Consider the following 55,681-nt stretch of genomic DNA (forward strand, 5'->3'; position numbering starts at 1 on the left):
TTTGGGAAGATGTCTGCTGTTTTTATGGCTGCTTTTATTTGCAGACGCTTTGCTTCTGGGAAATCTGGAGGAAAAAACCTCTCTTGGTGTGCTTCGGGAGGCGGGAATCCCTCAGGAGAGCTTTCAGGAGGCAGGAATCAGCAGTGAAGATGCCCTGCTCTATGTAGAATTCTGGGAAGATCTGGAATACTTTCCCCTGGCTTTTCCCTGCAGCCGTAAAGAAGAGTTTTTCTTTGAGAATGGCTGGCACGATAAGAGAAATTATGGCGGGGAAAGGCTCCATGAAGGCTGCGATATTTTCGGCAGTCAAAGTATCAGCGGTTATTATCCAGTGGTGAGCATTACTGACGGAGTAGTAGAGCAAGTTGGGTGGCTGCCTCTAGGCGGCTGGCGGATCGGCATCCGCAGTTCGGGAGGCGGATATTTTTACTATGCCCATCTTTCTTCCTATGGCCGGAAGTTTACAGAGGGAGAAAAGATAAATGCCGGAGAACTGTTGGGATTCCTGGGAGACAGCGGATATGGAACAGAAGGAACGACAGGAAAATTCCCCCCTCATCTCCATCTGGGAATCTATGTGCGGACGGAAAAGGAAGAAGAGTATGCCCTGAATCCCTATCCGGTACTGAAGTTCTTACAGGAAAAGCAGAAAATTTTTTTCTATTAAAAAGAAAAAAAATATGCTATACTTTTAAGATATAGTTAAGGAGTAATGTGTTATGGAAATACGTTTGTGGCGTGAATTGCTGATCCCTTATGAACTTGCAGTGAAAGAGCTGGTTATGAAGTTTAACCATCTGAAAAAAGAGCATCAGGAGAAGGACTTGTACTCTCCCATTGAAGAGGTGACAGGGAGAGTGAAATCCATCAACAGTATTCTGGAAAAAATGCAGAGAAAGAACATATCCTGGGAAGAATTGGAAGAAAAAGTAGAAGATATTGCCGGAGTGCGGATCATCTGTCAGTTCTATGAGGATATCGAAAAAGTGGCGGACCTGATCCAAAAGCGCAGTGATATGAAGGTCTTGGAAATCAAGGATTATGTGACCCATATGAAGGACAGCGGATACCGGAGTTATCATATGATCATTTCCTATGCCACAGAGACCCTAGATGGGAAAAAAGAAATCCGGGCAGAAATTCAGATCCGCACCCTGGCTATGAATTTCTGGGCAACTATCGAGCATTCCCTTCAGTATAAGTACAAGGGGAATATGCCTGCCCATTTGGCAGAGCGGCTGACTAATGCGGCGAATTCTATTATCCAGCTGGATACGGAGATGTCTTCTGTTCGAAATGAGGTTATGGATGCACAGAATTCCATGCTTCATCAGTCCAACCTGGTGGCAGATATTCTGAATAATATTGAAAACCTGTATCATTATTCCAATAAGAGAGAAGTGGCAAAGATACAGGATGAGTTTTACAGAATCTACAAAAGAAAGGACCTGCAGCAGCTTGAGCGGTTTCACAGAGAACTGGACATTATAGCGGAAGGATATCAGGCTCAGGCGCTGAACTTTAAAGGAGTTGAGGGGAACTGGCAGAGATGATAGAATTACCGAAAAAATTTAAAGAAGAGATGAAAGAGCTTCTGGGAGAGGAGTATCCCGTTTATCTGGCTACCTATGACCAACCAGTGCGCCAGGGACTGCGATTTAATTCCCGAAAGCTGACAAAGGAAAAGTGGGAGGCAATGGACCCTTTTGGGAGTCAGCCGGTTCCCTGGACGAAAAATGGATATTTTGTGGAAAAGGAAAAGGGGGAGGAGAAGGGCGCTGGCCCTTCCGGACACCCCTATTATTATGCAGGGCTTTATTACATACAGGAACCCAGTGCTATGACTCCGGCCAGCCGTCTCCCGGTGGAGCCGGGGGATCGGGTTTTGGATCTGTGCGCTGCACCGGGAGGAAAGGCCACAGAGCTGGGCTGCCGGCTGTCGGGGAAGGGCTTTCTGGTGGCAAACGATATCAGCAACAGCAGAGCAAAGGCTCTTTTGAAAAATCTGGAGATGACAGGTCTGGCCAATTACTATGTAACCAGCGAGGACCCAGAGAAACTCTGTGAAAAGTTTCCGGAATATTTTCATAAAATTCTTATCGACGCCCCCTGTTCCGGGGAGGGGATGTTCCATAAAGAGCCCCAGATGGCCCGGTATTGGGAAGAGAAGCCTCCGGCTTATTATGCCCAGATTCAGAAACGTCTGATCCTTCAGGGAGCAGATATGCTCCGCCCCGGCGGCATGCTCCTTTACTCTACCTGTACCTTTTCCAAAAAAGAAAATGAGGAAGTTATCGCTTATCTTTTAAAGGAACGGCCAGATATGGAGACAGTGGAGCCGGAACCCTATGAAGGATTTTCCAAAGGTTTTCCTTTAGAAGGAGAGGCAGAAGAGATGAATGGACGGCTTCAGAAATGCATCCGCCTCTTTCCCCATAAGATTTCCGGAGAAGGACATTTTGCAGCTCTGATAAGGAAAAAAGGAGAGGCTGCAGAAGAAAGGCCGGCAAAAGAAAAAAGTATTTCCCTGCCTCTGCCGGTCCAGGATTTCCTGAAGATGACGTCCATGGATTTTTCCCGGGGATTTTTTAAGATGGAGGGTGAGAGGGTATACTTTCTTCCTGAGGGAGGAGCGATGCCCAGACTCCGGTATCTCCGCACAGGACTGTATCTTGGGGAGGCAAAGAAAAACCGTTTTGAGCCCAGCCAGGCTCTGGCTATGGCTCTTTCACCGGAGACTTTTGACTCCTGTATCAACCTTTCCTCAGAAGACATCAGAACTGTAAAATATCTGAAAGGGGAGACCATTGAAACAGGCGATATCCCTACAGCCCGAGAAACAGGCTGGCAGCTGGTATGTGTGGAGGGATTCGCTCTGGGCTGGGGCAAGTTAAACAACGGAATCCTGAAGAATAAGTATTATGCAGGATGGAGGCTTAGATAGTTGAAATGATGAGACTGGACAAATTTCTGGCGGATATGGGTCTGGGAACAAGAAGTGAAGTGAAAAAGGATATTAGAAAAGGTCTGATCCTGGTAAACGGAACCCCCATAAGAACCCCGGAGTATAAGATCGATATCCAGAAAGATCAGGTGACGGCAAAAGGCCAGCCGGTATCTTATGCAAAGCAGGAGTATTATATGCTGAATAAGCCTGGAGGAGTGGTATCTGCCACAGAGGACAAGCGAGAAAAGACAGTGCTGGATCTGATACAGGAGAAAAAGCGAAAAGACCTTTTTCCTGTGGGGCGGCTGGACAAGGATACGGAAGGGCTGCTGCTTATTACCAACGACGGCCCTTTAGCCCATGAACTGCTGTCTCCAAAGAAACATGTGGACAAGACTTATTTTGTGAAAGCCGGGAAACCGTTGTCTGATGAAGATGTCAGAATGCTGGAGACAGGAGTAGATATCGGGGAAGAAAAGCAGACTCTGCCTGGAAAGGTATCCCGATTATCTCCGGAGAGGACAAGTTTTTGTCTTACTATCAGAGAGGGGAAATTTCATCAGATAAAGAGAATGCTCCAGGCGGTAGACAATGAAGTGCTGTATTTAAAAAGGCTGTCTATGGGCAGCCTGGTTCTGGACGAGGGACTGGATCCAGGAGAGTACAGACCTTTGACCCAGGAGGAAATTGAGAGGTTAAAAGAACATGCTGGAAAACAAAAAAGCAGTGATATTTGATTTAGACGGAACCCTGGTAGACTCTATGTGGATGTGGAAGGAGATTGACCTGGAGTTCCTTTCAAAAAAAGGGGTGGTGATTCCGGAGGATATCCAGAAATTTCAGGACGAGCTGGAAGGCATGGGATTTACGGAGACAGCCTGTTTCTTTAAAGAGAGGTTTCACCTTGCCGATTCTATTGAGGAGATCAAGAACACCTGGATTCTCATGGCAGAGGATAAATACTGCAATCAGGTACCTTTAAAGCCGGGGGCCGGTGAATTTTTAGAAGCATTGAAAAAAAGAGACTTTCAGATTGGGATCAGCTCAAGTAATAGCCAGGAACTGATTCGGACAGTCTTAAAGGCTCATAAGATAGAAGATTGTTTCAACTGTATTACTACCTGCTGTCAGGTGCCGGCGGGCAAGCCTGCGCCGGATGTATATCTGGAGACTGCCAGAGGTCTTGGGATTTCTCCGGCTGACTGTCTGGTATTTGAAGACGTTCCTATGGGAATCCTGGCAGGAAAACGGGCTGGCATGAAGGTCTGCGCCGTAGAAGACGATTTCAGCAAGGGACAGGAAAAACAAAAACGAGAGCTGGCAGACTGGTATATCCAGGACTATTATGAGGTTCTCAGGGAGTGCCTATGAGCGGAAAATTTATGCCGGTGACAAGGGAAGAGATGGAGGAGAGAGGAATCCTCCAGCCGGATTTTGTCTATATTTTAGGAGACGCCTATGTGGATCATCCTTCCTTTGGTGCGGCGATTATTACAAGATTATTAGAGAGCCGGGGATACTCGGTAGGTATTATTTCTCAGCCTGACTGGAAAAAGAAGGAGAGTATTGCCCTCTTCGGGGAGCCCAGACTGGCCTTTCTGGTTTCAGCGGGAAATATGGATTCTATGGTAAATCATTATACGGTTTCCAGAAAACACAGAAAGACCGACGCTTATTCTCCCGGAGGGGAAATGGGGCTTCGGCCAGACCGGGCGGTGACAGTATACAGCAATCTGATTCGCCAGACCTATAAGAATACTCCTATAATCCTGGGAGGGATCGAAGCCTCTCTCAGAAGAATGGCCCATTACGATTACTGGGCAGATGCTATGAAACATTCGGTCCTGCTGGATTCCGGAGCAGATATGATCTCCTATGGAATGGGCGAGAGGAGTATCCTGAAGATTGCCGAAGCTCTGGATATGGGAATTCCCGTAGAACATATTACAAATATTCCAGGAACAGTGTACAGGACCAAGGAGCCGCCTAAGAAGGGAATCCTTCTTCCCTCTTATGAGGAAGTTTCCGGAGATAAAAGGGCTTATGCCAAAAGCTTTAAGATACAGTATGAGAATACAGACCCTTTTACGGGTAATGTGCTGATGGAATCTTATGGCGGCAAAGGCTATATTGTGCAGAATCCGCCTTCCAAGCCACTGAGTCAGAAGGAGATGGACGAAGTATACGGCCTGCCCTATGCGGGGACCTATCACCCTATGTACGAGAAAAAGGGAAAAATTCCGGCTATCGAAGAGATCCGGTTCAGCATTACCAGCAACCGGGGCTGCTTCGGGGGCTGTAATTTCTGCGCCCTGGCCTTTCATCAGGGAAGGATTGTCCAGACCAGAAGTCAGGAATCTATTTTGGAAGAGGCAGAGAAATTTACCAGAGAGCCGGATTTTAAGGGTTATATCCATGATGTGGGAGGGCCTACGGCAGATTTCCGTCACCCTTCCTGCAAGAAGCAGATGACAAAGGGAATCTGTACAAATCGACAGTGCCTTTTTCCAAAACCATGTAAAAATCTGGAGGCAGATCATAAGGACTATCTGGAACTCCTTAGGAAGCTTCGTAAGCTGCCAGGAGTAAAGAAGGTCTTTATCCGCTCAGGAATCCGCTTTGACTATGTGAACCAGGATCCTTCGCCGGAATTTCTGGACGAACTGGTACGCTACCATGTAAGCGGACAGCTTCGGGTGGCTCCCGAGCATGTTTCAGACCAGGTTCTGTATTACATGGGCAAACCAGAGCATCAGGTATATGAGGAGTTTATCAGGAGATTTTATAAGGCTAATGAGAAATATGGAATGAAGCAGTACGCAGTGCCCTATCTTATGTCCTCTCATCCCGGCTGTACCATGAAAGAGGCGGTAAAGCTGGCAGAGTATGTAAGGGATATGGGCTTTATGCCGGAGCAGGTCCAGGATTTTTATCCTACCCCGTCGACCATGTCCACCTGTATGTATTACACAGGTATAGATCCCCGGACAGGAGAAAAGGTCTATGTGCCCAGAGATTCCAGGGAGAAAGCCATGCAGAGAGCCCTTCTTCAATATCGGAAACCAGAGAATTATGAGCTGGTCCGGGAGGCCCTGGAAAGAGCAGGAAGAACCGATCTTATTGGATTTGGTGGAAAATCCCTGATACGGCCCAGAAAGGGTGAAAAGGCTGGACAGACCGGAGGAAAAAGGACAGAAAAGACTGGACAGCATCTTCAGGGTAGAGAAAAGGCCGGAAAATCGGGAAAGAAAAAGACTATTCGGAATGTACACAGAAAAAAGACAAAAGGGTAAGGTTGTGGTATGATGAAAATAGCGGTTGTCACAGGCGCTTCTTCCGGTATGGGAAGAGAGTTTGTGGGGCAGATCGCAGAAAAATATCCCTGGCTGGATGAAATCTGGGCCATTGCCAGAAGGGCCGGGGAGCTGGAAAAATTAAAAGAGGAAATACAGGAAGTCTCAGTGCGTCCTCTGCCTCTGGATATTTCCAGGGAAGAAGACCGGGAGAAGCTGAAAAAGCTTTTGAAGAAAGAGAACCCCAAAATCCTGCTTCTGGTAAATGCCGCAGGAATGGGAATACAGAAAGAATTCGCTGGGATTTCGCCTCAGGAGGCTGTTTCTATGACAGAGCTGAATTGTTCTGCCCTTACCGGGATTACCGGTATCTGTCTGCCTTACTGCAAAGATGGGAGCAGGATTTTTATGCTTGCCAGCGCTGCGGCTTTTGTCCCTCAGCCGGGATTTGCCGTATATGCGGCCTCAAAGGCTTATGTGGTCAGCTTTTCCAGGGCTCTGAACCGGGAGCTGAAACCGCGGAGGATTCAGGTCACCGCAGTGTGCCCCGGCCCTGTGGATACCCCATTTCTGGAAAAAATGGGAGGGAAAGACCAGATGCCCGGCTATAAGAAACCCTTTATTGCCAGGCCCGGAGCCGTTGTGAAGAAGGCTTTAAGAGATGGAGCCAGGGGGAGGGAACTGTCGGTTCCAGGAGTTTTTATAAAGGCTCTGGAAGCTGGCTGTAAAATTCTTCCCCACAGCCTGATACTGAGATTTATGGAGGGAAAGTCAGATTCATGAGTAAGACGACAAAGAAAAAAAACCGGAAAGGAGATTTCGGATATATCAAGACACAGCAGAAAAAAAGAATCCTATATACAGTCCTGGCTTTTATTGCCCCTCTTCTGGTGTTTTTTACGGGACTGTACATTAACAGGACCAGGAATACAGTTTTTACAGTGGTAGCTGTGGTTGCCTGTCTTCCGGCCTGCAAATTTGTAGTGGATATGATCATGATGTTTCTTCAGAAACCTATGGCTGAAAAAGACTATCAGGAGATTGAAAAGCACAGGCACGGACTTACCTGCGCTTATGAGCTGGTAATCTCAGCCTATGAGAAACAGTCTTTTGTAGATTCTTTAGCGGTCTGCGGCAATAATGTGGTAGGATATACAAGCAGAGAGAAAACAGATACGGCTTTTGTAGAGAAACATATCCAGGATATGCTCCGGCAGAACGGTTTTTACGTGACAGTAAAGATTTTCCGGCGGCTTCCCGATTATACGGCCCGTCTGGAATCTATGTGGGAGCACAGAGAGGCGCTGGAAAAAGATATTAAGTATCGTCCAGATCCGGCAACTCCTGATATGACCAGGAGTGAGAAGATCATGGCTGTGCTTTATGCGATTTCTCTCTAGGAGGAGTTATGGAACAGATTACAGTAAAAGAGGGAGACAGCGGACAGCGGCTGGATAAATATCTGGGGAAATATTTAAAAGAAGCGCCCAAAAGTTTTCTCTACAAAATGATGAGGAAAAAGAACATCACCCTGAATGGAAAAAAGGCTCAGGGAAATGAAATCCTGAAAGAAAAGGATGAAATCCGGCTGTTTCTGGCTGCTGAAACCATAGAAAAATTCCGGGGCGCCGGGAAAGAGGAAGGGGTTCATGGCCTTTTGGATATTCCTTATGAGGATGCCCAGGTACTCTTTGTCAATAAACCGGCAGGAATGCTTTCTCAGAAGGCTGCCAGAGAAGATGTTTCTCTGGTAGAATATCTTACAGGTTATCTTCAGGAAAAAGAAAAGGCAGGGGAGGAAAGAGGAGATACTTTCCGTCCTGGCATCTGCAACCGGCTGGACCGGAATACCAGCGGCCTGGTGGCGGCAGGAAAGACGGTGAAGGGGCTTCAGGCTCTGTCAGAGGCCTTCCGGGAAAGGACTATGCATAAATATTACCTGGCTCTGGTAAGGGGGAGAATTGCAAAGCCTGCCTATATTAAAGGATATCTGAAAAAGGATGAGAAGAAAAATCAGGTAAGGATAACAGAAAAGGAAATAAAGGGAAGCCTTCCCATAGAAACCAGGTATAAGCCCCTGGAGATTTCTCAGGGAGGAGATACCCTTCTGATGGTAGAACTTTTAACCGGACGTTCTCATCAGATACGGAGTCACCTGGCATCTATAGGACATCCGGTTATCGGAGACCGAAAATATGGGGAGAAAAAGAGTAATGACAGGTATGAGAGAAAATACGGTGTGAAAAGCCAGCTCCTCCATGCATGGAAGCTTCAGTTTTCCTGGGAAGAGGGAACACTGAAAGGTCTGTCAGAACGAACAGTTACGGCCCAGCCGCCGGACTTATTTCAGAAAGTCCTGGAAGGGGAAGGATTTGATGAAAAGATATACAGAGAAAATAAGGGAGAAGAATCATGAAGAAAACATCTATCGCAAAAGAACTGTGGGAATATGTAAAGATGATCATCTTTGTGGTGGTTTTTGTGCTGGTAGTAAATAATTTTCTGATCATTAATGCAAAGATTCCTTCTGAATCTATGGAAAATACTATTATGACCGGGGATCGTATATTCGGCAACCGGCTGGCTTATCTTCTGGGAGATCCGGAGAGATATGATATTGTTATTTTCCGGTATCCTGATGATGAAAGTCAGCTTTTCATTAAGAGAGTTATCGGTCTTCCCGGAGAGACTGTGGAGATCATAGATGGGAAGGTGTACATAGACGGCTCAGAGACGCCTTTGGATGACAGCTTTACCCCGGAGACCCCTACGGGAAATTACGGACCATATACAGTTCCGGAAGGCTGCTACTTTATGCTGGGAGACAACAGGAATAATTCCAGGGATTCCCGTTTCTGGCAGAACCCTTATGTAGAAGAAGATAAGATTCTGGGAAAAGCCGTGCTGAGATATTTCCCAGGTATTAAATTCCTGGAGTAAGGAGGCGAACAGATGGCAACCTGGAACTCCAGAGGCCTGAGGGGCTCAACACTGGAAGAATTTATCAACCATACCTGTGAACTATACAGAGAGAAAAATCTGGCTCTCATACAGAAAGTGCCTACACCTATTACGCCAGTACAGATTGACCAGAAAAGCAGGCACATTACCCTGGCCTATTTTGAAAAAAAAAGTACAGTAGACTATATTGGGGCTGTTCAGGGGATTCCGGTATGCTTTGATGCAAAGGAATGCTCTACTGACACATTTCCCCTTCAGAATATCCATGAGCATCAGGTGGCATTTATGAGAGACTTTGAAAGGCAGCAGGGAGTAGCTTTTCTAATCTTATATTTTTCTCACAGAGATGAGGTTTATTATTTGACTTTCCGCCAGATGTACCGCTTCTGGCAGCGGGGAATCCAGGGGGGGCCAAAACATTTTAAATACCAGGAGCTGGAACCTCAGTGGTTTCTGGAGAGGAAAGGAAATGTTCTGGTACCTTTCCTGGATGGGATACAGAGAGACCTGGAATACAGAGTATAGCAACCTTTGGGTAAATACTGCGAAACGAAAAGGAACTTCTTCAGAGGCTCCTTTTTTTGTATACTAAAATTAATACTGGGATAAAAGACTATGCTTTCCGGTAATTTTCAGATATTCTGAGCAGGCATTAGACGGGTTTTTATTCCGCTGTTATACTATGTGTAAAAATAAGAAACAGGAGACAAAAGCTCTGAGACAGGGAGGGAAAAGATTGGAAAACCATTTAAATATTGTACACCAGGTACTTGAACAGGTGAACCAGGTGATTTTAGGAAAAAGGGAGGAAATCCGGGAGGTTATGCTGGCTTTCCTGGCAAAGGGCCATGTACTTCTGGAAGATATTCCCGGGGTGGGAAAGACAACCCTGGCAGTAGCTTTTTCCCGGACAATGCTCCTGGATTACAAAAGAGTCCAGTACACAGGATGGAACCTTTCTGTACCAAGTCTGCAGACACAGAGCAGAGAGGAGACCAGAGATACCCAGAACAGACAGAGCCCTGGAATATTTTTTGAAGTGGACAAAAGGACAGTATGGAAAGGAATCCTTACCGGAGCAGGAGGAATAGGAATTCTGTGTCTGATTTTCTACAGGCGCTGGAAAAGGCGGGATCAGTGGATACAGAAAGGAGGCATGGGACGTCTTTTTGACCAGCTTCTTTTTGATCTGCATTTTTCCGGAAGAATGAAAGAATATCAGGGATGGGAAAAAGACTTTGCCTATAGACTTGCAGAAGAAATACCGGCGGTTACTTTGGAAGAAACAGAGCAGCTTCTCCGGGGAGCAAGAGAGGAAGCCTTTGGAGAGCCTGGAAAACAAAAAAAGAAAGCTTTCAGGCAGCCTGGAGAAGCTGCCTGAAGGTAAGAGTTCATTTATTATCCAGGATGAAAAGACCAGTAAAACTGCTTTATTATATACGGGTTTCTTTCCGATGGTTTTCACCTTGATACTGTTTCCGGTAATCTGTGGGAAGAATCCCTGTTACACTTTTAAAGGCATTTGTAAACTTACTAGGACTTTCATATCCCACAGAAAGGGCAATGGAGGAGATGCTTTCCTGGGAACAGCGGAGCATGGCGGCTGCCTGCTGGATACGATATTCTTTCATGTATGAGGCAATGGGAAGTCCGTAGACAGACTTAAAAATGCTCTTCAGGGCAGAGCTGTTGATCAGATACTTTTTTGAAAGCTCCTCTATGGTGAACCTTTTCGTGAGATTTTGAGTGAGAAGACTGTGGACAGAACGGATAATCTCTACCTGATCTGAGTAATATGGGTCTGCAGCTTTTCCCTGAGAAGGATCTTCCATATAAAGAAACAGGAGAAGTTCCTGGCACTTTAATTTCAAATAAGGAAATTTCATCTCCTGAGGCAGATGGTAGAGTTCGGAAAAAATATGTTCTACTCTTTTGTTAGCCGGAAAAGAAAAAATTTCCTGGGAGGTACAGAACTTATGAAACAGCAGGCCCTCTGGAAGTTCTGTCTCATTAAGAGGAGAGGGAAGAGTTGTTTTCAGAACATCTAAATCTATTGAGACTGTAATGCCTTCATAGTACCCTAAAGGAAATGTAATCTCTGTCCTGGATTCTTTACAGGCATCTCTGCAGTGAACAGCCAGATCTCCCTTTCCTACATAGAGGCTTTGGCCGTTTTCCATATTCCAGCCAATCCGCCCCAGATTGCAGTGATCAATCTTCAAAACAGAAGGCTTATGGCTGTGATGAAAGGCAAACTTATGGCCAAGACACCAGGCAAAGGTAATGCCCATTCCCGGATACAGATCATAATGCTCGAGAAGCAGTTTGGTATCCTTAAAATCCCCAAGAGGGAAGAGTTTTTCCTGTACGGTTTTTGCAGGATAGGAATAAATTCTGAGCAGGCACTGGCCGGCATCCAGATCTTTTAGTCTTTCTTTCAGCTGACAAGATAATTCTTTTTCCATAAGACAAGCCTCCTTCAGATTTTTTCTGTCCTTTCAGGACAGGTGATCTTGCCAAGGGTTTCTATGGTGTGATGGAGAACCTGGGCCAGTTCAGTGTCTGCTGTACGGTAATACATTTCTTTTCCTTCCCGGCGGCTTACGATCAGGCCGCTGCTTTTTAACAGCTTCAGATGATGAGAGACTGCGGGGCTGCTCATGTTGACAAGAGCAGCAATGTTCAGCACACATTCTTCGCAGTGGCACAGGAGCCAAAATATCCTCAGACGGCTTGGATCTCCCAGTTGTTTCATAGCTTCAGAGACTCCTGCAATTTCCTCTTCCGTAGGCATGTGTTCTGCAACTTTCTTTTCATTATACCCATGATCATGGGGTAAAATCTGATTTTTCATAGACGATTCCTCACAAGTATAGTTGTAAATTGTTCCATTTGGAAATAGTTTTAGCCCGAATAGAAAAAGGGCTCTTTTTTCTCTTGACTTATTATACAATCAGAAGTAAAGTATAGTCAATAATTAAAAGATTGTTTAATTAAATAAATGATTAAACAAATAGAAAGGAGAAAAGAAAAATGAAAAAAACTTACAAAATCGATGTTGACTGTGCCAACTGTGCAAATAAGATGGAAGATGCTGCAAAGAAAACTGCCGGTGTGAAAAACGCCGTTGTAAATTTTATGACTTTAAAGATGCAGGTGGAATTTGAAGAAGGCCATGAGCCAAAAGCAGTTATGCAGGAAGTTCTGAAAAATTGCAAAAAAGTAGAAGACGACTGTGAAATCTTTTTATAAAGAGAGAAAGAGAGTGGCCCTATGAATAAGAAACAGAAAAAAATGCTGATCCGGATTCTGGCGGCGGCTGCTTTGATGGTAGGCCTGAGCTTTCTTCCTGTGGAGGGAGGGCTCAGGTTCCTTCTTTACCTGATTCCTTATTTTATCATTGGATATGATATCCTTCGGAAAGCTTTCAAAGGAATCAAAAACAGGCAGCCTTTTGATGAATCTTTACTCATGTCTATCGCCACCATTGGCGCTATTGCCATAGCTGTCTGCGATGACGGAGACTATACAGAGGCTATTGCGGTAATGCTGTTTTATCAGATTGGAGAATGGTTCCAGAGCTATGCGGTGGGAAAGAGCAGAAGAAATATCAGCGAGTTGATGGATATCCGTCCGGATTATGCGAATATAGAGATAAACGGAAAGCTGGAACAGGTAGACCCGGATGAGGTAGAAGTTGGCTCAGTAATCCTGGTACAGCCGGGAGAAAAGGTTCCTATCGACGGAATTATCCTGGAAGGCAGTTCCACATTGAATACCAGTGCTCTTACAGGGGAAAGCCTTCCAAGAGAGGCCGGACCGGGAGATGAGATCATCAGCGGCTGTATTAATATGACAGGAGTGCTGAAAATACGAACTACCAGAGAATTCGGGGAGTCAACAGTTTCTAAGATCCTGGATCTGGTGGAAAATGCCAGTTCCAGAAAATCCAAATCCGAAGACTTTATTACAAAATTTGCAAGAGTTTATACCCCGGCGGTTGTTTACTGCGCTATTGCCCTTGGAGTCCTTCCGCCTCTGGTGCGGATGATCGGTATGGGACTGAGCCCTGACTGGGGAACCTGGATATACCGGGCGTTGACCTTTCTGGTGATCAGCTGTCCCTGTGCGCTGGTAATCAGTATACCTTTAAGCTTTTTTGCAGGTATCGGAGGGGCCAGCAAAGAGGGGGTTCTTGTAAAAGGTTCCAACTATCTGGAAAGCCTTTCCCAGACAAAATACCTTGTGTTTGATAAAACAGGAACCCTTACCCAGGGAGTTTTTGAGGTAAACGGTGTCCACCATGCCGCTTTGGAAGAGGAGAAACTTTTGGAGTATGCAGCGCTGGCAGAAAGCGCTTCCTCTCATCCTATCAGCAAAAGCCTTCAGAAAGCATATGGAAAGGGAATAGACCGATCCAGAGTATGGGATATCCGGGAAATCAGCGGAGAAGGCGTTACGGCTGTAGTAGACGGGGTGCCTGTAGCGGCAGGAAATGAAAAACTGATGAAGAGGCTGGGAGTTGAGTCTGTTCCTTGTCACCATACAGGAACTATTATTCATATGGCAGTAGATGAAAAATACGCAGGCCATATCGTCATCTCCGATATTGTAAAGCCGCATTCAAAAGAAGCAGTTGCAGCCCTAAAAAGGGCAGGCGTAGAAGAAATTGTTATGCTTACAGGAGATGACCATCGGGTGGCAGAAAGTGTAGGGGCTTCTCTGGACATCGACAGAATATATGCAGAGCTTCTTCCGGGAGATAAAGTGGAAAAAGTCGAAGAACTTCTGGGGGAAAAGAAAGGAAAAGGCAAAGTTGCTTTTGTAGGAGATGGGATCAATGATGCCCCGGTGCTTTCCAGAGCTGATATCGGAATTGCCATGGGAGCTATGGGTTCAGACGCTGCCATTGAGGCGGCAGATGTGGTTCTCATGGACGATGATCCTTTAAAGATAGCTAAGGCCATTAAAATTTCCAGAAAATGTTTGAAGATTGTCTATGAAAATATTTGGTTTGCCATTGGAATTAAAATTATCTGTCTATTCCTGGGGGCTGTGGGAATCGCTAATATGTGGCTGGCCATATTTGCAGACGTAGGAGTCATGATTTTAGCTGTGCTCAACGCCATACGGGCATTATTTGTTAAAAAATTGTAAATCTGGTGAACAACTTCTTTTATAAAAAAGGACCGATTTTCCATACAATAGATTTTGTATGGAAAATCGGTCCTTTTTTCAGGTGAAATGGGAAATTTTACTTGTATTTTTTTCTGTACAAAGAAATTGACATCTCTATATGTTTATGATAGACTTATTTAAAAAGTGAATTTTTTAACAAATTGTAAAAACAGTGAAATACTCTAGAGGTATAATTCTTTATGAAAAATCATAAACGGATACTGTTATCCTTAGTATTTATGCTCTTATTTGTTCAAAGCACTCTGTATTTCAGCGGTTCACAACTGTTACTAGGGGCCCCGGAAGGAAAGAGAACTGTCTGTTCTTCTCAGGAAAGAAAGAAGGTCCCTTCTGTGACGGTTCCAATGTCTGCAAAAGATACACGAGCGCTGTGGACCAGAGAAAAACAAGTAAGCATACACCTTACGGATTTCTCTCAGTGTACTTCTTATACAGAAGAATGCCCGGAAGAAAAAAGTTACAGATGGAGAGATGAATCTTATCTGGAAAGGCAGGAGAAACAGAAACTGCCAGATGGTCTGCGGGCGCCGCCTGAGACAAATCATGTAACACTAAAGGCAATATAAACAATATTACAAGCAAATAAGGAGTGCAGTGATGAACAATTCAGGAAAAACGAAAATTGTAGTTGTAGGAGCCGGAAATGTAGGAGAAGCTATCGCCTATACTCTCATGGTAAGAGAGCAGGCTACAGAAGTAGTAATGGTTGATTTAAATGAAGCCAGGGCAAAAGGCGCAGCTCTGGATGTTTTTCATGGTGCAGGATTCCACTGTCCAGTAAGAGTAAAACAGGGCGGATATGAGGAATGCGCCGATGCAGATATTATTATTGTGACTGCGGGTATTGCAAGAAAGCCTGGACAGACTCGGCTGGAACTGGCGAAGACCAATGTCTCTATTATTAAGAGTGTTACGGAAAGCATTATGAAATATGCAGAGAACCCGCTGATCATCGTAGTATCTAATCCTGCAGATATCCTGACCATGGAAGTACAGAAGGTTTCGGGACTTCCTTCTCATAGGGTTATTGGAAGCGGAACATCTCTGGATACAGCCAGATTCAGATGCAACATCAGTGAGCCCCTGAATGCCGATGTGGAAGACATTCAGGCATACATCTTAGGTGAGCATGGAGACAGCCAGGTGCCTGTATGGAGTTCTGCTACAATTGCAGGTCTTCCTTTAGATGAATATTTAAAACAGACTGGAAAGGAACTTGACAGAGCTGAGATTTCAGAACATACTAAGACTGGCGGTGCAGAGGTTATCGAATTAAAAGGCGCTACCTTCTACGGCGTTGCAATGGCGGTTTCCGCTATTGTGGAAAGTATCCTGAAAGACAGCGGAGCCATCCTTCCGGTTGCCCATGTACTGGATGACAGTTTTGATAATTGGTCTGGAATTGCATTTTCTCTGCCATGCCGCATAGGAGGACAGGGAATACAGGGCGTTTTAAGAGTTCCTATGAATGAGGAAGAGAAGGCCGCAATGGATAACTCAGCCAAAATCTTAAAAGATTTCTGGGCGCAGGTAAATGAATAAAATATAAAGGAGAGAAAAAAATGGACAAGAGAGAATTTGCATTAAAGCAGCATGAAGAATGGGCTGGAAAAATTGAAGTAATCAGCAGAGCGAAGATTGAAACACCGGAAGATCTTTCTGTTGCTTACACACCAGGAGTTGCAGAGCCTTGTGTGGAGATTTCAAAAGATGTAGACCTGTCATATAAATATACACGCCGGGGAAACATGGTAGCGGTTGTTACAGACGGAACAGCTGTATTAGGTCTTGGGGATATCGGACCAGAAGCAGGAATGCCTGTTATGGAAGGAAAATGCGCATTATTTAAAACTTTTGCAGATGTGGATGCTTTTCCTCTGTGCGTACGTTCTAAAGATGTAGACGACATCGTAAAGACTGTAAGTCTTCTGGCAGGAAGCTTTGGCGGTGTAAACCTGGAAGATATTTCCGCTCCCAGATGCTTTGAAATTGAGAGAAAATTAAAAGAGTGCTGTGATATTCCGATTTTCCATGATGACCAGCATGGAACAGCAGTTGTTACAGCCGCTGCTCTGATCAATGCCTTAAAACTGGTAGGAAAGAACCTGGATGATATTAAAGTAGTTACTTCAGGAGCAGGAGCTGCAGGTATTGCCATCATCAAACTGTTAGTAAGCCTGGGTCTGAAGAACGTGGTTATGTGTGACCGTCACGGAGCAATTTATAAAGGCCGTGAAAACCTGAATAAAGAAAAAGAAGAAATGGCAGAAATCTGCAATCAGAATATGGAGAAGGGAACTCTGGCAGAAGTACTGAAAGGCGCCGATGTATTTATTGGCGTTTCCGCGCCTGGTACAGTTACTGAGGAAATGGTACAGAATATGGCAGAAAAACCAATCCTTTTCCCAATGGCAAACCCAGTTCCGGAAATCATGCCAGACCTGGCTAAAAAAGCAGGCGCTGCTGTTGTAGGAACAGGAAGAAGCGATTTCCCGAACCAGATCAACAACGTACTGGCATTCCCAGGTATCTTCAGAGGTGCTCTGGATGTGCGTGCGAAAGATATCAATGATGAGATGAAGGTAGCAGCAGCATATGCTATTGCTGGATTGGTAGAAGAAGACAAGCTGTCTCCAGACTACATCATTCCAAATGCATTTGACAAACGTGTGGCTAAAGCCGTAGCGGAGGCAGTAGCCGAAGCAGCTCGCAAGACAGGCGTAGCAAGAATTTAATTTTATAATTTGTTAGTTGTGAACCAGGTTAATGTTTGAAACCTAAACAAGTAAAAATAAAAAAGACATTTCGTATCGAAGAGGATACGGAATGTCTTTTTTGCTAAGAAATTTTCTTTTTTATATTTTTCCTAAAAAAAGAATGATAAATGTTCGGGTATGTGTTAGAATACAAATGATGAATGTGTTTTTTTAACATGCTTTTGTAATGCGGAGGGGGGGGGGAACAGAGAAATGGATCATGAACATGGAATCGGTCAGACAGCAGCTACTGTTCTACGGCTTCTGAATGTGACTCCCGGCCCCAAGATGGCGAAACCTCATGATAAAGTTCTGGATATGGCGGAACAGATATTGACCGGAGAGGGCAGGAGGCGGGCATTTTTTTATAACCCTGACGCAATCGGAATGTGGATTTACAGAAAATACCAGAAAAAGTTTGCAGGATTGGAGAATCGGGTGCAGCTTCGTATGAAAATCCATACAGCATATCCTCCGGTTACGCCGGTATGCTTTGGAAGTATGTATACGGGACTTCCGCCAAAAGAACATGGGATTACAAAATATAGAAAGCCGGTCCTTCTGGTAGACACGGTATTTGACTATCTTGTGAGAGCAGGAAAAAAAGCAGCTATCATCTCTACAGAAGGAGACAGTATTTCTCGGATATTTCTGGGGAGAGATATTGATTATTTTATTTATCCTACCGTAGAGGAATGTAATGAGAAAGCGCTGGATCTGATAGAACGTGACAAATATGATTTTATGGTCCTGTATAACGGCAATTATGACTATATGATGCACCGGTTCGGACCGGAAGGGAGCCGGGCCCTGGAAGCTCTGGATCAAAATATAGAGACATTTCTGAATATTTATGACAGGATAAAAGAATATTGGAAAGATCATCCTACGGTTCTGGCTTTTGCACCGGATCACGGGTGTCATAAAAAGCTGATGTTTATGGGGAGTCATGGAATCCAGATACCTCAAGATATGGAGACTATACATTTTTACAGTTTTATAAATTCAACAGACCAGTGCACCATACCGCAGCAAAAATAGGCAGGGTATGCTGGGAAAGGGAACTAAATGGCAAAGAAGTTTTATGCAGTAAAGAAAGGCAGAAATACGGGAATTTTTACTACATGGGAGGAATGTAAAGCCAGTGTGAGCAGATATTCCGGCGCCCAGTATAAAAGCTTTCCCACATTGGAAGAAGCCAGAGAGTATCTGGAGGGAAGCCAGGGGCCTTCGCCGGGAGGTTCAGACCAGGAGGAGGATAGTTGTACAGCCTATGTGGACGGCAGTTTTGATCAGGAAAAAAATGCGTATTCATACGGCTGTATCATTTTATACCGGGGAGAACGGACAGAAATGAGTCAGGCTTTCCAGGGGGGAGAGGACATTTCCATGAGGAATGTAGCGGGGGAACTGGAAGGAGCCATGGCCGCTATGAAGTTTTGTGAAGAGAGGAAGATAAAGGTTCTTCATCTCTACTATGACTATCAGGGAATCGAATCCTGGGCTGTGGGAGACTGGAAAAGGAACCGGCCCGGAACCATCCGATACAAAAGTTTTTATGATGGCTTGAAAAATGTGAAGGTAGTATTTCATAAAGTAAAAGGGCACAGCGGCGTGGAACTAAACGAGGCGGTAGACCGTCTTGCCAAGGCTGCTTTGGGAATTTAAAAAGGGAGAGAATAAGATTATGGTCAGTAAAAAAGTAAAAATCATAAATCCGTCCGGTCTTCATTTGAGAACGGCAACGGTATTGTCAAACAGCGTTCTGAAATATGACGCAAAGCTGCAGTTTGCATATGAAAAGAACAATTTTAAAGGAGTTGTAAATCTGAAGAGTATCCTGAATATTGTGGCAGCAGGGGTGATCCAGGGACAGGAAATAGTGATTACCAGTGAAGGCCCTGAGGAAAGGGAGGCATTGGCAGCGGCTGTGGCGGCTATTGAAAATGGCCTGGGAGAGATGGATAAAAACAAAAATTTATGAAGATATGGAGCTGAAGTTCTTCTTATGTCAAAGAAAAACTACAGCTCCATTTTTTTCTTTGAACGGCTGACATTATAGTATACTGTCTAAGAATCGGCAGTAAAGGTTGAAAACCAGATGAAATAAAATGAATGATTGTGAGCGGATATATGGAATTAAATGATTGTTTGTGAAAGATTGCTAAAAACAGATTTGAAATATTGTGAATTAATATGATTGAAAATGAATGAATATGATGTATAATATAAGCATAAAGGAGGAAAAGAAATGGTTTATACAGTTACATTCAATCCTTCTCTGGATTATATCGTTTCCGTGGAAGGCTTTCAGCTTGGAAAGACCAACCGGACTGCAAAAGAGCAGATGCTGCCAGGAGGCAAGGGGATCAATGTGTCCACGGTGTTGAAGAACCTGGGGATTCCCAATATAGCTCTTGGTTTTTCAGCAGGATTTACCGGAGAGGAGATTAAAAGAAGAGTAGAAGAAATGGGACTGGCCAGTGATTTTATCAATCTGCAAAATGGCTATTCCAGGATCAACGTGAAAATGAAGGATTTTGACGGGACAGAGATCAACGGTCAGGGACCGGATATCAGCCCGGCAGAAACAGAAAAGCTTCTGGAAAAGCTGGATGGACTGAAAGAAGGAGATGTTCTGGTACTGGCAGGAAGTATTCCCAGAACCATGCCGGATTCCATTTACAGCGATATTCTGAGAAGGCTGGATGGGAAAGGGATTCTGACAGTGGTAGACGCTACCGGAGAGCTCTTGCTCCATGTTCTGGAGTACAGCCCTTTCCTGATCAAGCCTAATAACCATGAACTTGGGGAGATTTTCCAGGTGAAGCTGGAGACCAGAGAGGATGTGGTCCCATATGCCAGAAAGCTGCAGGAAAAGGGAGCCAGGAACGTGCTGGTTTCCATGGCAGGCCAGGGAGCGGTGCTCCTGGATGAAATGGGACAGGTCCATATGCTCCCTGCGCCAAAGGGAAAACTGGTCAACGCCGTGGGGGCAGGAGATTCAATGGTGGCTGGTTTTCTGGCAGGATGGCTTACGAAAAAGGATTATGAATATGCTTTCCGCATGGGGATCTCTGCAGGAAGTGCAAGTGCTTTTTCTGAAAACCTGGCCACAAAAAAAGAAATAGAAGAAGTTTACAGGCAGGTCAGCCAGTCTGCCTGACAGATAGAAGGGAGAAAAAGATATGAGAATCACAGAATTGCTGGATCCCAGGAGCATTTCTCTGACCGGCGCTCCGGCATCCAAAAAAGAAGCCCTGGATCAGATGGTAGAACTGATGGCGAAAAGCGGAAAAATACGGGACAAAGAAGCTTACCGCCAGCAGGTGTATGCAAGAGAAGAAGAAAGTACCACAGGAGTAGGAGAGGGGATTGCTATCCCTCATGGAAAAGGAGATTCTGTTATACGTCCTGGCCTTGCTGCAATGGTAGTAAAGGATGGCGTAGACTTTGATTCCCTGGACGAAGAGCCGGTTCACCTGATTTTCCTTATTGCTGCTCCAAACACCAAGGATAATGTACATCTGGATGTGCTGAGCAAGCTTTCCACACTGCTGATGGACGAAGACTTTGTAAAGAACCTTCAGAATGCCTCCACTGTAGAAGAATTTCTGGACATTGTGGATAAGGCAGATGAGGAAAAGCCGGATCTGGACGAACAGCTGGCTTCCCAGACCTTAGAGGATCCTTCTGAAAAAGTCTGCCGGATCGTTGCCGTGACTTCCTGCCCTACAGGAATCGCTCATACTTATATGGCTGCGGAAGGACTGGAGAAGGCGGCAAAAAAGAAAAACTGCCGGATAAAAGTAGAGACCAGGGGATCAGGAGGTGCAAAAAATGTATTGACAGAAAAAGAAATCCAAGAGGCTGATTGCGTGATCATTGCTGCAGATGCAAATGTGCCCATGGAGAGATTTGACGGAAAGCACCTGATCGAATGTCCTGTATCCGACGGCATCAGTAAGGGGGATCAGCTGATCGACAGAGCCATGAAGCAGGATGCCCCGGTTTATCATTCAGATAGTCCCAAAACAGAGAAAAAGACCAAAACTGCAGGGTGTGCAGGACATAAGGTATATACTCAGCTGATGAACGGTGTTTCTCATATGCTGCCTTTTGTAGTTGGAGGCGGTATCCTGATCGCTCTGGCATTCCTGATCGATGGCCTTAGCGTGGATGTGAATTCCCTTTCCCAGGAAGCCAGGGCAAATTTTGGTACCATTACCCCGGTAGCCGCTCAGTTCCGGCAGATCGGTAATGTGGCTTTTGGCTTCATGCTCCCTGTACTGGCTGGCTTTATTGCCATGAGTATCGGAGATCGTCCAGGTCTGGCCGTAGGATTTGTAGGGGGTATGATCGCAGCCAATGGAAAATCAGGATTCTTAGGAGCTCTGGCGGCAGGTTTTATCGCAGGTTATCTTATCGTTCTTCTGAGAAAAGTTTTTGACAGGCTTCCGGCGTCTATAGAAAAGATCGCCCCGGTGCTGTTATATCCTTTATTCGGTATCCTTTTTATGGGACTGATCATGAACTTTATCATTGAGCCTCCTATCGGCGCTTTGAATACAGCTTTAAATACAGCACTGACAAACATGAGTGGAAGCAGTAAGATCCTTCTGGGGATCATTGTAGCCGGTATGATGTCTATTGATATGGGCGGTCCCTTTAATAAGGCGGCTTATGTATTCGGAACTGCGTCCATTGCCGCAGGCAACTACGATATTATGGCGGCAGTTATGATCGGCGGTATGGTTCCGCCCTGTGCCATTGCCCTGGCAACTCTGCTGTTTAAAAACAAATTCACAAAACAGGAGAGAGAATCCGGTCCTGTAAACTTTATCATGGGCCTGGCCTTTATTACAGAAGGGGCAATCCCTTTTGCAGCTTCCGATCCCCTTCATGTACTGCCTTCCTGCATTATCGGATCTGCAGTTTCAGGAGCATTGTCCATGGCCTTCGGCTGTACCCTTATGGCTCCTCATGGCGGGATTTTCGTATTCCCGGTAGTGGAACATCCACTAATGTATCTGGTATCCTTAGTAGTGGGTACAGTGATCGGCGCACTGCTTCTGGGTGTATTAAAGAAAAAGGTGGAAGCATAACAGGAAGGATCCTGTTAAAACACGGAAATGAGGAAAATGGTTGCCCCGAAAAAGAAAGTTGTGTAGAATAAAAGACAGCAGGACGAACAACAGAATTTTCTAAGGGGGAAACCATATGCTGACGGAACAACGACAGGAAGAAATCCTTCGGCTCCTGAACCAGAAAGGGAGCGTTACTCTTCAGGAGCTGAAGGAGTATTTCCATGCCTCAGAGTCCACTATACGGCGGGATCTGAATGCACTGGATAAAAGAGGCGCACTTACAAAAGTCTTTGGAGGGGCGGTGAGACCCGAAGGCCGGGTCATGCTCAGAGAGGAACAGGTATCTCAGAGACAGGAACTTTATCGTGAAGAGAAAAACAGGATCGGCAGATATGCAGCTTCTCTTGTGGGGCCTGAGGATTTTGTCTATCTGGATGCAGGAACGACAACGGGAGCCATGATCCCTTATCTCACAGAGCATTCTGCGGCTTTTGTTACGAATGCCGTTTCCCATGCTCTTCATCTGGCAGAGAATGGTTTCCGGGTAATCCTCATCGGCGGAGAGGTGAAAGCAGCTACAGAGGCTATTGTGGGAAATGAGGCCTATGTAAATCTGAAAAAATTTAATTTTACAAAAGGTTTCTGGGGCACTAACGGAGTCAGCCCTTCGGCAGGATTTTCCACTCCGGATATTAATGAGGCTATGGTAAAGGAATGCGCTCTTTTACACACCCAGCAGGCTTACATTCTCTGTGACAGCAGTAAATTTTATCATACAAGTCCGGTAACCTTCGGAGAGTTTGAGGACGGGATCATACTTACAGACCGTCTTCCAGATGAAAGTTTTCAGAAATATGAGAATATTGTGGTGGTTCCATAAAGCCATTACAAACAGCGGCAGCAGATGAGGATCTGTTATAGCCGCTGTTTTTTTAGCCAAGGGTCTGTTTCCATTGAGGAGTTTTTCGTTGTTCCGAAAAACGGAACTTTGGAAACAAATAAACCATCTGCTATGTATAACATCATAAACTTAAGAAAATCTGCTTTGAAATAGGCAGGTTTCCTTTTGTATCCCGGGATAACTACCGCCGAGAACCTAAGAATTGGAATTTGAGGGGTATCTAAAAGTTAATGCTACGGTCAGGAATCCAAGAATCGCAAAATAAGCGGTAGCCTAGAGTGAATACTACGGTTAGGAATTTAAAAGTCAGAGGTATTTTATACTATAATTAGGTGATAATATGAGCTTATTGGAAAATGCAGTTGCGCAAGAGCAACGGCGGATTGAGTATATGATAGAGAAATATGAGGCAGAACTTACTAATTTGCCGAAAGGCGCACTGATCGCAAAAATGATTAAAGGAAATCAATATTACTATTTACAGTATCGCAGCGGGAAAAAGACAATTTCGAAGTATGTTGGGAGAGCAGGCGATAAAGTTGAAAAACTACAGCAGCAGATTGAACGACGCAGGCATATCCAGTCCATGCTGAAAGCTTTGTCTGAAGAATATGCTACAGCACAGAAAATGATGGAGGTTTGTATATGATTGTATATCATGGAAGCAATATGATAGTAGACCATCCAAGATTAGTCCGCCAAAATCGAACATTGGATTTTGGATATGGTTTTTATACAACGTTCAATAAAGATCAAGCAGTAAATTTCGCAGAAAAAGTAACGGCTCGAAGGGAAACAGGTATTCCTTGTGTCAGCATGTATGAAACAGCAGAGTTAGAAGAACTGAAAAACAAATATAAACTCCTGTTTTTTTCAGAAGCAAATGAAGAATGGTTGGATTTCGTATTTGCAAATTGTAATGGAAGTTATGAAGGGGTAAAGTTTGATATTATTTTCGGACCAGTAGCTAACGATACGATTTATCGGACGTTTATTGCTTATGAGGAAGGTATTTTAACAAAGGATGAGACGATTGCCAGACTGAAAGTTAAGAAGCTGTATAATCATATGACTTTTACAACAGAGAACTCCTTAAAAGAGTTAAAATATACTGGGCAGTTACCGATAGGGAGGGATTGCAATGAGTGAAAAGGGGATAAAAGGAATGCTGGAGCTTATTGTGCCGCGTCTGCTCCGGATGATAATGGAAAAACAGTCACTTACAGAAAAAGAAGCCTTGACACGGCTATATGCTTCTGAACTTTATCGCCAGTTAGAACGAGAGGAAACGAAGCTTTGGCATTTAAGTATTCCTACTTTATATGAAATGTGGTTGGAAGAAAAAGAGAGCGGGCATATTACTTATCCAGAGGAGGTCTGAGTATGGATGAAAAAATGAATTTTATTGTATATTGTATAGAAGAATATAAAAATGAAAAAGGAATGAATGGAAAAAATGTCATTGATTTGTTTAATCGGTATCGTGTGATCGATTATATTCGGGATTATTACGAAGCGCTTCATACTACTGGCAGACAGTATATTGTTGATGATATTGACATGTATATTGAGGCAAGGCAGTCATCTATGAGGTAATGGGACTTCAGTGAAAAAGCATTGAAAGAATGTATCCAGGGGGGAGCCCCTGGATATTTCAAGTTATATGAAGAAAATAAGAGAAAGATGTAGGGCAGAACTAAAAAGACTGGATGCAAGGATTGACGAGAAATATTTGCTTGAAGTTCTTCCGAACAAGGTATATAATATCACGGATTATATCATCAAAATGGTTTAATCCATGATGTATAATGCCAAACTCTTTTTTATCATAATGAATAGTTATGCATAATGTCCCAGAGTAGGAAAAAATGAAATTTGTTGTAAAGTAGTGATTTCGTAGTAAAAAAGAGACTGTTTGTGGCAAAAAAGAGGCTTGAAAATCCAGTGATCTTTCTGGATTTTCGCCTCTGAAGCCATTCAAAAACAGCAAAGCTTTTTTGTACATTATTCACAAAAAAAAGAGAGGTTTTTATGAGAAAACTAGCTTTAAATGATGAAATATTACTAAATATCGAGAAGCCTGCCCGTTACATCGGGAATGAGGTGAACTCGGTGATGAAGGACAAGGATCAGGTGGACATCCGTTTCGCTATGTGTTTTCCCGATGTCTATGAGATCGGTATGTCTCATCTGGGGATCCAGATCCTCTACGATATGTTTAACCAGAGAGAGGATACCTGGTGCGAGAGAGTTTATTCACCCTGGCCGGATCTGGACAAGATCATGAGGGGAGAAAAGCTTCCTCTTTTTGCCCTGGAGTCCCAGGACCCTATAAAGGATTTTGATTTTCTGGGTATTACGATCCAGTATGAAATGTGCTATACCAATATTCTCCAGGTGCTGGACTTAAGCCAGATCCCTCTTCGGGCGGCAGACAGGACCGAGGAGCATCCCTTTGTTATGGGCGGAGGCCCCTGCTCCTATAATCCGGAGCCCCTGGCCCCCTTTTTTGACATGTTTTATATCGGAGAAGGAGAAACGGTGTTCAACGATCTCTTAGATGCCTATAAAGATTGGAAGAAGGCAGGAAAGAGCAGAAAAGAATTTCTGGAAATGGCGGCGGAGATACCTGGCATTTATGTACCGGCCTTTTATGATGTAGAGTATCATGAGGACGGGACCATTAAAGCCTTTACGCCCAATAATCCTCACGCCAAAGAGAAAATTGAGAAACAGGTGGTCATGGACGTGACCCACACCTATTATCCCAGAAAACCGGTAGTGCCCTTTATCAAAGCTACTCAGGACAGAGTTGTCCTGGAGATACAAAGAGGCTGTATCAGGGGCTGCAGGTTCTGTCAGGCAGGAATGCTGTACCGGCCTACCAGAGAGCGAGACCTGAAATTTTTAAAGGATACAGCCAGAGCTCTTATGGAGAGCACCGGCCATGAGGAGATTTCTTTAAGCTCATTAAGCTCCAGTGATTATTCACAGCTTCCAGAGCTGATTGATTATCTGATCGAAGAATGTTCTGCCCGGAAGGTGAACATTTCCCTTCCTTCTTTGCGTATAGATGCTTTTTCTCTGGACGTAATGAGCAAGGTTCAGGATATCAAGAAGAGCAGTCTTACCTTCGCGCCGGAGGCAGGATCCCAAAGACTCCGGGATGTGATCAACAAAGGCCTTACGGAAGAGGTGATTCTGGACGGAGCCTCAAAGGCTTTCCAGGGAGGCTGGACCAGGGTGAAGCTGTACTTTATGCTGGGTCTTCCAACAGAAACAGAAGAAGATATGAAAGGAATCGCCCATCTGGCAGAGGAGATTGCCAAGAAATACTATGAAATCCCCAAAGACCAGAGACATGGCAGATGTCAGATCGTGGTGAGTACTTCCTTCTTTGTACCCAAGCCCTTTACTCCTTTCCAGTGGGCCGGCATGTTCCGGAAAGAGGATTATCTGGATAAGGCCAAGGTTGTAAAGGAAGAAATCCGGGCGCAGTTAAATCAGAAGAGTATTAAGTATAATTACCATGAGGCTGACGTGACGGTCCTGGAAGGAATCCTGGCTAGAGGAGACCGGAAAGTGGCAGATGTGCTGGAGGCAGCTTACAAGAAAGGCGCTGTCTTTGACTCCTGGTCGGAATATTTCCGCTATGACCTTTGGATGGAAGCCTTTGAAGAACTGGGAATTGACCCAGAGTTCTATACTCTGAGAGAAAGATCTTTGGAAGAGATTTTCCCCTGGGATTTTATTTCTATCGGCGTAACCAAAAATTTCCTGAAACGAGAATGGGAAAAGGCCATGAAAGGGGAAATTACCCCTAACTGCAGGCAGCAGTGTTCCGGCTGCGGCGCAGGAGCATATAAAGGAGGTGTCTGTGTTGAAGGTAAGAATTAAATTTGCAAAACAGGGAGCTATGAAGTTTATCGGACATCTGGACATTATGCGGTATTTTCAGAAAGCAGTGAAGAGAGCCGGACTGGATGCGGCCTATTCTGAAGGTTTCAGTCCCCATATGATCATGTCCTTTGCAGCACCTCTGGGAGTAGGGATTACCAGTGAAGGAGAATATTTTGACCTGGAGCTGAAGACCCCGGTATCTTCTAAAGAAGCTGTGGAACGCCTTAACCAGGTTATGGTAGAAGGCATGGAGGTTTTAAGTGTCCGGGAGGTCCCCGAAGGAAAAAAAGGAAAAGCTATGTCTTTAGTGGCTGCTGCAGACTACCTGGTTTCTTTCCGGGAAGGAATGGAGCCTGGAGAAAACTGGCAGGAAAAAATCCGGACTTTTATGGAACAGCCGGAAATCCTTATCCTGAAAAAAACCAAGAAAAATGAAAAAGAAGTGGACATTAAACCATATATTTATGAAATGGAGATACGGGGAGAAAGTATCTTCCTGAAACTGGCTGCAGGAAGTGTGAAAAATACCAAGCCGGAGCTGGTCATGGAAGCCTTTTTTGCCTTCTGCGGCCAGGAATTCCAGCCTCTGTCCCTTCTGATCCACAGAGTGGAAGTCTATGGCGACCTGGGAGAAGAGGGTGAGAGAAGACTGGTGTCTCTGGAAGATTTAGGTGAAGAAATTGAGTAAACTGATTATAACCCATATGGACTTCCAGGGAGAAAATCTTCTGATAAGTGCCAAAGAAGAAAAAGACCGTATCTGCCAGTTTAATATTGTCCGGGAGGGAGAAAAGAAACTCCTGGGCAATATTTATATAGGCAAAGTAAAGAATATCAAGAAAAATATTCATTGTGCTTTTATTGAGATCGCTCCCGGAGAGATGTGCTATTATTCCATGGATGAAAAGGAGCCTCCGATTTTTACTAATCCGAAAAAGGATTCGGTCATGAAAATAGGAGATGAAGTGGTAGTCCAGGTGTCCAGGGAGGGAATTAAATCAAAGCTGCCCTCTGTTACAGGAAACCTGAACTTTACAGGAAAATATCTGGTCCTTACCAGTCAGAGGAAAGAGCTGGGATTTTCTGCAAAACTGACAAAAGAAGAAAAGGCCCGTATCCGCCCTGTCCTGGAGGAACACTTAACCGGACAGGAGGGGATCATTGTACGGACCAATGCCAGAGATGCTTCCTCCCAGGAGCTTTTGGAAGAGCTGACCAGACTGAAAAAAAGGTATGAAGAGCTGAGGGACCGGGCTATGTCACGAGTCTGTTACAGCCTTCTGGAGACAGGTCTGCCGGAACCTCTCCGTATCCTTCAGGGAGTCTATGTCCGGGATCTGGAAGAAATCCTTACAGATGATGGGGAGCTTTATTCCCGGATTTCTGAGGAAGTTTCTGCAGAGAAAGAGAAAAAGGTTCCGGTGCGGCTTTATAAAGATAAGCTTCTGCCTCTGCCTAAGCTGTACCGCCTGGAAAAAGCCCTGGAGGAAGCTTTGGACCGGAAGGTTTGGCTGAAATCCGGCGGATTTTTGGTCATTGAGCAGACAGAGGCTTTTGTGAGTATTGACGTAAACTCCGGGAAATTTTCAGAAAAGAAGGATACCAGAGAAACCTTTCGGAAGATTAATCTGGAAGCAGCCAGAGAGATTGCTTTTCAGCTTCGTCTCCGGAATCTTTCCGGCATCATTCTCATAGATTTTATCAACATGGAAGCAGAAGAAGACAAAAAGGAGTTGCTAAAGTTCCTTCAGGGCTGTCTGAAAGAGGATCCTGTTAAGGCTTCTGTGGTTGATATGACTCCTTTGAACATTGTGGAAGTGACCAGGAAGAAAGTACAGAAATCTCTTGGAGAAGAGATGAAGAGTAGAAGGGATGTGGAAAAATGGGAAAAAAGTCTGTAATGACCACCCTTTGCTATATTGAAAAGGATGACAGCTATCTGATGCTGCACCGTGTTGTGAAGGAAAATGACATAAATAAAGATAAGTGGATCGGTGTAGGCGGTCATTTTGAAGAAGGAGAAAGTCCTGAGGAATGTCTTCTCCGGGAAGTGAAAGAAGAGACAGGACTGACGCTGAAATCCTTTGATTTCCGCGGCCTTATTACTTTTAAACTTACAGATTCCCAGACGGGAAAAACATTGACCGAATATATGTGCCTTTATACGGCATCAGAATATGAAGGAGAGCTTACTTCCTGTGATGAAGGGGTGCTGGAATGGGTGCCTAAGGAAAAGATTAAAGATCTGGATATCTGGGAGGGGGATAAAATTTTCTTCCGCCTTCTGAAAGAGGGGCGCCCTTTCTTTTCCCTGAAAGAGTGGTATGTAGATAATGAATTAAAAGAGGCGGTATTAGATGGAAAAGCAGTTGAATTGCCAGGATAAAGAAGAAAATCCAAAAGAGAATAAACTGAAGCCGGTTCATGGAATCCTGCTTTTTGCAGTGGTAATGATTTCCTTTTTTACCATTATTGCCTGGGCACAGAGAAAATGGGGAATGTATGGACTGGCCCTGACAGAACTTTATCTTTTGGCTCTGTCCCTGGGAGGGGCAAAGCTTCTGAAAGTACCTGTAAAAGAAGTTTTCCCGGTAAAAAGGCCAGAATGGCAGAAGATTTTTGCAGTGCTGTTCTGCTGGATCGGCTCTTACAGTGGGGTAATCCCTCTTTCAATGATCGTGGCCTACTTTTTTCCAAATGAGATATTTTCCGTCAGCAGCAGCTTAAATAACTTTATGGCTACAGTGCCTCTGGCAGTTTCTGTATTTATAAGCTGTGTCATGCCCGCAGTCTGTGAGGAAGCCCTTCACAGAGGGTTTATCCTGAAAAGCTTCCAGTCCAGGATATCCAGAAAGTGGGTCCTGGTGGGGCTTATGGGGCTGCTCTTTGGACTTTTTCATGGAAACCTGTGGCGGTTTCTGCCTACGGCTCTTTTGGGAGCCGCCCTTACCTATCTGATGGTGGAGACGGAAAACATGATTTATCCGGCTCTGTTTCACTTTGTGAATAACTTTTTCCCTACCCTGTTGTCAGGTCTGACAGGGCTTGCAGAGGGAAGCGCAGAAACCCAGGCAGTAACTCAGTCTCTAATGGAAAATGGCCTGCCCCTGTATTTCCTGGGAATTTATATTGCCATGGGCTGTGTGGCGCCATTCTGCTTTTACACAGCGTCCTATCTGCTCCGCCGGGGTGTGCCGGGAAAGGAACAGCGGTATTTTACCTCTAATAAAATATTGGTGCTGCTGGTCGTTCTGACAGTAATCCCTATACTTATAGGTTCGGCTTTGTTTTTCTGGGGAATTTTTGATATGGTAATAAACGGAGGCGACAATATTTTCTTCTACCAGAACGGATATCTTATCCAAATGATTTTAAGTAATTTCAGCCGATAAAAAAATGAAATTTATGTATTGACGGAACGAAGGAATGATGGTAATATACTAGCGTATGCCGCACAAAGAGGTCGAAGTGTCCATAGCGGACCACCATATTTGGCGAGTAATGATAATAGGAGGTGCCATATGTACGCAATTATTGCAACAGGTGGTAAACAGTACAAAGTAGCCGAAGGCGATGTTATCAGAGTAGAGAAGCTTGGAGCAGAAGCTGGTGAAACGGTTACCTTTGACCAGGTACTTGCTGTAAGCAATGACGGTTTAAAAGTTGGTGAAGATGTTGCCAACGCAACAGTAACTGCATCTGTAGTTGAAAACGGTAAGGCAAAGAAAGTTATCGTTTACAAGTATAAGAGAAAAACCGGATACCACAAGAAAAACGGTCACAGACAGCAGTTTACTAAAGTAAAAATCGAAAAGATCAATGCTTAATCCCTATGATTAAAGTAACGATTTATCAGAATTCAGAAGGAGAGATTACGGGAGTCTCCATACAGGGACATGCAGGTTATGCAGATAACGGCAGTGATATTGTATGTGCAGCCGTATCGGTCCTGACTCAGAATACAGTTAATTCCATCGAACAGTTTACAGAAGACAGATTTTCCGTTGATGTGGACGAAAAAGAAGGAGGTCTGTATCTCAAGATGAAGCCTGGATACTCCGGAAGATCAAAACTTCTGCTGGATTCCCTTATCCTCGGTTTACAGGGGATAGAAGAAGAATATATGGATTATTTGGATGTCATATTCGAGGAGGTGTAAGACATGTTAAAGATGAACCTTCAGTTATTTGCTCATAAAAAGGGAGTTGGTTCTACAAAGAACGGACGTGATTCCGAGTCCAAAAGACTGGGCGCCAAGAGAGCTGACGGACAGTTTGTAAAAGCTGGAAACATCCTTTACAGACAGCGTGGAACAAAAATCCATCCAGGCGTAAATGTAGGCAGAGGCGGAGACGACACTTTGTTTGCATTAGTGGACGGTGTAGTACGTTTCGAGAGAAAAGGCAGAGACAAAAAACAGGTTTCTGTAGTTCCAGTAACTACTGCAGAGTAATTACGATAACAGGGCGGCTTCAAATCATTATGGTTTGGAGCCACTTTTTTTCATATGAAAGATCAGACGGAGGATATTATGTTTGCAGACAGAGCGAAAATCTATATCCGCTCAGGTAAGGGCGGCGACGGACATGTAAGCTTCAGGAGGGAGCTTTTTGTCCCCAGCGGCGGTCCTGACGGCGGAGACGGCGGAAAAGGCGGCGATGTTATTTTTGAAGTGGATAAAGGATTAAACGCCCTGAGCGATTACCGTCATAAAAGAAAATATGCCGCAGGAGACGGAGAGCCGGGAGGCAAAAGAAAATGCCACGGGGCGGATGGAAAAGATATTGTCCTGAAGGTTCCGGAGGGAACTGTGATCAAGGATGCTGCCAGCGGTAAGGTGATTGCTGATATGTCAGGAGAGAATACCCGGCAGGTAGTCTTAAAAGGCGGCAGAGGTGGAAATGGAAACCAGCATTATGCAACGTCTACCATGCAGGTGCCAAAATACGCTCAGCCGGGACAGGCTGCCCAGGAGCTGGAGGTACAGTTAGAGCTGAAAGTGATCGCAGACGTGGGACTGCTGGGATTCCCTAATGTGGGAAAATCTACCCTTCTTTCCCGGGTCAGCAATGCAAGACCGCAGATTGCCAATTATCACTTCACTACCATAAATCCTCACTTGGGTGTAGTGGATTTTGAGGGATGCCAGGGATTTGTCATTGCAGATATTCCGGGACTTATTGAAGGCGCTTCCCAGGGAGTAGGCCTGGGCCACCAGTTCCTGCGGCACATTGAGAGAACAAGAGTGCTGATCCATCTGGTGGATGCGGCGTCTACGGAAGGCCGTGATCCGGTGGAAGACATATACAAGATAAATAAAGAACTGGAAGCCTACGATCCGGAGATGATGAAGAAACCACAGGTCATAGCAGCCAATAAGATTGACGCAATCTATTCGGGAGATGAAGACCCGGTAGAGAAGCTGCGTCAGGAGTTTGAGCCTCAGGGTATCCGGGTTTTTGGAATTTCTGCAGTAAGCGGAAAAGGGCTGAAAGAACTGCTCTATTATGTAAAACAGCTTCTGGACTCTATAGACAAAGAGCCAGTTGTCTTTGAACAGGAATTTTTCCCGGAGGATATGATGATCCGTGAGAACCTTCCTTATACTGTGGAGCAGTCGGAAGAAGACGAGCATATCTTTATTGTAGAAGGTCCCAAGATTGAGAAAATGCTGGGTTATACTAACCTGGATTCCGAAAAGGGCTTCCTGTTTTTCCAGAAATTTTTGAAGGATTCCGGAATTTTGGAGGACCTGGAAAAAGCAGGTATCCAGGAGGGGGATACGGTACGGATGTACGGATTCGATTTCGATTATTATAAATAGGAGTAGACTATGACAAGCAAACAGAGAGCTTATTTAAAGAGTCTTGCAATGAAAATGGACCCCATTATTCAGATTGGGAAATCCAGCCTTACCCCGGAACTGACCAAGGCCGTGGAGGAGGCGCTGACTGCAAGAGAACTGATTAAGATCAGCGTGCTCCAGAACTGCTTGGATGACCCAAGAAGTCTGGCAGACATGCTGGCAGAAAGAACCCATTCTCAGGTAGTTCAGGTTATCGGGAAGAAAATTGTTCTTTACAGAGAAGGAAAAGAAGATAAGAAAAAAATACTTCTTCCCTGATTTTTGCAGGGAGTTTCAATACAGGAATTTCGGCTGTCTGCCGGAGAGATGAAGAAAGAGGAGCAGTCATGAGTGAAAAGAAGAAGCGCATAGGAATCATGGGAGGAACCTTTGATCCTATCCATATCGGACATCTGATCCTGGGGGAGACTGCGTATCACCAGTTTCATCTGGACAGGATTTTATTCATGCCGGCTGGGAATCCTCCACATAAGAAGGTCAGAGAGAACCGGGCTACAGACCGTCAGAGGGTGGACATGGTCCGCTTGGCCATTGCCTCCAATCCTCATTTTTCTCTGTCTCTGGAGGAAATGCACAGGGAAGGATATACTTATACCTATCGGACACTGGAGCGGCTGAAAGATCAGAATCCAGATACAGAGTATTATTTTATTCTCGGAGCGGACTCTCTTTATACCTTTGATGAGTGGAGAGAGCCGGAAAGGATTTTGAGAGCCTGCACGATTCTGGTGGGAACCAGAAACCATACCAGTGATGAAAAGCTTGACAGAGTCATAGGGGAGCTAGAGGATAAATATCAGGGAAATATTCAGAAGCTGGAATCCTTAAATATTGATATTTCTTCCGAGATGATACGTTCCTGGATTGAAAAGGGAAGAAGTCTGGCTTATTATGTACCGGATCAGGTAATCGATTATATACAGAAGAATAATATTTACAAGGGTTGTGATGAAGATGAAGTATAATTTTGCAGAATACGAGAAAAAATTGAAAAAATATCTGGACAAAGACAGATATCGGCATACTCTTGGAGTGATGTATACTGCAGCGGCACTGGCCATGGCCCATGAGTATGATATGGAGCAGGCCCAGATGGCAGGACTTCTCCATGACTGTGCCAAATGCATTCCCAACAAAAAGAAGCTGAAGATCTGCAGAAAACAGAATATACGGATTTCATCTGTAGAACAGGCTAATCCTTTTCTTCTCCATGCAAAGCTGGGGGCTTATATTGCAGAGAAAAAATATCAGGTTGAAGATGAGGAAATCCTGTCCGCAATCCGCTGGCATACTACAGGAAAAGAAGCCATGAGCGACCTTGAGAAAATTGTATATATTGCAGATTATATTGAACCTGGAAGAAATAAGGCTCCCAGACTGCCCTGGATACGGAGAGTGGCTTTTGAAGATCTGGATGAAGGCATGTATTACATTCTGAAAGACAGCCTCTCTTATCTGGGAAAAGGGAGTAAAGTCCTGGACCCTATGACACAGAAGGCTTTTGACTATTATGAAACTCTTCACCTGGAAAGAAAACAGAGAAAGGAAAAAAATGGAAAGTAGAGAAATGGTGCGTCTTGCCTGTGAGGCTATGGAAGATAAAAAAGCACAGGACATTAAGATCATTGATATTGAAAAAGTTTCCACACTGGCGGATTATTTCATTATCGCCAGCGGAAGCAACCGGAATCAGGTACAGGCTATGGCGGACAGCGTCAGTGAAACTTTGGGAAGAGCCGGAGTAGAGCCAAAACAGATGGAAGGTTACCAGACCGCAAACTGGATCCTGTTAGATTACAGAGATGTGGTCATCCATATCTTTGATGAGGAAAACCGTCTGTTCTATGACCTGGAGCGTATCTGGAGAGACGGCATTCTGGTAGAGCGGGAAAGCTTTGATAAAGAATAGATAACAGAAATGTGAGAACAAAGACCGCAGAAAGCTTTTGAAAGTTTCATGACTTTTCAGAGCTCTCTGCGGTCTTTTGTGATAGAGGAGACTTCAGTGCATAAAACGGAAAACGCCAATGACTCTTCCCAGGATCTGGAAAGTCTGGTCTGGCTCTACGATAATCGGCTCCATAGCATCGTTTTCCGGCTGAAGGCGGATGTATCCGTCTTCTTTATAAAAAGTCTTTACAGTGGCAGAATCATCTACCAGAGCAACTACTTTCTGACCGTTTTCCGCAGTAGGCTGTTGTTCTACAACAACATAGTCGCCGTTGAAAATGCCGGCATTGACCATGCTGTCCCCCTGGACTACCAGCATAAAGGTTTTGTTATTAGGCATATACTCTGAAGGAATAGGGAAATATCCCTCTACATTTTCCACTGCCAGAAGAGGCTGGCCGGCAGCCACTTTGCCGATAATAGGAACATTGACGGTTTCACGTCTCACCAGATTGAAATTATCATCTACGATCTCTATAGCCCGGGGCTTTGTAGGGTCCCTGCGGATATAACCGTTTTTCTCCAGAGTTTCCAGATGGGAGTGTACGGAAGATGTGGATTTTAAATTTACAGCTTCACATATTTCCCGGACAGAGGGAGGAAAACCACGGTTCAGGATTTCATTTTTTATATATTCTAAAATTTCAGATTGTTTCTTACTGATCTTTCCATAGGACATAACAGATATACCTCCGATTAATTTAAATAATCATAACATAAAATCCTGATAAATGCAAACAGATATTCCGAAAGTTTGTTCGAAAAAACTGTTGACAAACATTTGTTCTTGTATTATGATGGTCTCAAGAAAAAAGAACGTATGTTTGCGAATAAGTGTTCGTGTAAGCTTCAGGAGGTATATAAATGAAAAGAAGAAGAAAACAGAAAAGATTATCTTTGGCAGCTTTGTTATGCTTTGCAGTTTTTACGGCTTTCGCTGTAAGCTTTACTATGGTCAGCACCGCTGAGGCAGGAACCCAGGAATCCTGCCGCTATAAATATTATACAAGCGTTCAGATAGAGCCTGGAAGCAGTCTCTGGGATATAGCCCAGGAGTATGCCTCCAGCGAGTACGAAGATTTAAATGACTATATTCAGGAAGTACGCCGGATCAATCATCTGGACGAAGACACGATCTATGCAGGGTCATATCTGTGCGTTCCCTATTATTCTTCAGAGTATAAGTAAGATATAAGAGTTCAGTTATGAGAGGAACTGTCACAATAAGAACAGTGACTGACAGGAGAAGGGCTTGTGGGAAGAGAAGTTCAATGCTACAATATTTTAAAAATGTATTGAGGTATACCCCATGAACCGAAAAAAAGTAACATCTACAGATGTAGCCAGAAGAGCTGGAGTTTCACAGCCTACAGTATCCATGATCCTGAATAAAAAATACAATGTATCTTTTTCCAGAGAGACCATTTTGAAAGTAGAAGAGGCTGCCAGAGAACTGGGATATTCAAATGAGAAAAAACAGAATAAACACAGGATCCAGATGAGTGGAACTGTTTTCGTAATGTGTCCTAATCTGACAAATCCCTATTATTTTTCCCTCCTTCAGGGAATCGAGAAGACAGCCAAGAAAAACCGATATGATGTTTTTCTGTGCAATACAGGAAGAGATTATCAGACTGAGGAAAAATATCTGAGAAAAATTGAGAAGCTGAATCCTTCAGGGATTATCTTTACCTTTACGCCTAGTTTTCCAGAGTTGATCCAGGTGATTTCAAAAAAAATACCTGTAATACTTATTGGCGAAAAAGATGCAGTAAAGGGGATGGACATGGTAGAACTGAATAGTGAGAGAATGGGAAGGATTCTGGCAGAACATCTGCTGGAGCTTGGTCATAGAAAGGTGGCTTTTCTTTCCACTCCTCTTACTCAGAGACAGTCAGCCAGGAGGGCCCGGGTTCGCGGATTTTGTCAGGCTTTTGAAGAAGCGGGGTATGGGGACAGCGTTTATGTAAAAAGTCTTCCAGAAGAAATGGATGTTATGTTTCAGGAAATGGATATGGAGTATAAGACTGGTTATGAGCTGGCCTCTGCTCTTGTTATGGAAGTCCCCGATATTACAGCGGCAGCAGGGACCAATGATATGGTTGCCCTTGGTATCCGGGATGCACTGCTGGACAAGCATTACCGCATACCGGAAGATATTTCGGTATTAGGATGCGATAATCTGTTGTTTTCAGGACTCAGAGGGATTGACCTGACAACAGTGGAACATTTTACTTCTAAAAAAGGAGAAAATGCCTGTGAAATCCTACTGAGAAAAATAGAAGAACAACGTCAGAAACAGGATAAAAGAGAACAGGGAATGATTTATCACATTGAATATGAACCTCGACTGATTCTCAGAGGAAGCACATCCTATCCCCGGCAGCTGTAGATAGGAACAGTAAAATTTATCGACTTATGTCTGTATATGAAATTTTTCTTTGCATAACAAAAATCCAGTGGTATAATAATTATAATTTTCCGGTTCGTTCTTATTGGGCGAACCGGTTTGTTTACTAATTATTCCATTGCAGAAGAGAGGAAAGAGATATGGCGATTCAAAAAATTGGAATCCCCAGAGGATTAATGATATACCGGGATGGGATATTGTGGAAATCCTTTTTTGAAAACTTGGGATACCAAAGTGTAGTCAGCGGAAAAAGTGACAGGCAGATACTGGACGAAGGAATCCAGCTTGCCATTGATGAAACCTGCCTTCCTTTTAAAGTATATCTGGGACATGTAAAAGAGCTGATCGGAAAATGTGATGCAGTATTTGCGCCCCGTATGGGAGGATTTGAGTCAAAAGAACGGATGTGTACGCGATATCAGTCTCTGCCGGATCTGGTGGAAAATATCTTCAAGGGAACACAGCTGCAGATTTTAACAGTTAGCTATGACTGGTATGACCACACAAAGGAAGAAAAGGTTTATATGGAGCTGGGACTTTGTCTGGGCAAAACCAAAAAAGAAGTGAAAAAGGCATATAACCTGGCAAAAAAGGAGCAGGAGAGCTGGTTTAAGTCTCAGGAAAAGAAACAAGGAAAAATCTTAGAAGGAACAAAGACAAAAATTCTGTTGGCCGGTCATCCTTATGTGTTACATGATGGATATATGGGCGGTGAGATTGCAGAAATCCTGAAAAGAATGGGACATGAAGTTTTATATACGGATTACGTAAACAGAGAAAACGCTTTAAAGAGAAGTTACCATTTTTCAAAGGTAATGCCCTGGATCATTAACAGAGAAATGACTGGTGCGATCATGCTGCTGAAAGATAAGGTTGACGGTATTGTGCTGATCAGCGCATATCCCTGCGGGCCGGATGCGCTGGTTAATGACATGCTCATAAGAAAAATTAATGGCATTCCGGTCCTCCAGCTTACTTTGGACGCCCAGGAGGGGACGGCGGGTGTAGAAACACGAATTGAAAGTTTTATAGATATTATTCAATATCAGAAAGCAGGAGGCTATGGAAATTAATTTTGACGACAGAAAAAAGATTGCTTTTCCACGGTTTCATCATTATGATTATGCGATACGCTATATTGCAGAGCAGGCTCTGGGATTGTGCTATATTCAGCTTCCGCCAGCTACCAGAGCCACAGTGGAGCTGGGAAGCAAGTACAGCCCAGATTATGCCTGTGCGCCATTTAAACATACTCTGGGCAGTCTGATCGAGGCACTGGAGGCAGGAGCAGATGTTGTTGTGGAGACAGGAGGCCTTTGCAGACTTGATTATTACGGAGAGCTTCAAAAAGAAATCCTGAAGGAACTAGGGTATCACTTTGAATTTATTAACCTTGCCGAATACATGGGGGGAAAGAAAAAAGAATGGCTGAAGCTTGCAAAGGAGCTAAATCCCCGTCTGAAACCTGCAAAATTTGTGTCCGGAGTCCTGGATGGAATTAAGATGGCAGAATATATGGACGAGCTGGAGGCCTTTTATTATAAGAATGCAGGATATGAGGCAGAGAAAGGCAGTTTCCGGAAGGTCATGGACCAGTTTTATCTGGATATGCAGATAGCAGAGACGAAAGAAGAGATCAGAAATGGCTATCAAAAAGCAAAATCAGAAATGAGCCGTCTGGAAATCCGGATGCCGGAAAGGCCTATTCGGATTGGCATAGTGGGAGAATATTTTACAGTAATGGATGCCCACGCCAATCATCACCTTCAGGATAAATTGAGCGGCCTTGGAGCGGCGGTGTATCGATACATGAGCGTGACAAACTGTCATTTCAGAGCAAAGGAAAGGGCTCTGCGTCCCAAAATCCGGGAGTATGTAAAATTTAATATGGGTCCTACCACTACCTGGACGGTAAATTCTGCTTTAGACTATGCCAGACAGGGATTTGACGGAATTGTTCATGTGAAATCTTTCGGATGCACGCCGGAGATTGATGCAGTTCCTGTGCTGCAGAACATAAGCAGGGATTATCATATTCCGGTTTTATACCTGAGTTATGATACACAGAACAGCGATACGGGTCTTGATACGAGACTGGAGGCATTTTACGATATGTTAGAAAGGAAGAAGAAAGTACTGCGATGAAGAAGAAAGCATATTTGGGAATTGATATAGGTTCTATCTCCACAAAAGGTGTGATCATTAATGAAAATAAAGACTTTCTGGCGGAATGTTATCTGTGGACAGAGGGAAACCCTACGGAAGCAACAAAAAAAGTACTGACTGAACTGCAGAAAAATTTTGACGGGGAGCAGTATGAGATCGTGGCTTCTGGTACAACAGGCAGTGCCAGAAAATTAGTGGGAAGCATGATCGGGGCCCAGGTGGTGAAAAATGAGATTACTGCCCATGCAGTGGGAACGACTTCCATTCATCCGGATGTGCGTACGATTTTGGAAATCGGCGGCCAGGATTCTAAGATCATTTGTGTGGAGAATGGTGTAGCAGTAGACTATGCTATGAATACTCTCTGCGCCGCAGGAACAGGAGCTTTTCTTTCCAGCCAGGCTCACAGACTTGGAGTGGAAGTGGAAGATTTCGGCAGGATTGCCTTGTCAGCCAAAAGAGCAGCGCCGGTGGCGGCCAGATGTACAGTTTTTGCAGAATCTGACCTGGTCCATAAACTCCAGGTTGGATATCCCAGAGAAGAGATCATAGCGGGACTATGTAAAGCCGTAGTTGGCAACTATCTGAACAATGTGGCAAAAGGAAAGAAAATTATTTCCCCTGTAGTGTTCCAGGGCGGCGTCAGCAAAAATGAAGGCGTTGTAAAAATGTTTGAAGAAGAGCTGGGGATGCCTGTACTGGTAGATGAAAAAGGTCATCTCATGGGAGCTTTCGGTATTGCAATTCTGGCAAAGGAATCCAGACAAGAGGGAGCTTTTGATTTTCATGTGGCAGACATGGAATTTAAAACAAGAGAAATCACCTGTGGCAAGTGTGCGAACCATTGTGAGATTATCTGTGTCTACAGAGATGGAAAATTAATTGATTCCTGGGGAAACCGTTGTCCAAATGGAGAAATAACAGCCAAAAATCAAGGGGAAACATACTAATAAATTAAAATATTAATAATATGATTAGTTAATATTTTAAATCTCTCTTTGACATAGATAAATACCGTGTTATAGTTATAGCAGAAATAAAGGTGGCATGGCCTGAAATGGTCATCTGTGGACCAGCCTGTACAAGAGAGGTTATGGTGAAAAATGGATTGGAAAGAATATTTACAAAAAGAAAAACACTGCAGCTGCGGAAAAAATCATGTCTGCGATATTGAGGAGATCATTATTGAGGACGGTGCGATAAAACGTCTTCCCCAGGTTTTGGGCAAACATAAGTATCAGAAACTGTGTGTGGTCAGCGATCTCCATACAGAGCAGGCAGCGGGCCTGATGGTTTATGAAGAACTTGAGAAGGCGGGATATGCTTTTGAAAAGGTTGTTTATCAGGACGAAGAGCTGGTGCCTGATGAGGATGCACTGATTTACCTTTTTACCAGGGTTCCCAATGACTGCGACCTGATCATTGCAGTGGGAAGCGGAACGATTAACGACCTGTGCCGTTACGTCAGCTACAAGATGAAAATGGATTATTATATTGTGGGAACTGCTCCTTCTATGGATGGATATGCATCTAATGTTTCTCCGCTGATCATCCGTCATTTAAAGACAACCTATGAGGCCAGACCGGCCAGAGTGATCATTGGAGACCTGGATATTATTTCCCAAGCTCCTCTTCATATGATAGCAGCTGGAGCTGGAGACATTCTGGGCAAATATGTCTGCCTTACAGACTGGCAGCTGGCTCATATCGTAAATGGAGAATATATTTGTCCGGAGATTATGGAACTGGTCCGGGAATCTATTAAAAAAGTAGCTGAGAATGCGGAAAAGGCAGCTCACAGAGACAAGGAAGCTATTGGGGCTATTATGGAGGGACTGGTGCTGAGCGGTATTGCCATGAGCTATATCGGAAATTCCAGGCCTGCCTCTGGAAGTGAACATCATATGTCTCATTACTGGGAGATGATGTTTCTTTTAGACCAGCAGCCAGATCCACTTCACGGCACAAAGGTGGGGATTGGCACGGTAGTGGCTATCCGCCTTTATGAAATGCTGAAAGAAAAGAGAGAGATTCTGTTTCCTCTGGAGGAGCCTTCCTTTGACCAGGAGCTGTGGACTGAGAAAATCAAAGAAGCTTACGGACCGGCAGCTCCCGGCGTCTTGGAGTTGGAGAAAAAAATCGGAAAAAATTCTGACGGAGAGGTTCTCAGAAGAAGATCAGTTTTTCAAGAGCATATAGAAGAAATCTTCAAAGTGGTAAATGAACTTCCAAAAGCAGAAGAAATCATAGAAATCCTGAAATCGATGGAGGCGCCTTATTATCCGAATCAGATCAATGTTTCAGAGGAAGTATTTGCCAGAGGAATCTATTATGCAAAGGATTTGAGGAATCGCTTTGGACTCCTTCAGATTTTGTTTGACCTGGATCTCCAGGAAGAATTTATCCAGAGCCTTATTCAAGAAATTTATTGAAAGAAGGGAATACAAATGTATCGTATAGAAAACCCATATTTAAAAGTGGAAGTATCTTCTCATGGAGCTGAGCTTCAGAGTATTTATGACAAGGAGACAGAGAAAGAAGTTCTCTGGCAGGGAGACCCTAAATACTGGGGAAGACGCTCCCCGATACTTTTCCCTAATGTAGGGAGACACAGCGGAGATTTTTATATCTGGAAGGAAAAGAAATTTTCTACAAAGCAGCATGGATTTGCAAGGGATATGGAATTTTCCTGTATAGAGGAAAAGGAGAATGAGCTGGTCTTTTCTCTGCAGGATACAGAAAAGACTAAAGAATATTTCCCCTTTTCCTTTGAACTCCGTATTACCTACAGTCTTTCGGATAGAGAACTGCAGGTAAAGTGGGAAGTAAAAAACCGGGATCAGGAAACCATGTTTTTTACTATAGGAGGTCATCCGGCTTTTCGTGTGCCGGTTCTGGAGGAAACAGTTCAGACGGATTACAAGCTGCTGTTTAAGGGCAATAAAGAGCTGGAATACAAGCTTATCTGCCCTGGAGAAGGTACAGCAGACGCCTCCCATTGCTATAAGCTTTCCCTGGAAAAATATGGAGAATATGATGGCTGCAGAATTACAGAGAATATGTTTGACCGGGATGCTTTGATCTTTGACAAGGGACAGGTGCAGTGGGCGGCAATCGGCTATCCGGATGGAAAGCCCTATCTTTCTCTGGAATGTGAGGGATTTACCCATTTTGGCATCTGGTCCGTTCCAGGGGCTCCTTTTGTCTGTCTGGAGCCTTGGATGGGAAGGTGCGATGATCATGGATTTGCCGGTGAAATTTCAGAAAAACCGGGTATACTGAAAGTGGAGCCTTCAGGTACTTTCCAAAAATCCTATAGGATTAAAGTTTTCACTCCTCAGAGTGACTAATGAATTTTAGAGAAGAAATAGGTTGACATACCGAGAAAGGATATGTTATAAAGTATTTATCATGTTAAACCGTTGAAGAAGAGTGAGTACTTTCTGAGAATAGTCTGAATACAGAGAACTGCAGGGGGTGGAAATGCAGTATCAGCGTCAGAGAGGAATGGGCTTCTGAGGGCAAGCAGAAATTACAGTATGTGAGCCGGAGAGGAAACTCCGTTACGAAACCCAGCATATGAAGTATGCATTAAGCGGATATGTAAATATCAATTTGGGTGGCACCGCAGGATTTAAACTCTTGTCCCAAGGAACAGAAATTGTTTCCTGGGCAGGAGTTTTTCTTTTGTATAGATGCCTGCCGAAATACGGAGTTCCGCTGACAAGAAGCAAACAAGTGAAAGGAGAATAGACAATGGCAAGAAACAAAGAGATCCCTTATAAAATCTATCTTGAAGAAAGCGAGATGCCAAAACAGTGGTATAATCTCAGAGCGGATATGAAAAATAAACCTGCGCCTCTGCTGAATCCGGCTACTATGAAACCTATGACGGCAGAAGAGCTGGGACAGGTCTTCTGTAAAGAACTGGTAGAGCAGGAACTTGACAATACAACTGCTTACATTGATATTCCTCAGGAAATCCAGGACTTTTATAAAATGTACCGTCCCTCACCTCTTGTAAGAGCCTACTGTCTGGAGAAGAAACTGGATACGCCGGCGAAAATCTACTATAAGTTTGAGGGGAATAATACCAGCGGAAGCCATAAATTAAACTCTGCAATTGCTCAGGCTTATTATGCTAAGAAACAGGGGTTAAAAGGTGTAACTACGGAGACAGGAGCCGGACAGTGGGGAACAGCTCTTTCCATGGCCTGCGCTTACCTTGACCTTGACTGCCAGGTATATATGGTGAAGTGCTCTTATGAACAGAAGCCATTCAGAAGAGAAGTTATGAGGACATACGGCGCTTCCGTGACACCTTCTCCTTCTGAAACAACAGAAATTGGAAGAAAGATTCTGAAAGAACATCCGGGAACTTCTGGAAGCCTTGGCTGCGCTATTTCTGAAGCAGTAGAGAAAGCCACTCATCAAGAGGGTTACCGCTATGTACTGGGAAGCGTACTGAACCAGGTACTTCTTCATCAGACGGTTATTGGTCTTGAAACAAAAACTGCCCTGGATAAATATGGAATTGTTCCGGATATGATCATCGGCTGTGCCGGAGGCGGTTCTAATCTGGGAGGATTGATCTCACCATTTATGGGAGAAAAAATCAAAGGAGAAAGAGATTATCAGATTATTGCAGTAGAGCCTGCTTCCTGCCCAAGTTTTACCAGAGGAAAGTTTGCCTATGACTTCTGCGATACAGGTATGGCAACGCCTCTTCAGAAGATGTATACCCTGGGCAGTAACTTTATTCCTTCTGCAAATCATGCAGGTGGTCTCCGCTATCATGGAATGAGTTCTATTCTGTCACAGCTTTACCATGACGGACTGATGGAAGCAAGGTCTGTAGAGCAGACTTCTGTATTTGCTGCTGCCGAGGAGTTTGCAAGGGTAGAAGGCATCCTTCCGGCCCCTGAGAGTGCTCATGCCATTAAAGTTGCCATGGATGAGGCAAAGAAATGTAAAGAAACCGGGGAGGAAAAGACCATTGTCTTTGGGCTGACCGGTACCGGATACTTTGATATGTATGCTTACGAAAGCTTTAATGACGGAAAGATGACAGACTATATTCCTACAGATGAAGACCTGGAAGCTGGCTTCGCAGGACTTCCAAAAGTGCCGGAAGATCTGGCATAAGCAGAGAAAAAGCATATGGAAGCAGAAATGTAGAATAAAAAAGGATTTACTTTTTCTGCAAGGATATGATATACTGAACCTCATGTGATAAGTAGAATAAATAATCGCGGCTGACAGTACCGAAAGGGGTCAGGTGAGGAAAGTCCGGGCTTCACAGGGCAGGATGCCAGATAACGTCTGGTGGAGGTGACTCCAAGGACAGTGCAACAGAAATGTACCGCCGGAGAAATCCGGTAAGGGTGGAAGGGCAGTGTAAGAGACTACCGCTTTCCTGGTAACAGGAAGGGCATATGTAAACCCCATCCGAAGCAAGACCGAATAGAAAACAATGTGGCTGCCCGTCACGTTTTCAGGTGGGTCGCTTGAGCCTGCCGGCGACGGCAGGACTGGATAGATGATTATTCACGACATAACCCGGCTTATCGTTCTGCTTATCACATAAAAAAAGCGTATCCCATAATTCCTATTCCAGGAAGAAGGGGTACGCTTTTTTTATTCTATAGGAGCCCTTAGGCTCCCCTGCAGAATCTTTTATGCCTGTTGACCTAAAAGATAATCAATAAACTGCTGGGCAGTTCTTCCGGACAGGCCGCCATGGCGCAGTTCCCAGGCATTGGCCTGCTGGAGAAGTTCCTCCTGGTCCATATGCAGACCATGCTTTTGGGCCAGGGTCAGTACAATCTGCTGGAACTCTTTCTTACTGGGTGAACCAAAGTAGATGGTTACGCCGAAACGATAAACCAGGGAGAGTTTTTCCTGCACAGTATCATTTGTATGAAGGTCATCATCCCGGTCAGCCTTGTCGCTGAATTTTTCCCGGACCAGATGCCGGCGGTTGGAGGTAGCATAGATTAGGATATTATCTGGTTTTCGTTCCAGACCTCCTTCAATTACAGCTTTCAGATATTTATATTCAATTTCAAAATCCTCAAAGGACAGGTCATCCATGTAGATAATAAATTTGTAATGCCGGTTTTTAATCTGGGCGATCACATCATTCAGGTCCTTGAATTGGTGTTTGTATACTTCAATAATACGCAGGCCTCTGTCATAATACTGATTAAGGATTGCTTTGATACATGAGGACTTTCCAGTTCCTGCATCTCCAAAAAGAAGACAGTTATTGGCCGGCTTTCCATTTAAGAAGGCCTCTGTATTGTCAATCAGTTTTTTCTTGGCAATTTCGTAACCCACCAGGTCATCCAGATGCACATGGGCAATCTTAGTAATGGGAACGATTTTTACCCGCTGGTCATTGGGGCCGTGTTCCAGACGAAAGGCTTTGTGGAGACCAAGTTTTCCTACACCGTAATCTTTGTAAAAGTCTACCATATGTTTCATGAATTCTTCCGGAGAGTTGGAAGCGGCCAAAAGATTGCTTAAAGTGTTCAGACGGCTGCTGATCCGTTCATTAAACTGTTTGCTCCCATGGCTGTCATTTTCATATTCATTGATCAGATGGCAGCAGGAGGATGAGCCGTAAAAATTTTCAAAAGCTGAAAAATCCAGGTTAAAAAGGTCCTTGAAAATCTCAAAATCATGGAGAGCAAGCTGGTTAATGGTGCCTTCCACTGGGCCGGTGATCTCACAGGCAGTACTGAAAGCATTTTCATGATTGGCAAGGAGATAGGTAAGATAGCTGTGCCACAGATTTCCCGTAAAACCATAGGTGCTGGCCATTTCTACCAGCCGGTTCATGCAGCTGTAAAACAAAGATTTGGACTTGCCAGGCTCTTCTGGCTCAAGACAGCAGATTTCCAAGGCTCTGGACATGTCTTCCAGGATATCTCCCTGCTGAAAATTTCGGTATAAGATACATTCGTCAATATTAAACATCCTTCTGATTCCTTTCTAATAATTGCCGTGGATACGGAAATTCTGAGTTTCAGCCTCCAGACCCCGGAGGGCATTCTTTACAGCACTGTCACTTAAATTCCCCTCAAAATCCACAAAAAAGCGGTATTCCCAGTTGCGCCCATGAATAGGCCGGGATTCAATCTTGGTCATATTCAGTCCATTATAGATGAAATGAGACAAGCTGTTGTAAAGACTTCCGCTTTCATGGGGCAGTTCATAGCTGACACTGATTTTACCTGCATTTCGGCAATAGATTTTATCTCTGGTAACAATAATAAATCTGGTAGAGTTTCCAGCGTTAGTATATATATTCTCTTTCAGCACGGAAAGACCGAAAAATTCAGCAGCATAGGGACTGGAGATAGCTGCCTGGGTATGGTCTCCTTCTTCTGCGATTTTCTTGGCTGCAGCAGCTGTGTTTCCAAATTCATGAGTTACCCACTCTTTGTGAGACTCCAGGAAGACTCTGCATTGCATAAGGGCCTGAGGATGGGAATAGACATCTGTAATTTCTTCCATGGAAGTTCCAGGAAGACCTACCAGAGCATGCTGACAGGGGATGATCTGTTCCCCTACGATTACATGGTCATACTTGGTCAGCAGGTCATAATTGTCCTGGACAATGCCTGCAGTAGAATTTTCTATAGGCAGAACAGCAAAATCAGCGTCATAGTTTTTGATTGCTTCCATGGCATCTTTCCAGGTATCTACATGAAAACTTTTGATGTTTTTTCCAAAAAAAGTATTCATGGCGGCATAGCTGTAAGCACCTTCTACTCCCTGGAACACTACAGTGACGTCTTCTTTTTTCAGAGCATCTACAGGGGAAAAAAGCGGATCCCATGTGCCTTTATGTTCCTCCATAAGCTGATACTGGCGCTTTCTGCTGATAGACATGATCTGCCGGTAGAGTTCATAAATTCCTCTGCTGTTAAACTCTCCGGAAGCCTGACTGCTGAGGGTCTCCAATTTTGCCTTCTCTCTGCTGGCATCAAAAACAGGTTTCTTTGTCTCTATTTTAAACCGGGCCACCTTTTCCGCCACGGCCATTCTCTCTTCAAAAAGCCTGACGATCTGATCGTCGATATGGTCGATTTCATCTCTGAGCTGGGTCAGATCTAACATTTGTATCTTCCTTCCTTTTTCATAAAGTTATTATGCTTATGATACACCGACAGATTTTCTCCCGCAAGTCTTTTGTTCCGGAAATTAGAAGAAAACCTGAAACCTTCTGCTCTTCAGCATGTATGAAGCATCTGGGACAGAGACATAATAAAGAAAAACTATAATCATTAAAAGAGGAGAAGAAGATATGAAAGGTGATTTTCTGCGGTGCGGAGCCACAGGCTGGTGCCTTGAGATCTTCTGGACAGGCCTTCATGCAGCAGGAAGAAAGGAATGGAAAATGATGGGACAGTCTTCTTTGTGGATGTTTCCCATATATGGTATGGCTGCCTGTATAGGTCCACTATCCAGATATCTGAAAAAGATTCCTGCCATATTGCGGGGGAGCCTGTATATGACGGGAATCTTTGCGGCAGAATTCAGTACGGGACTCCTCCTGAAACATTATAATGTGTGTCCCTGGGATTATAGCCGTTATCCCCTGAATTATAAAGGTGTGATCCGACTTGACTATGCGCCCCTGTGGTTCTGTACGGGACTGCTTTTTGAAAAAATATTGTCTCATGAAAAGTGAAAATTCTTGAAATACCCCTGGAAGTAGTATATGATAGTAAAAAAGTCAAACATATACAGGAGGTAATCTATGAGACACTTAATGAGTCCGTTGGATTTATCCGTAGAGGAATTGGACAAGGTTTTAGATCTGGCCAATGATATTGAAAATAATCCGGAGAAATACGCTCATAAATGTGACGGAAAAATTCTTGCAACTTTGTTTTATGAGCCAAGTACACGTACACGTCTCAGCTTTGAGTCGGCAATGCTTCGTTTGGGAGGAAAGGTCCTGGGTTTTTCCAGCGCTAATTCCAGTTCAGCGGCAAAAGGCGAGAGTGTGGCAGATACTCTCCGGATGATTTCATGTTATGCGGACATCTGCGCCATGCGCCATCCAAAGGAGGGTGCGCCTCTGGTAGGCTCCATGGCATCCCAGATTCCGGTGATCAATGCAGGCGACGGAGGACATCAGCATCCTACTCAGACATTGACAGATTTACTTACCATTCGTTCTATGAAAGGGCGGCTGGATAATATTACCATTGGTCTTTGCGGAGATCTGAAGTTTGGCAGGACCGTACATTCTCTTATTGAAGCGTTGGTGAGATACGAAGGCGTAAAATTTGTGCTGATTTCTCCAGAAGAACTGAAGATACCGGATTATATCCGGGAGGATGTACTAAAGGCCAGCGGTCATGAATTTCAGGAAGTAGAAAGACTGGAAGACGCTCTCCCCAAACTGGATCTGTTATACATGACCAGGGTGCAGAAAGAAAGATTCTTCAACGAAGAAGATTATGTGAGAATGAAGGATTTCTATATTCTGGACAAGGCAAAAATGGAGCTTGCCGGCCCAGATATGCTGGTGCTTCATCCGCTGCCAAGAGTAAATGAAATTTCCATAGAGGTGGACTCAGATCCCAGAGCAGCTTATTTTAAACAGGCAAGATACGGGGTTTATGTCCGCATGGCGCTGATCCTGAGTCTGCTGGGAATGGGGGTAGAATTATGTTAAATGTAGGACAATTAAGTGAAGGTGTGGTTCTGGACCATATCAAAGCCGGTAAGAGCATGACCATTTATCATGATCTGGAGCTGGATAAACTGGATTGTTGTGTGGCAATTATTAAAAATGCCAGAAGCAACAAAATGGGAAGAAAAGACATCATCAAGGTGGAATGCCCCATTGATACCCTGGATCTGGATATTCTGGGATTTATCGATCACAATATTACAGTGAACATCATCAAGGACGGAGAAATCGTAGAGAAGAAAAAACTAAGCCTTCCTAAAGAGGTCCACAATGTGATCAAGTGTAAAAACCCCCGGTGTATTACTTCCATTGAACAGGAACTGGAACAGATTTTTATCCTGGCAGATCCTAAAAAGGAAATCTACCGCTGCAAATACTGTGAAGAAAAATACAGAGGAAGCAGAAACAAATAAAAATATATGAAAAGAGGCTGTTCTTGAAGGATATTTTCAGAACAGCCTCTTTTCATCAAGGTACGGTGCTAAAAAGGCAAAAGAGGACAGAAATATAGAAAATCCAAAGAAAACACTGGACATTTGACAGGGAAAAAGCTATTATTTATACAATGCGGAAAAGCATTCTGTCATAGGAAAGCAGATTAGAAAGCCCCTAAGGAGGATATATGAAATGAAGAAAGTTGTAAAATTCGGAGGAAGTTCTCTGGCCAGTGCAGCACAGTTTGAGAAAGTGGGAGCTATTATCCGGGGAGATGAAAGCAGAAGATATGTGGTGCCTTCAGCTCCTGGAAAACGTTTTTCTGAAGATACAAAGGTTACAGACTTATTATATGCCTGCTACCGCAGTGCCGGAGACGAAGAGAGATTTCCAAAAATCTTAAAAGAAATCAAAAGCCGTTATCAGGAGATCATAGACGGACTTGGACTGTCTTTATCCCTGGAGGAGGATTTTGCTTTGCTGGAAGAAAATTTCAATAAGCAGATCGGAGAGGAATATGCGGCTTCCAGAGGGGAATATTTAAATGGAAAGATTATGGCGGCTTATCTGGGATTTGCCTTTGTGGACCCGGCAGAGATGATCCGTTTTGACGGAAATGGCCAGTTTGACGGCGAAATAACGGAAAAACTGGTGGCTAAAAAACTGGGAGACCTGGAGCGGGCAGTAATTCCGGGATTTTATGGCGCGAAGGAAGACGGAACGATTAAAACCTTCTCAAGAGGAGGATCTGATATTACAGGTTCTATTGTAGCAGGAGCTGTTGATGCAGATCTATATGAGAACTGGACAGATGTGTCAGGCTTTCTGGTAACAGATCCCAGGATTATCCAGAATCCGAAACCTATCGATACCATTACATACCGTGAGCTGAGAGAGCTGTCCTATATGGGAGCCACGGTTCTTCATGAAGATGCGATTTTCCCTGTGCGTAAAGCCGGTATCCCTATTAACATCCGCAACACCAATGCTCCGGAAGATCCAGGTACGATGATCGTAGAAGATACCTGCAAAAAGCCCCCCTATACCATTACCGGTATTGCAGGAAAAAAGGGCTTCTGTGCTCTGAACATCGAAAAATCTATGATGAACTCAGAAATCGGATTTGGCAGAAAAGTGCTGCAGGTACTGGAAGAACAGGGGATTGCTTTTGAGCATATTCCATCGGGGATCGATACAATGACAATTTTCATCCACCAGGATGAATTTGCCCAGAAAGAGCAGCAGGTAATTTCAGGAATTCACCGGGTAGTGAAACCAGATTATATGGAACTGGAGACAGATCTTTCTCTTATTGCAGTCGTGGGCAGAGGCATGCGTTCCAACAGAGGCACAGCTGCCAGAATTTTTGCGGCTCTGGCTCATGCCAATGTAAACGTTAAGATGATCGACCAGGGCTCCAGTGAGCTGAATGTAATTGTAGGAGTCCGTGACGAGGACTTTGAACCGGCAATCCGGGCGATATATGATATTTTTGTGGAGACTCAGATTTAAGAAGGACGGAAAATAGGAGAAGATAGTATGAAAACCAGAAAAAATTCATTGCTTCGATGGGTAGCCATGATTGAACTGGTCTTGGGTGCCTATGACTTGATGAATGGACTGATGTCTGCATTTGTACTGATTACGGATTTGGAAGGAGTTACAGCTTCTTTTACAGAGAGTGGAGTGGAATTTTCTGTTCCGATTCTGGTAATTTCTGTAGCGATCACCTGTATAGGGGGTCTTATTATGGTTTTGGCAGGAGCCATGGGCATGATTTTTGCATCTATTCCAGGAAAGCAGAAACTTCCTCTTTACTGCGGTTACGGTCTCTTTGCTTTTGTAATCTTGTCAGCGGTTATACAGATCGCATTTATGGGAGCTGGTCTTCCTTTGTCCATGCTTCTCTCCTTAGTTCTCCATGGACTTTATATGTGGGGAGCTGTAAAGAATAAAAAAGAACTGGAAGCAGGAGTATAAGAGGCGTCAGATTATGAAATATGAACATAAAACTCAGTATTATGAGACAGATCAGATGGGGATCATTCATCATTCCAATTACATCCGGTGGTTTGAAGAGGCCAGGGTGGACTTTATGGAGGGATGCGGCTTCTCTTATGCCCAGATGGAAAAAGATGGACTGATCAGTCCGGTGCTTTCTGTGTCCTGTGAATATAAGACTATGACTCATTTTGGAGATACTGTTGAGATAGAAACAGAAATTGTAAAGTATAACGGTATAAAACTGGAGCTGTCCTATACAGTCAGAGATAAGGAAACAGGAGAGGTGCGGTGTCTTGGAAAAAGCAGCCACTGTTTCCTGGACAGAGAAGGAAGACCGGTTTCACTAAAAAGAGGCTGGGACAAATACCATCAGGGCTTTTCGAAAGAAAGTGTTAAATAAGTATTACAATCCGGATTTCTTGTTGACAAAGAAGTCCGGATTTTTTATACTACAAGTGTACTAAGACACATAGTACACTTGATACGCAGTGAAATTATCAACTCCGCTGCTTGCGGAAATAAGACATGACTGATGGAAAGGAGGAGCCGGATTGATTGTTATTGATTATCAGAATCGGAAACCTATCTATGAACAGATCGTGGAAAGATTTCAGATGCTGATCGTAAAAGGTATTCTGGAGGCAGATTCCCAGATGCCATCTGTCAGGACTCTGGCCAGTGAGCTTTCGATTAATCCAAATACAATCCAGAAAGCCTATACGATCCTGGAGCAGCAGGGATATATCTATCCTGTAAAAGGCAGGGGGAATTTTGTGTCAGGAAATCAGACCCTGAAAGAAAAAAAGGAGGAAGTTTTTTTCCAGAAGCTGCGGGACGTTATTCAGGAAGGAAAAGAGCTGGGAATTGAAAAAGAAAGATGTATTGCCAAAACGTCTGAATTTTATGAGGAGGATAAAGTATGATAAAAACAGAGGGGCTGTGTAAGAGATTCGGCTCTCTTCAGGCTGTGGATCACATATCTCTCACAATAGAGGACAACAGCATCTTTGGTTTGGCAGGGACCAATGGAGCGGGAAAGAGTACTTTCCTCAGAATGCTGGCCGGTGTGCTGAAACCGGACGAGGGAAAGATTTCAGTAGACGGAGAGCCGGTTTTTGAAAATCCTGCAGTTAAGGAAGAAATTTTTTTCCTGCCGGATACCGCCTACTTTTTTCCAAATGCGTCTATTGCAGATATGGAGGAATATTACGCTGCCTACTATCCACGGTATGACAGGAAGAAAGTAAAAAGCCTGACTGAAAAGGTAGGATTAGAATATAAGAGAAAAATCAGTACTTTTTCCAAAGGGATGAAAAGACAGGCAGCTTTAATATTGGGAATCAGCGCAGGAACAAAATATCTTTTCTGCGATGAGACTTTTGACGGTCTGGACCCGGTGATGCGTCAGGCGGCAAAGAGCCTGCTGGCCTATGAGGTGGCCAACCGCTCTTTTTCCCCGATTATTGCATCACATAACTTAAGAGAACTGGAAGATATCTGTGATCATGTGGGACTTCTTCACAAAGGAGGCGTGCTTCTCTCCAAAGATATTGAAGAAATGAAAGAAAACATCCATAAGGTTCAATGTGTGATACCAGATGAAAAGGATGAAGAGGAACTGCTGAAAGAATTACAGGTGGTCAAATCGGAAAAAAGACTTTCCCTGCTGACTATGGTAGTCCGGGGAGACAGGGAGGAAATCATGAGAAAGATCCAGAGGCGGAATCCTCTTTTTGCAGAGGCCATTCCTCTGACATTGGAAGAAATATTTATCAGTGAAACGGAGGTGGCAGGTTATGACATCAAGAAATTATTTACTTAAAACTATCGGGGGAAATATCCGGAGGAATTTCTGGCTGATGATTTTATTCTTCCTTGCCTTTCTGGTAGTTATGCCGGCCAGTACCCTGACGGCATTGGATGGGGCAAAATATATCGATACCACAAACTTTACTGTTAACATGACAAATACTTTTATCCAATGTATCAGAAGCTCTCTGGTTCAGGTTATAGTGGCCGGCTGCGGAGCTCTGGCGGCTCTTTCGGTCTTCTTTTACCTTTATTCCCAGGAGAAGACAGATTTTTACCACAGTCTTCCCATGAGAAGAGAAGGATTGTTTATGGCACAGTTTTTAAGCGGATTCAGTCTGTTTCTGATCCCTTATGTATTAAACCTGCTGCTGACTCTTGCTATAGGGTTGGTTTACGGTGCAGTGAACCAGACAGCCCTGAGTATTTTGGTAATACATACCCTTCTGGCGGTGATTTATTTTCTGGCAATCTATGGAGCGGCGGTCCTTGCCATCCTGCTCACAGGAAACCTTTTTACAGGTACGCTGGGATTTATGACACTGATGTTTTACGGGCCAATCCTCTATATGACTTTTACCAGACTTAATGCCAGATTTTTTGAAACAATCGTACAGGAGATGGACTATGATTTTGGGATTTTTCTAAGCCCTCTTATTGCCTATATCAGCGGGGGAACAGTGGATTGGACCTGGAAATCTTTGTGTATATATTTCCTTTACGGAGTTGTTCTGGCCCTGGTTGTGATCCTGGCGGACATATTGGTTTACCGGATACGTCCTTCAGAAAGCTTCCATAAAGCCATTGCATTTAAAAAGCTGGAGCCAGTGATCAAGGTCTGCGGGATACTTCCTCTTTCCCTGCTCTGTGCTCTGTATTTCAGCGGTTACATGTATAACCAATTTTTCTGGATGGTCATCGGCGCAGTAGTGCTCACTCTGATCTTTTCCATGATCTTCGATTTCCTCTGTAATATGGATATCCGTATGGCTCTGAAGCCTAAGGTATCAACAGGGGTGATTCTGGCAGTTTTGATACTGATTCTTGGAGGATACCGGACAGATATCACAGGAGTGGATACTTTTTTACCAGATGAAGAGAAGGTTGCTTCTATGTCTCTGTATCTTCCCAGTGTCAGCGGTCAGTTCCAGTATCCGGAAAGCAGTGTGACGGAAAGCCCTACATATACCACATTCTCGCTGAAGCAGTGGGTAGAGGATTTCCAGGAGATTTACGCGCTGGCAGAAAAGAGTGTGGAATATGTCAGGAACCATGAGGCCTATGCATCAGATGTGCAGAGTCTCCGGGAAAACGGTGATCCAGAGCAGACGATGGTTATGATCTATATAGGCTATCACATGAAATCCGGACAGGATGTATACCGAATGTACTATATACCGGAGACCGAGGAACTGGTAGAAAATATCGGACGGGTATATGACACCTGGGAATACAGAGAAAAGATTTTGCCTACCAGCTATATCGATACAGAAAAAATTGAAAATATTTATACCTACAGTTTTACAGAATCAGGAAAGGCTTTAACTTTATCTGATGAAAATCAGGAAAGGCTGCTAAAAACCTACCAGGAAGAACTGGAAAATATGACCTTTGACCAGAGCCGCAGGGAGAAGCAGGTAGGATGGCTGGAACTTCAGGAAAAGGCAGAACCGGAGATCAGTGCTATGGGATACAGCGTGAATAGTACCTATACTTATAGCTATAACCTTCCAGTATATGCGAGCTTCGAGAAGACCAGAGCTATGCTGGAAAAGCTGGGGAATCCTATGGCTGACAGTATTGAGCCAGACCAGGTAGAATCTATCTTATTGAGCAGGTATTCCTATGAAAGCGGGGAAGAACAGTACCTGGAAAAAGAATACCGCACGGAAGAAGACATTGAGAAGCTCCTGGCCCAGGCTACTTTCCGTGACGAGCGCTTTACTGTAGGAAGCCATGTAAACTACCAGGTTTCCTGTGAGATTACCTGGAAGGACAGTAAAAAAGATAAGATAGCATTTTATATTTTTGAAGACAGCAGTCTGACAGATATTTTAGAACAATTAAATCAAGGGAATACTGACTAACAGATTTGCATAGAGAAAGGATCAGAGCAGAATACCTGAAAACAGGCTGCTTTGGTCCCTTTTTCGTTGACAAGTAAGAGGAGAGAAGGGTAAAATAGAATAAAATATTTGTTTTAAAACAGCGGAGATATTGCAAATGGACAGAGAATTAAATTTAGAGAACGAAAAAGAACTGACAGCATTGGGCAAGGCCCT

At 44.1% G+C, this 55,681-nt stretch carries 63 protein-coding genes, 1 other RNA gene and 1 other annotated feature (1 of these 65 running past the window's edge); of the genes, 59 read left to right on the top strand and 5 right to left on the bottom strand.

Translation table 11 applies throughout. From position 1 onward, the window contains the following. Position 1: 1 nt before the first annotated feature. The 12 genes from B5G33_RS04305 (at position 2) to B5G33_RS04360 (ending at position 10,582) form a co-directional block, all read left to right on the top strand. The gene (locus B5G33_RS04305) at positions 2-667 is read left to right on the top strand and encodes a M23 family metallopeptidase (protein ID WP_242971330.1); all 666 of its coding nucleotides are present in this window, start codon (positions 2-4) and stop codon (positions 665-667) included. A 52-nt stretch (positions 668-719) separates the two neighbouring features. After that, positions 720-1,553, top strand: a complete 834-nt coding sequence (locus B5G33_RS04310; RefSeq protein WP_087272161.1) for a GTP pyrophosphokinase — start codon at positions 720-722, stop codon at positions 1,551-1,553. Beyond that, on the top strand, positions 1,553-2,944 hold the full coding sequence (locus B5G33_RS04315; RefSeq protein ID WP_442856598.1) for an RsmF rRNA methyltransferase first C-terminal domain-containing protein: 1,392 nt from the start codon (positions 1,553-1,555) through the stop codon (positions 2,942-2,944). The genes B5G33_RS04310 and B5G33_RS04315 overlap by 1 nt, the downstream gene beginning before the upstream one ends. A gap of 5 nt (positions 2,945-2,949) precedes the next feature. Beyond that, the gene (locus tag B5G33_RS04320; RefSeq protein ID WP_087272167.1) at positions 2,950-3,684 is read left to right on the top strand and encodes a pseudouridine synthase; all 735 of its coding nucleotides are present in this window, start codon (positions 2,950-2,952) and stop codon (positions 3,682-3,684) included. Continuing rightward, positions 3,653-4,318 carry an HAD family hydrolase gene (locus tag B5G33_RS04325; protein WP_087272170.1) on the top strand — a complete coding sequence of 222 codons (666 nt, stop codon included), beginning with the start codon at positions 3,653-3,655 and terminating at the stop codon, positions 4,316-4,318. Before B5G33_RS04320 ends, B5G33_RS04325 begins: the two co-directional genes overlap by 32 nt. Further along, entirely contained in the window at positions 4,315-6,240 is a 1,926-nt protein-coding gene (locus B5G33_RS04330) for a YgiQ family radical SAM protein (RefSeq protein ID WP_087416857.1), read from the top strand. The genes B5G33_RS04325 and B5G33_RS04330 overlap by 4 nt, the downstream gene beginning before the upstream one ends. 9 nt (positions 6,241-6,249) lie before the next feature. After that, on the top strand, positions 6,250-7,023 hold the full coding sequence (locus B5G33_RS04335) for an SDR family NAD(P)-dependent oxidoreductase (protein ID WP_330396637.1): 774 nt from the start codon (positions 6,250-6,252) through the stop codon (positions 7,021-7,023). Beyond that, complete coding sequence (locus B5G33_RS04340; RefSeq protein WP_087416859.1) at positions 7,020-7,640, top strand: hypothetical protein; 621 nt, start codon at positions 7,020-7,022, stop codon at positions 7,638-7,640. The genes B5G33_RS04335 and B5G33_RS04340 overlap by 4 nt, the downstream gene beginning before the upstream one ends. 8 nt (positions 7,641-7,648) lie before the next feature. Continuing rightward, positions 7,649-8,656, top strand: coding sequence for an RluA family pseudouridine synthase (locus B5G33_RS04345; RefSeq protein ID WP_087416860.1), 1,008 nt, complete (start codon positions 7,649-7,651; stop codon positions 8,654-8,656). After that, positions 8,653-9,180, top strand: a complete 528-nt coding sequence (lepB, locus tag B5G33_RS04350; protein ID WP_087416861.1) for a signal peptidase I — start codon at positions 8,653-8,655, stop codon at positions 9,178-9,180. Before B5G33_RS04345 ends, lepB begins: the two co-directional genes overlap by 4 nt. A gap of 12 nt (positions 9,181-9,192) precedes the next feature. Beyond that, positions 9,193-9,726 carry a Holliday junction resolvase RecU gene (locus B5G33_RS04355; RefSeq protein ID WP_087416862.1) on the top strand — a complete coding sequence of 178 codons (534 nt, stop codon included), beginning with the start codon at positions 9,193-9,195 and terminating at the stop codon, positions 9,724-9,726. Between the two features lie 211 nt (positions 9,727-9,937). Further along, positions 9,938-10,582: an AAA family ATPase gene (locus B5G33_RS04360; protein ID WP_158229578.1), complete on the top strand. Its 645-nt coding sequence runs from the start codon at positions 9,938-9,940 to the stop codon at positions 10,580-10,582. A gap of 52 nt (positions 10,583-10,634) precedes the next feature. On the opposite strand, the gene B5G33_RS04365 is transcribed toward B5G33_RS04360, so the two are convergent. Together B5G33_RS04365 and B5G33_RS04370 are read right to left on the bottom strand one after the other, a co-directional pair. After that, entirely contained in the window at positions 10,635-11,666 is a 1,032-nt protein-coding gene (locus B5G33_RS04365) for a helix-turn-helix domain-containing protein (protein ID WP_087416864.1), read from the bottom strand. Positions 11,667-11,680: 14 nt separating this feature from the next. Further along, positions 11,681-12,055: an ArsR/SmtB family transcription factor gene (locus tag B5G33_RS04370; protein WP_087272193.1), complete on the bottom strand. Its 375-nt coding sequence runs from the start codon at positions 12,053-12,055 to the stop codon at positions 11,681-11,683. 179 nt (positions 12,056-12,234) lie between these two features. Between B5G33_RS04370 and B5G33_RS04375 the strand changes: the two genes are divergently transcribed. The 28 genes from B5G33_RS04375 (at position 12,235) to rsfS (ending at position 34,819) form a co-directional block, all read left to right on the top strand. Then, on the top strand, positions 12,235-12,453 hold the full coding sequence (locus B5G33_RS04375) for a cation transporter (RefSeq protein ID WP_087272196.1): 219 nt from the start codon (positions 12,235-12,237) through the stop codon (positions 12,451-12,453). Between the two features lie 21 nt (positions 12,454-12,474). Next, positions 12,475-14,358 carry a heavy metal translocating P-type ATPase gene (locus B5G33_RS04380; RefSeq protein WP_087416865.1) on the top strand — a complete coding sequence of 628 codons (1,884 nt, stop codon included), beginning with the start codon at positions 12,475-12,477 and terminating at the stop codon, positions 14,356-14,358. A gap of 221 nt (positions 14,359-14,579) precedes the next feature. Next, positions 14,580-14,966, top strand: a complete 387-nt coding sequence (locus B5G33_RS21315) for a hypothetical protein (protein WP_087416866.1) — start codon at positions 14,580-14,582, stop codon at positions 14,964-14,966. A gap of 31 nt (positions 14,967-14,997) precedes the next feature. Next, positions 14,998-15,942 (top strand): L-lactate dehydrogenase, encoded by a 945-nt coding sequence (locus B5G33_RS04390; RefSeq protein ID WP_087416867.1) that lies wholly within the window; start codon positions 14,998-15,000, stop codon positions 15,940-15,942. A gap of 20 nt (positions 15,943-15,962) precedes the next feature. After that, positions 15,963-17,135, top strand: coding sequence for an NAD(P)-dependent malic enzyme (locus tag B5G33_RS04395; protein ID WP_087272206.1), 1,173 nt, complete (start codon positions 15,963-15,965; stop codon positions 17,133-17,135). A gap of 234 nt (positions 17,136-17,369) precedes the next feature. After that, a complete protein-coding gene (locus B5G33_RS04400) occupies positions 17,370-18,197 on the top strand; it encodes an alkaline phosphatase family protein (protein ID WP_087272209.1) in 828 nt (275 codons plus the stop codon). A gap of 27 nt (positions 18,198-18,224) precedes the next feature. After that, positions 18,225-18,824, top strand: a complete 600-nt coding sequence (locus B5G33_RS04405) for a ribonuclease H1 domain-containing protein (RefSeq protein ID WP_087272211.1) — start codon at positions 18,225-18,227, stop codon at positions 18,822-18,824. Between the two features lie 19 nt (positions 18,825-18,843). After that, positions 18,844-19,140: an HPr family phosphocarrier protein gene (locus B5G33_RS04410; RefSeq protein WP_087272363.1), complete on the top strand. Its 297-nt coding sequence runs from the start codon at positions 18,844-18,846 to the stop codon at positions 19,138-19,140. A gap of 267 nt (positions 19,141-19,407) precedes the next feature. After that, positions 19,408-20,322 carry a 1-phosphofructokinase gene (gene pfkB / locus B5G33_RS04415; RefSeq protein WP_087416868.1) on the top strand — a complete coding sequence of 305 codons (915 nt, stop codon included), beginning with the start codon at positions 19,408-19,410 and terminating at the stop codon, positions 20,320-20,322. Between the two features lie 22 nt (positions 20,323-20,344). Further along, positions 20,345-22,261 (top strand): PTS fructose transporter subunit IIABC, encoded by a 1,917-nt coding sequence (locus tag B5G33_RS04420; protein WP_087416869.1) that lies wholly within the window; start codon positions 20,345-20,347, stop codon positions 22,259-22,261. A 115-nt stretch (positions 22,262-22,376) separates the two neighbouring features. Further along, entirely contained in the window at positions 22,377-23,123 is a 747-nt protein-coding gene (locus tag B5G33_RS04425; RefSeq protein ID WP_087416870.1) for a DeoR/GlpR family DNA-binding transcription regulator, read from the top strand. A 361-nt stretch (positions 23,124-23,484) separates the two neighbouring features. Further along, complete coding sequence (locus B5G33_RS04430) at positions 23,485-23,793, top strand: hypothetical protein (protein WP_087416871.1); 309 nt, start codon at positions 23,485-23,487, stop codon at positions 23,791-23,793. After that, entirely contained in the window at positions 23,790-24,293 is a 504-nt protein-coding gene (locus B5G33_RS04435; RefSeq protein ID WP_087416872.1) for a DUF3990 domain-containing protein, read from the top strand. Before B5G33_RS04430 ends, B5G33_RS04435 begins: the two co-directional genes overlap by 4 nt. Beyond that, positions 24,286-24,525 carry a hypothetical protein gene (locus B5G33_RS04440; RefSeq protein ID WP_087272230.1) on the top strand — a complete coding sequence of 80 codons (240 nt, stop codon included), beginning with the start codon at positions 24,286-24,288 and terminating at the stop codon, positions 24,523-24,525. The genes B5G33_RS04435 and B5G33_RS04440 overlap by 8 nt, the downstream gene beginning before the upstream one ends. Positions 24,526-24,527: 2 nt before the next feature. Continuing rightward, a complete protein-coding gene (locus tag B5G33_RS04445) occupies positions 24,528-24,740 on the top strand; it encodes a DUF3791 domain-containing protein (protein WP_087272232.1) in 213 nt (70 codons plus the stop codon). A 435-nt stretch (positions 24,741-25,175) separates the two neighbouring features. Next, the gene (locus tag B5G33_RS04450) at positions 25,176-27,041 is read left to right on the top strand and encodes a TIGR03960 family B12-binding radical SAM protein (protein ID WP_087416873.1); all 1,866 of its coding nucleotides are present in this window, start codon (positions 25,176-25,178) and stop codon (positions 27,039-27,041) included. Continuing rightward, the gene (locus B5G33_RS04455; protein ID WP_087416874.1) at positions 27,025-27,732 is read left to right on the top strand and encodes a TIGR03936 family radical SAM-associated protein; all 708 of its coding nucleotides are present in this window, start codon (positions 27,025-27,027) and stop codon (positions 27,730-27,732) included. Before B5G33_RS04450 ends, B5G33_RS04455 begins: the two co-directional genes overlap by 17 nt. Further along, positions 27,716-28,945, top strand: a complete 1,230-nt coding sequence (locus tag B5G33_RS04460; RefSeq protein ID WP_087416875.1) for a ribonuclease E/G — start codon at positions 27,716-27,718, stop codon at positions 28,943-28,945. The genes B5G33_RS04455 and B5G33_RS04460 overlap by 17 nt, the downstream gene beginning before the upstream one ends. Next, positions 28,927-29,430 carry an NUDIX hydrolase gene (locus tag B5G33_RS04465; protein ID WP_087272243.1) on the top strand — a complete coding sequence of 168 codons (504 nt, stop codon included), beginning with the start codon at positions 28,927-28,929 and terminating at the stop codon, positions 29,428-29,430. Before B5G33_RS04460 ends, B5G33_RS04465 begins: the two co-directional genes overlap by 19 nt. Continuing rightward, entirely contained in the window at positions 29,402-30,436 is a 1,035-nt protein-coding gene (locus B5G33_RS04470) for a CPBP family intramembrane glutamic endopeptidase (protein ID WP_087272246.1), read from the top strand. Before B5G33_RS04465 ends, B5G33_RS04470 begins: the two co-directional genes overlap by 29 nt. A 129-nt stretch (positions 30,437-30,565) precedes the next feature. Further along, positions 30,566-30,871: a 50S ribosomal protein L21 gene (gene rplU / locus B5G33_RS04475; RefSeq protein ID WP_087272249.1), complete on the top strand. Its 306-nt coding sequence runs from the start codon at positions 30,566-30,568 to the stop codon at positions 30,869-30,871. 5 nt (positions 30,872-30,876) lie between these two features. Beyond that, the gene (locus B5G33_RS04480) at positions 30,877-31,203 is read left to right on the top strand and encodes a ribosomal-processing cysteine protease Prp (RefSeq protein WP_087272251.1); all 327 of its coding nucleotides are present in this window, start codon (positions 30,877-30,879) and stop codon (positions 31,201-31,203) included. 3 nt (positions 31,204-31,206) lie between these two features. After that, positions 31,207-31,497 carry a 50S ribosomal protein L27 gene (gene rpmA / locus B5G33_RS04485; protein ID WP_087272253.1) on the top strand — a complete coding sequence of 97 codons (291 nt, stop codon included), beginning with the start codon at positions 31,207-31,209 and terminating at the stop codon, positions 31,495-31,497. 78 nt (positions 31,498-31,575) lie between these two features. Then, entirely contained in the window at positions 31,576-32,868 is a 1,293-nt protein-coding gene (obgE, locus tag B5G33_RS04490) for a GTPase ObgE (protein WP_087272364.1), read from the top strand. A 9-nt stretch (positions 32,869-32,877) separates the two neighbouring features. Further along, entirely contained in the window at positions 32,878-33,168 is a 291-nt protein-coding gene (yhbY, locus tag B5G33_RS04495; protein ID WP_087272256.1) for a ribosome assembly RNA-binding protein YhbY, read from the top strand. Between the two features lie 68 nt (positions 33,169-33,236). Next, the gene (nadD, locus tag B5G33_RS04500; RefSeq protein WP_087272260.1) at positions 33,237-33,875 is read left to right on the top strand and encodes a nicotinate-nucleotide adenylyltransferase; all 639 of its coding nucleotides are present in this window, start codon (positions 33,237-33,239) and stop codon (positions 33,873-33,875) included. Then, positions 33,865-34,473: a bis(5'-nucleosyl)-tetraphosphatase (symmetrical) YqeK gene (yqeK, locus tag B5G33_RS04505; protein WP_087272369.1), complete on the top strand. Its 609-nt coding sequence runs from the start codon at positions 33,865-33,867 to the stop codon at positions 34,471-34,473. Before nadD ends, yqeK begins: the two co-directional genes overlap by 11 nt. Next, entirely contained in the window at positions 34,463-34,819 is a 357-nt protein-coding gene (gene rsfS, locus B5G33_RS04510; RefSeq protein ID WP_087272372.1) for a ribosome silencing factor, read from the top strand. The genes yqeK and rsfS overlap by 11 nt, the downstream gene beginning before the upstream one ends. Before the next feature lie 93 nt (positions 34,820-34,912). On the opposite strand, the gene lexA is transcribed toward rsfS, so the two are convergent. Next, on the bottom strand, positions 34,913-35,539 hold the full coding sequence (gene lexA / locus B5G33_RS04515; protein ID WP_087272263.1) for a transcriptional repressor LexA: 627 nt from the start codon (positions 35,537-35,539) through the stop codon (positions 34,913-34,915). A gap of 185 nt (positions 35,540-35,724) precedes the next feature. Here lexA and B5G33_RS04520 point away from each other — a divergent pair, with 185 nt between their 5' ends. The 9 genes from B5G33_RS04520 (at position 35,725) to rnpB (ending at position 45,019) form a co-directional block, all read left to right on the top strand. Then, a complete protein-coding gene (locus B5G33_RS04520) occupies positions 35,725-36,048 on the top strand; it encodes a LysM peptidoglycan-binding domain-containing protein (RefSeq protein ID WP_087416876.1) in 324 nt (107 codons plus the stop codon). Between the two features lie 121 nt (positions 36,049-36,169). After that, entirely contained in the window at positions 36,170-37,252 is a 1,083-nt protein-coding gene (locus B5G33_RS04525; RefSeq protein ID WP_087416877.1) for a LacI family DNA-binding transcriptional regulator, read from the top strand. Between the two features lie 158 nt (positions 37,253-37,410). Further along, positions 37,411-38,343 (top strand): acyl-CoA dehydratase activase-related protein, encoded by a 933-nt coding sequence (locus tag B5G33_RS04530; protein ID WP_087416878.1) that lies wholly within the window; start codon positions 37,411-37,413, stop codon positions 38,341-38,343. After that, entirely contained in the window at positions 38,333-39,415 is a 1,083-nt protein-coding gene (locus B5G33_RS04535) for a 2-hydroxyacyl-CoA dehydratase (RefSeq protein WP_087272277.1), read from the top strand. Before B5G33_RS04530 ends, B5G33_RS04535 begins: the two co-directional genes overlap by 11 nt. After that, positions 39,412-40,386, top strand: a complete 975-nt coding sequence (locus tag B5G33_RS04540) for an acyl-CoA dehydratase activase (protein WP_087416879.1) — start codon at positions 39,412-39,414, stop codon at positions 40,384-40,386. The genes B5G33_RS04535 and B5G33_RS04540 overlap by 4 nt, the downstream gene beginning before the upstream one ends. Before the next feature lie 153 nt (positions 40,387-40,539). Then, positions 40,540-41,868 (top strand): sn-glycerol-1-phosphate dehydrogenase, encoded by a 1,329-nt coding sequence (locus B5G33_RS04545; RefSeq protein WP_087272283.1) that lies wholly within the window; start codon positions 40,540-40,542, stop codon positions 41,866-41,868. Between the two features lie 15 nt (positions 41,869-41,883). Beyond that, a complete protein-coding gene (locus B5G33_RS04550) occupies positions 41,884-42,786 on the top strand; it encodes an aldose 1-epimerase family protein (RefSeq protein ID WP_087416880.1) in 903 nt (300 codons plus the stop codon). Positions 42,787-42,849: 63 nt separating this feature from the next. Next, positions 42,850-43,089: a binding site (T-box leader), on the top strand. 103 nt (positions 43,090-43,192) lie between these two features. Beyond that, entirely contained in the window at positions 43,193-44,581 is a 1,389-nt protein-coding gene (locus tag B5G33_RS04555) for a TrpB-like pyridoxal phosphate-dependent enzyme (protein WP_087416881.1), read from the top strand. An 88-nt stretch (positions 44,582-44,669) separates the two neighbouring features. Further along, an RNA gene (gene rnpB / locus B5G33_RS04560) (RNase P RNA component class A) lies at positions 44,670-45,019 on the top strand. Between the two features lie 93 nt (positions 45,020-45,112). On the opposite strand, the gene B5G33_RS04565 is transcribed toward rnpB, so the two are convergent. Continuing rightward, entirely contained in the window at positions 45,113-46,417 is a 1,305-nt protein-coding gene (locus tag B5G33_RS04565) for an ATP-binding protein (protein WP_087416882.1), read from the bottom strand. A gap of 15 nt (positions 46,418-46,432) precedes the next feature. Further along, a complete protein-coding gene (locus tag B5G33_RS04570; RefSeq protein ID WP_087272295.1) occupies positions 46,433-47,563 on the bottom strand; it encodes a bifunctional chorismate mutase/prephenate dehydratase in 1,131 nt (376 codons plus the stop codon). Between the two features lie 187 nt (positions 47,564-47,750). Here B5G33_RS04570 and B5G33_RS04575 point away from each other — a divergent pair, with 187 nt between their 5' ends. The 10 genes from B5G33_RS04575 to B5G33_RS04620 form a co-directional block, all read left to right on the top strand. Beyond that, positions 47,751-48,137 (top strand): putative ABC transporter permease, encoded by a 387-nt coding sequence (locus B5G33_RS04575; RefSeq protein ID WP_087272297.1) that lies wholly within the window; start codon positions 47,751-47,753, stop codon positions 48,135-48,137. Between the two features lie 69 nt (positions 48,138-48,206). Next, positions 48,207-49,133: an aspartate carbamoyltransferase gene (pyrB, locus tag B5G33_RS04580; RefSeq protein WP_087272300.1), complete on the top strand. Its 927-nt coding sequence runs from the start codon at positions 48,207-48,209 to the stop codon at positions 49,131-49,133. After that, the gene (locus tag B5G33_RS04585) at positions 49,127-49,564 is read left to right on the top strand and encodes an aspartate carbamoyltransferase regulatory subunit (RefSeq protein WP_087272302.1); all 438 of its coding nucleotides are present in this window, start codon (positions 49,127-49,129) and stop codon (positions 49,562-49,564) included. Before pyrB ends, B5G33_RS04585 begins: the two co-directional genes overlap by 7 nt. Positions 49,565-49,778: 214 nt before the next feature. Further along, positions 49,779-51,098 (top strand): aspartate kinase, encoded by a 1,320-nt coding sequence (locus tag B5G33_RS04590; RefSeq protein ID WP_087416883.1) that lies wholly within the window; start codon positions 49,779-49,781, stop codon positions 51,096-51,098. A 27-nt stretch (positions 51,099-51,125) separates the two neighbouring features. Further along, a complete protein-coding gene (locus B5G33_RS04595) occupies positions 51,126-51,566 on the top strand; it encodes a hypothetical protein (protein ID WP_087272311.1) in 441 nt (146 codons plus the stop codon). A gap of 13 nt (positions 51,567-51,579) precedes the next feature. Next, on the top strand, positions 51,580-51,990 hold the full coding sequence (locus B5G33_RS04600; RefSeq protein WP_087272314.1) for an acyl-CoA thioesterase: 411 nt from the start codon (positions 51,580-51,582) through the stop codon (positions 51,988-51,990). Between the two features lie 151 nt (positions 51,991-52,141). Then, positions 52,142-52,513: a GntR family transcriptional regulator gene (locus B5G33_RS04605; RefSeq protein ID WP_087272318.1), complete on the top strand. Its 372-nt coding sequence runs from the start codon at positions 52,142-52,144 to the stop codon at positions 52,511-52,513. After that, positions 52,510-53,412: an ABC transporter ATP-binding protein gene (locus B5G33_RS04610; protein WP_087272321.1), complete on the top strand. Its 903-nt coding sequence runs from the start codon at positions 52,510-52,512 to the stop codon at positions 53,410-53,412. Before B5G33_RS04605 ends, B5G33_RS04610 begins: the two co-directional genes overlap by 4 nt. Then, positions 53,387-55,486: a DUF6449 domain-containing protein gene (locus tag B5G33_RS04615; RefSeq protein WP_087416884.1), complete on the top strand. Its 2,100-nt coding sequence runs from the start codon at positions 53,387-53,389 to the stop codon at positions 55,484-55,486. Before B5G33_RS04610 ends, B5G33_RS04615 begins: the two co-directional genes overlap by 26 nt. A 136-nt stretch (positions 55,487-55,622) precedes the next feature. Then, a protein-coding gene (locus B5G33_RS04620) for an ArsR/SmtB family transcription factor (RefSeq protein ID WP_087272328.1) crosses the window boundary here: on the top strand, positions 55,623-55,681 show its 5' end (the start). The gene runs 853 nt beyond the window's last position; 59 of the gene's 912 nt are visible here — the first part of the coding sequence; the start codon lies at positions 55,623-55,625; its stop codon lies beyond the right edge, outside the window.

The organism is Blautia sp. An81 (assembly GCF_002161285.1).
GTDB classification, from domain to species: Bacteria; Bacillota; Clostridia; order Lachnospirales; family Lachnospiraceae; genus Blautia; species Blautia ornithocaccae.

Excerpts from the sequence above, each read along its gene's own strand:
- B5G33_RS04540 (WP_087416879.1), top strand. The coding sequence starts at position 39,412 with ATGAAGAAGAAAGCATATTTGGGAATTGATATAGGTTCTATCTCCACA.
- obgE (WP_087272364.1), top strand. The coding sequence starts at position 31,576 with ATGTTTGCAGACAGAGCGAAAATCTATATCCGCTCAGGTAAGGGCGGC.
- B5G33_RS04345 (WP_087416860.1), top strand. The coding sequence starts at position 7,649 with ATGGAACAGATTACAGTAAAAGAGGGAGACAGCGGACAGCGGCTGGAT.
- B5G33_RS04600 (WP_087272314.1), top strand. The coding sequence starts at position 51,580 with ATGAAATATGAACATAAAACTCAGTATTATGAGACAGATCAGATGGGG.
- B5G33_RS04570 (WP_087272295.1), bottom strand. The coding sequence starts at position 47,563 with ATGTTAGATCTGACCCAGCTCAGAGATGAAATCGACCATATCGACGAT.
- B5G33_RS04595 (WP_087272311.1), top strand. The coding sequence starts at position 51,126 with ATGAAAACCAGAAAAAATTCATTGCTTCGATGGGTAGCCATGATTGAA.
- lepB (WP_087416861.1), top strand. The coding sequence starts at position 8,653 with ATGAAGAAAACATCTATCGCAAAAGAACTGTGGGAATATGTAAAGATG.
- B5G33_RS04465 (WP_087272243.1), top strand. The coding sequence starts at position 28,927 with ATGGGAAAAAAGTCTGTAATGACCACCCTTTGCTATATTGAAAAGGAT.
- lexA (WP_087272263.1), bottom strand. The coding sequence starts at position 35,539 with ATGTCCTATGGAAAGATCAGTAAGAAACAATCTGAAATTTTAGAATAT.
- yqeK (WP_087272369.1), top strand. The coding sequence starts at position 33,865 with ATGAAGTATAATTTTGCAGAATACGAGAAAAAATTGAAAAAATATCTG.
- B5G33_RS04420 (WP_087416869.1), top strand. The coding sequence starts at position 20,345 with ATGAGAATCACAGAATTGCTGGATCCCAGGAGCATTTCTCTGACCGGC.
- rsfS (WP_087272372.1), top strand. The coding sequence starts at position 34,463 with ATGGAAAGTAGAGAAATGGTGCGTCTTGCCTGTGAGGCTATGGAAGAT.
- B5G33_RS04615 (WP_087416884.1), top strand. The coding sequence starts at position 53,387 with ATGACATCAAGAAATTATTTACTTAAAACTATCGGGGGAAATATCCGG.
- pfkB (WP_087416868.1), top strand. The coding sequence starts at position 19,408 with ATGGTTTATACAGTTACATTCAATCCTTCTCTGGATTATATCGTTTCC.
- B5G33_RS04410 (WP_087272363.1), top strand. The coding sequence starts at position 18,844 with ATGGTCAGTAAAAAAGTAAAAATCATAAATCCGTCCGGTCTTCATTTG.
- B5G33_RS04470 (WP_087272246.1), top strand. The coding sequence starts at position 29,402 with ATGGAAAAGCAGTTGAATTGCCAGGATAAAGAAGAAAATCCAAAAGAG.
- B5G33_RS04520 (WP_087416876.1), top strand. The coding sequence starts at position 35,725 with ATGAAAAGAAGAAGAAAACAGAAAAGATTATCTTTGGCAGCTTTGTTA.
- B5G33_RS04400 (WP_087272209.1), top strand. The coding sequence starts at position 17,370 with ATGGATCATGAACATGGAATCGGTCAGACAGCAGCTACTGTTCTACGG.
- B5G33_RS04325 (WP_087272170.1), top strand. The coding sequence starts at position 3,653 with ATGCTGGAAAACAAAAAAGCAGTGATATTTGATTTAGACGGAACCCTG.
- nadD (WP_087272260.1), top strand. The coding sequence starts at position 33,237 with ATGAGTGAAAAGAAGAAGCGCATAGGAATCATGGGAGGAACCTTTGAT.
- B5G33_RS04310 (WP_087272161.1), top strand. The coding sequence starts at position 720 with ATGGAAATACGTTTGTGGCGTGAATTGCTGATCCCTTATGAACTTGCA.
- rplU (WP_087272249.1), top strand. The coding sequence starts at position 30,566 with ATGTACGCAATTATTGCAACAGGTGGTAAACAGTACAAAGTAGCCGAA.
- B5G33_RS04585 (WP_087272302.1), top strand. The coding sequence starts at position 49,127 with ATGTTAAATGTAGGACAATTAAGTGAAGGTGTGGTTCTGGACCATATC.
- B5G33_RS04550 (WP_087416880.1), top strand. The coding sequence starts at position 41,884 with ATGTATCGTATAGAAAACCCATATTTAAAAGTGGAAGTATCTTCTCAT.
- B5G33_RS04380 (WP_087416865.1), top strand. The coding sequence starts at position 12,475 with ATGAATAAGAAACAGAAAAAAATGCTGATCCGGATTCTGGCGGCGGCT.
- B5G33_RS04365 (WP_087416864.1), bottom strand. The coding sequence starts at position 11,666 with ATGGAAAAAGAATTATCTTGTCAGCTGAAAGAAAGACTAAAAGATCTG.
- B5G33_RS04545 (WP_087272283.1), top strand. The coding sequence starts at position 40,540 with ATGGATTGGAAAGAATATTTACAAAAAGAAAAACACTGCAGCTGCGGA.
- B5G33_RS04340 (WP_087416859.1), top strand. The coding sequence starts at position 7,020 with ATGAGTAAGACGACAAAGAAAAAAAACCGGAAAGGAGATTTCGGATAT.
- B5G33_RS04430 (WP_087416871.1), top strand. The coding sequence starts at position 23,485 with ATGAGCTTATTGGAAAATGCAGTTGCGCAAGAGCAACGGCGGATTGAG.
- B5G33_RS04375 (WP_087272196.1), top strand. The coding sequence starts at position 12,235 with ATGAAAAAAACTTACAAAATCGATGTTGACTGTGCCAACTGTGCAAAT.
- B5G33_RS04450 (WP_087416873.1), top strand. The coding sequence starts at position 25,176 with ATGAGAAAACTAGCTTTAAATGATGAAATATTACTAAATATCGAGAAG.
- B5G33_RS04535 (WP_087272277.1), top strand. The coding sequence starts at position 38,333 with ATGGAAATTAATTTTGACGACAGAAAAAAGATTGCTTTTCCACGGTTT.
- B5G33_RS04335 (WP_330396637.1), top strand. The coding sequence starts at position 6,250 with ATGATGAAAATAGCGGTTGTCACAGGCGCTTCTTCCGGTATGGGAAGA.
- B5G33_RS04575 (WP_087272297.1), top strand. The coding sequence starts at position 47,751 with ATGAAAGGTGATTTTCTGCGGTGCGGAGCCACAGGCTGGTGCCTTGAG.
- B5G33_RS04440 (WP_087272230.1), top strand. The coding sequence starts at position 24,286 with ATGAGTGAAAAGGGGATAAAAGGAATGCTGGAGCTTATTGTGCCGCGT.
- B5G33_RS04355 (WP_087416862.1), top strand. The coding sequence starts at position 9,193 with ATGGCAACCTGGAACTCCAGAGGCCTGAGGGGCTCAACACTGGAAGAA.
- B5G33_RS04525 (WP_087416877.1), top strand. The coding sequence starts at position 36,170 with ATGAACCGAAAAAAAGTAACATCTACAGATGTAGCCAGAAGAGCTGGA.
- pyrB (WP_087272300.1), top strand. The coding sequence starts at position 48,207 with ATGAGACACTTAATGAGTCCGTTGGATTTATCCGTAGAGGAATTGGAC.
- B5G33_RS21315 (WP_087416866.1), top strand. The coding sequence starts at position 14,580 with ATGAAAAATCATAAACGGATACTGTTATCCTTAGTATTTATGCTCTTA.
- yhbY (WP_087272256.1), top strand. The coding sequence starts at position 32,878 with ATGACAAGCAAACAGAGAGCTTATTTAAAGAGTCTTGCAATGAAAATG.
- B5G33_RS04480 (WP_087272251.1), top strand. The coding sequence starts at position 30,877 with ATGATTAAAGTAACGATTTATCAGAATTCAGAAGGAGAGATTACGGGA.
- B5G33_RS04405 (WP_087272211.1), top strand. The coding sequence starts at position 18,225 with ATGGCAAAGAAGTTTTATGCAGTAAAGAAAGGCAGAAATACGGGAATT.
- B5G33_RS04530 (WP_087416878.1), top strand. The coding sequence starts at position 37,411 with ATGGCGATTCAAAAAATTGGAATCCCCAGAGGATTAATGATATACCGG.
- rpmA (WP_087272253.1), top strand. The coding sequence starts at position 31,207 with ATGTTAAAGATGAACCTTCAGTTATTTGCTCATAAAAAGGGAGTTGGT.
- B5G33_RS04590 (WP_087416883.1), top strand. The coding sequence starts at position 49,779 with ATGAAGAAAGTTGTAAAATTCGGAGGAAGTTCTCTGGCCAGTGCAGCA.
- B5G33_RS04555 (WP_087416881.1), top strand. The coding sequence starts at position 43,193 with ATGGCAAGAAACAAAGAGATCCCTTATAAAATCTATCTTGAAGAAAGC.
- B5G33_RS04435 (WP_087416872.1), top strand. The coding sequence starts at position 23,790 with ATGATTGTATATCATGGAAGCAATATGATAGTAGACCATCCAAGATTA.
- B5G33_RS04395 (WP_087272206.1), top strand. The coding sequence starts at position 15,963 with ATGGACAAGAGAGAATTTGCATTAAAGCAGCATGAAGAATGGGCTGGA.
- B5G33_RS04610 (WP_087272321.1), top strand. The coding sequence starts at position 52,510 with ATGATAAAAACAGAGGGGCTGTGTAAGAGATTCGGCTCTCTTCAGGCT.
- B5G33_RS04425 (WP_087416870.1), top strand. The coding sequence starts at position 22,377 with ATGCTGACGGAACAACGACAGGAAGAAATCCTTCGGCTCCTGAACCAG.
- B5G33_RS04445 (WP_087272232.1), top strand. The coding sequence starts at position 24,528 with ATGGATGAAAAAATGAATTTTATTGTATATTGTATAGAAGAATATAAA.
- B5G33_RS04330 (WP_087416857.1), top strand. The coding sequence starts at position 4,315 with ATGAGCGGAAAATTTATGCCGGTGACAAGGGAAGAGATGGAGGAGAGA.
- B5G33_RS04320 (WP_087272167.1), top strand. The coding sequence starts at position 2,950 with ATGATGAGACTGGACAAATTTCTGGCGGATATGGGTCTGGGAACAAGA.
- B5G33_RS04370 (WP_087272193.1), bottom strand. The coding sequence starts at position 12,055 with ATGAAAAATCAGATTTTACCCCATGATCATGGGTATAATGAAAAGAAA.
- B5G33_RS04565 (WP_087416882.1), bottom strand. The coding sequence starts at position 46,417 with ATGTTTAATATTGACGAATGTATCTTATACCGAAATTTTCAGCAGGGA.
- B5G33_RS04390 (WP_087416867.1), top strand. The coding sequence starts at position 14,998 with ATGAACAATTCAGGAAAAACGAAAATTGTAGTTGTAGGAGCCGGAAAT.